The sequence below is a fragment of the Hamadaea tsunoensis DSM 44101 genome, from assembly GCF_000428945.1.
Lineage (GTDB): Bacteria > Actinomycetota > Actinomycetes > Mycobacteriales > Micromonosporaceae > Hamadaea > Hamadaea tsunoensis.
In genome coordinates, this window is record NZ_AUAX01000023.1 from 57672 (window position 1) to 114784 (window position 57113).

Consider the following 57113-nt stretch of genomic DNA (forward strand, 5'->3'; position numbering starts at 1 on the left):
GACAACGCGTGGCGCCGCTGCGGGCGTGGTCGAGCCAGCGGCACCGCGTCAGCAGCGGGGCGACAGTCGGGCTCATGCCGTCGAGTCTGCCCGCCGGCCTGCGCCGATGTCCAAGCAGAGATCGTGATGGCGACTCATCACGATCCGTGATGAGCATCGAGAACTCGTGAAACACCGTTCACAAATCGTAAAGAGTTGGCGCCTAACCTGGATCGCATGAGCCGTGAACTGGGGATCGCGCCGCTGCGGAGTCTCGTGGCGGTCGCGGACTGCGGCGGCTTCCAGCGCGCGGCCACGGCCCTGTACCTGAGCCAGGGCGCGGTCAGCCAGCACGTGCGGCGGCTGGAGACCGCCGTCGGGCGTACGCTGGTCGAACGGCAGGGCCGCGGATCGCGGTTCACCGCCGACGGGGAGCTGCTGCTCGGCCAGGCCCGGCGGATCCTCGCGGTGCACGACGAGACGCTGCGGGGCTTCGGCGTGGAGGCTGAGCGTACGCTCGTAATCGGGTCGACCGAGCACGCCGCCGCCCAGCTGCTGCCGGCGCTGTCGACCGCCCTCTCGACCACCGTCACCGGTTGCCGCGTGCGGTTCCGGCTCGATCGGGGCGCTCCGCTGCGTTCGGCGCTCGCCGACGGCCGCATCGACCTCGCCCTGCTGCTCGGTCCGGCCGACGGCGACGGGGCCCGCCCGGTCGGCGAACTCGACCTCACCTGGTACGCCGCCCCCGGCTGGAATCCGGGCACCCCCGTTTCCGTGGTGGCGTTCGACGCTCCCTGCGCGTTGCGTACGCGGGCCCTGGAAACCCTTGCCGCGCAAGGACTTCCGGCCGACGTGAGTTGCGAGGCGGCCCACCTGGCCGGCGTGCAGGCGGCTGTGCTGGCGGGGCTGGGCGTCGGCCTCATGGCGACGCTCGGGCAGTCCCCGCCCGGCCTGGTCCCCCGCGACGACCTGCCCGCCGCGCAGCCGATGACGTTGTCGATGTGGGCCCGCCGGGGCCTGCCCCACGATCTGGCCGACACTGCCGCGAACGCGCTGCGCCGGCTGCTACCGCAAGGAGTGTCATGACCGAGTTCCGGCGTACGCCGTCCGGCGTCGTCCTGCCCGCCGACATCGATCCGTTCCACCGGCGCCTGCACCGGGTGGGTCCGGACGACCTGATCGCCCAGACCACGCAGACGCCCGGCATGAAGCGGCTGGAGGCGGTCAGCGGCAAGACGGTCGGGGCCCGGAACCTGTGGATGGGCCAGACGCACGTGCCCGGCGGGACGGCGTCGGCCAACCACCACCACGGTTCCTCGGAGACCGCCATCTTCGTCGTCTCCGGTACGCCGACCTTCGTCTTCCTCGACGTCGAAGGGGACGAGCCCGTGGAGACCGTGGTGCGCACCCGGCCCGGCGACTACATCTTCGTCCCGCCGTACGTGCCGCACCGGGAGGAGAATCCCGATCCGGAGAACGAGGCGGTGGTCGTGATCTCGCGTACCACGCAGGAGGCGATCGTGGTGAACCTGTCCGCTCTGGACTGGGCCGAGGTGGCGCCCGCGGAGTGACCCGCGGGCGCCGGGGGGAGCCGGATCAGACGTTGCCGCAGAGCGTTCCGTTGAGGGTGAACGACGCGGGCTTGGCGGTGTTGCCGGTGTGGTTGGCGTTGAAGCCGATCGTGGTCGACTGGCCGGGCGCCAGGGTGCCGTTGTAACTCAGGTTCTTGGCCGTGACCTGCCCGCTGGCCGGCGCGTAGGTGGCGTTCCAGCCCGAGGTGATCGCCTGGCCGGACGGCAGCGTGAACACCAGCGACCAGCTGGTGATCGTCGAGCCGCTGGTGTTGGTGATGGTGAGGTTCGACGTCAGGCCGGTGTTCCAGGCGCTGATCGAGTCACCGACGGTGCATCCGCCGGCCGGCGGCGGGCTCTGGCTGGGCTGCGAACTCGGCGACACGCTGGGCGAGGCGCTGGGCGAGGCGCTCGGGCTCGCGGAGCGGCTCGGCGAGGCGCTGGCCGACGGGCTGGTGGTGACGCTCCCGTCGAGGCCGAAGAAGTGGATCGCCATCGCGGCCTGGCCGCTCAGCGGCAGGCTGTGCCCCACCCCGCTGATGCTGATCCCCTCGACGGGCGCCTGTGCGCTGTTGTTGCCGTAGCGCGTCCGCGTCCAGCCGCTCTGCGGGGTGTCCGTGGCGACCGGGGTCTGGCTGACGCCGAGCACGTTGGTCCACTGCTTGATCTCTTCACCGAAGTTCGGATACTGCAGTGTCGTGTCGGCGGTGCCGTGCCACAGCTGCATCCGGGGACGGGCCCCGGCATAGCCCGGGTACGCGCCGCGGACGAGGTCGCCCCACTGCTGCGGGGTCTTGGTGACCTGACCGTTGGCGCAGGCGCTGTTCCAGCTCGAACCGTCGGTCGTGGCGAAGCAGGCGAACGGTACGCCCATGAACGCCGCGCCCGCCTTGAAGACGTCGGGATAGTCGCCGAGCAGGACGTTGGTCATCATGCCGCCGGACGACGCCCCGGTGACGTAGACCCGGCTCGCGTCGGCACCGTTGTGCGACAGCACGTAGCGGACCATCGAGATGATGCCGACCGGGTCGCTGCCGCCGTCGTGCTTGAGAGCCTGCGGCGAGGAGACGTCGAAGCAGCTGCCGCTGCGGGTGGCGGACGGGTAGATGACGATGAAGCCGTAGCGGTCGGCGAGCGAGGCGAACTCGGTCCCCGAGTAGAACGCCGGGCCGGAGCCGGTGCAGTAGTGCACGGCCACCAGGATCGCCGGGTTGGCGGTGACCGTCGCCGGCACGTACTCGTACATGCGCAGGGCGCTGGGGTTGGTGCCGAAGTTGGTCACCTCGACCAGTGAGGCGGCTTGGGCGGGCGACGACAGGACCGTCATCCCGGCGCCGGCCGCCACGACAGATGCGGCCGCCACCAAGGCGGCCTTCCAACGGAGGTTCACTGTGGACACTCCTCGTGGGCGCGAGGGCGAATTGTTCCGGACTGACTTCCGGAACATTTCCGGAAGTCGATAGGCGACGTTAAGTTGCCCATCGGCGTCTGTCAACATGACGGCGGGCCGCCCGGCCGGCGTACGCGCCGAACGGAGCGCCCGCGCGCCGAGCGGCGTACGCGGCGCGCCCAGCGGTCCTCAGCGGATCAACAGCCTGCCCACAGTGGATCAGTGCAGCGCGGCGGCCGCGTCCTGGATGACCCGGACGAAGTCGTCACCGGTCATGGCGTCCGCCCAGAGCCGCTCCATGATCCGCAGGTACGCCGCGGACGTGGCGTCGTCGTAATAGGTCTCGCCGGCGAAAGTCTCGACGACCGTGACCCGGTCGTAGATCTGGAAGGCGTTCTGGGGAGTCGTCCGAAGCGCCCGGTCCAGCGGAAGGATGCCGATGCGCACATTGGGCAGTCCGGCCGCCTCGGTCAGGCCGCCGAGCTGGCCGCGCAGCACGTCCCCCGGGCAGGTACGCCACCGCAGCACCGGCTCGGCCAGCAGGAACTCGAACTGCTTCGCGGGATTGTAGAGATGGCGCTGGCGGGCCAGCCGGACCGTGACGGCCGCGTCCTCGTCGTGCACGTCGAGATCATGCAGTTCGGCCTGCTCGCGGAAGACCCGCCGCGCGTACTCCGCCGTCTGCAGCAGGCCGGGGATCCAGGCCGTCTCGAAATGGCGTACCACCTGGGCACCGGCCACGAGCTGGTTGTAGTCGGCCTGGATCGCGGTCTGTCCCCGCTGGAGCCGGCGGCGCCAGTCGCGGTGCACCGCCTGCACCTTGCGCAGCAGGACGGTCAGTTCGTCGAACTCGGACCGGCTGGCCGAGCAGGTGGTGGCCCAGGCGCGCAGGTCGGCCTTGGTCGGCGTCTGCCGCCCCCGCTCCAGCCGGCTCACCCGGGAGGAGTGCCAGCCCAGCCGGGACGCGAAGTCCTTGCCGGACATTCCGGTACGCCGCCGCAGCGTTCGTAACGCCTCGGCGAGCTGATCAGCTTGCGCTTGCCGTTCGGAAACCGAATTCATCGACTGCTCCGCTGGGAGTGGCACGGGCAAAATCGCTGCTAGCCGATTTTCCACCATGCCGCCACCCTGCGCTGGCCGGGCGTCCTCCGCTCGGGGCCGAGCGTTCGGGCGGCCCCGAGAAGGCGTTGTTGACCTGGGCATCCGCCAAACCGGCGCACCGTCCTGACTGGTGAGTCAGGCGGACCTGTGCGCCGGCTGGCCGAATCGTCAGATGACCATCGATGCGCCCTGTTAACAGGCGGTACATCGGATGGAAATGTCCTGACTGGTCGGTGGCGGGTCAGACGTGCTCGCGCAGCCGCTCCAGAACATCGGCCGGGACGAAGACCGCGTCCTCGCCCGCGGCGAGGTCTCGCAGGACCGCCCGCGTGGCCGCGTCGATCTTCACACCCTGGACGATGTAGCCGCCAGGCGCCCGGTAGAGCGCCGGACAGCCGCCCGCGCCGGACAGAATCGTCTTCCAGAGGAACTCGATGTCGGCATCCATGGTCTTATCCTCTCGTCGTCCGCACCGGTCGTGGCTCACCCTAGCGGGGAGAACATCATCTTTTTCGGCATATGTCGGAACATGTGACGACGGTGTGTCGCGTACGTGGAGTGGCGCTGATGGTACGCCTAGTTGCTTAGCGGGTACAGACTGTGACATAGGCCAAGTCATTTGAGCTATCCTCCCCTCACCTATCGAGATCAACGAATCAGAGGCGGATCGGTGCCCACCCCGGATCCGGAAATTGATGTTGCGATCCTGTTGCGGCAGCTCCTCCGCAGGGAAGCGCGCCGTCGCGACGGCCGGGTACGCACGCAGCGCGAGATCGCGGCCGCCACCGGCTGGTCGCACGGAATCGTGGCACAGTACTTCTCCGGCCGGACCCTGCCGCCGACCGACCGCTTCGACACCCTCGTACGCCTGCTCGGCGCGTCCGCGGCCGAACAGGGCGCCCTGGCCACCGCGCGGGACCGGGCCGAGGAACGCAAACGCCTGGCACGCAACGGATCACGGCCCGCACAGCTCCCCGCGCCGCCGGGACACTTCGTCGGCCGGGCGGCCGAGCACGCGCGGCTCGACGGGCCGGACGTGTACGCGGTGACGGTCGTGTGTGGGCCCGCCGGGATCGGCAAAACCGCCCTCGCCGTCCAATGGGGACATTCGGCTGCCCGCCGGTTCCCCGACGGGCAGCTGTTCCTCGACGTACGCGGCCACGATCCCGCCCAGGCCCTCGGCCCGGCCGCGATCCTGCGCGCGCTGCTGGCCGGGCTCGGCGTACCGGCGGCGGAGATCCCGAGCGGGCTCGCGGAACAGGTCGCCCGCTACCGGTCCGCGATCACGGGCCGCCGGGCGCTCGTCGTGCTGGACAACGCCGGCTCGGTCGAGCAGGTCGATTCTGTCGTGCCGCCCGGATCAGGCAGCCGCCTGCTGGTCACCAGCCGCCAGCGCCTCGCCGGGCTCGGCGTCGGCCACGCGGTGCGGCACGTCGAGCTCGATCCGCTGCCGCCGGCCGAGGCCGAGGCGCTGCTGACCGCGCTGGTCGGCGACCGCGCCATCACCGAGCCCGGCCACGCGCGCCGGCTCGCCGGCCTCTGCGCCGGCCTGCCCCTCGCGCTCCGGCTCGCCGGCGCCCGCCTCGCCGCCCGCCCGCACCAGCCGATCGCCGACGTCGCCGACGAGCTCGCCCGCGACCGGCTCGGCGTCACCGTTCCCGGCGTACCGCCGCTGCGGGCGGTCTTCGACGGCGCGTACCAGGCGCTGTCCCCCGCCGCCGCCGAGCTGTTCGCCCTGCTCGGGCAGCATCCCGGCCCCTCCCTGGCCCCGGCGCTCGCGGCCGCCCTCGGCCCCGGCCTCGACGAGCTCCTCGCCGCCCACCTGCTCACCGAGTCGGCGCCGGGCCGCTGCCACTTCCACGATCTTCTCCGGGAGTACGCGCGGGAGCGGCCCCTGCCGGCAGCCCCCGCCACGATCGCCGGGCGGATCGCCGGCTGGTACCTGGCCCTCGCCCAGGCTGCCGACGACGTCCTCGACCCCGGCCGCAGCACGGTACGCGTCGACGTCCCGGCGGCCGTGGCCGTGCCGTCCACACGCGACGGTGTGCTCGCCCTGCTGGACGCCGAGCGGCCGAACATCCTGCCGATCGCCGCGTACGCGGCCGGGCACGGGCTCGACACGGCGGTGTGGTCGCTGAGCTACCTGCTGACGAGCTACTTCACCGGCCGCGGGCTGTGGCCGGAGCAGACCGAGCTGTGCGTCCGCGGGCTCGAAGCCGCCCTGCGCCAGGGCGATCCGGCCGCCGAGGCGCTGATGCGCAGCGGGCTCGGGGTCGCCCGCAACGCCGCCGGCGAGCACGAGGCCGCCCTCGGGCACCTCGGCCGGGCGGTGGAACTGCTGCGGGCGGCCGGCGACGACCGGGCCGTCGGCAAGAACCTCAACAACATGGCCGTCGCGTACGCGAGCCTGCACCGGTACGCCGAGGCGGTCGACACGTTCGCGGCGGCGCTGCGGCTGCACACCGACGGCGGCAACCTCGCCGGGATGGCGTTGGCGCTCAACAACATCGGGCACACCCACACCCTCATGGGCCGGCCCGGCGAAGCGTTCGCGTACCTGCGGCGGGCGTCGGCCCTGGCCCGGTCGGCGGGGCACCCCGGTGTTCAGGCCCAGGTACGCCAGAGTGTCGGCGAGGCGTACCTGGCCCTCGGCGGGTACGCCACCGCCGCCCGGCATCTCGCCGCCGCCCTCCGCACGCGGCGGGACCTCGGTCAGCGGGGCGCCGAAGCGGAGACCCTCCTGCTGCTCGGGGACGCCCGGCGGGCCGCGGGCGACGAGCGGGCCGCCGGGCAGGCGTACACCGCCGCCGCCGAGGTGGCCCGCTCCATCGGCGATGTACGCCTGCGCGGCCGGGCCGTTACGGCCCTGCGATCGTGACCACGGCCTCCCCGTCCAGCACGACGTAGGGCGAGAGGGACTCGACGCGTACCGAGAACGACCGGGCACCACCGGAATGCGCCAGGAGGGTGACCGGCAGCTCGCCCCCGAGCGCACCGGCCGGCACGGTCACCAGCGCGTCGGTGACGGGAACGAAGTCGACCCCGCCCACCGCGGTCCCGTCCACGGTGCTGTAGCGCAGCACCACCGCCGACTGCGGCGGCACATTGAACCGGAACCGCGGATCCACATTGTCCTGTCCCAGTCCTCGCAACGCGTTGACCGGCGGCGAGGGTGCCGCCGACGGCCCGCCTGGCCCCCGATCGGCCACCACCAGCACATCCTGCGCGACGACGACCCGCGCCCCCGAGTCGTCGTCCAGGATCCGCCCCTCGCCCACGCCGTACGCGATCGCGACTCCGGGACCGTCCACGACGAGCTGCACCCGGAAGGTCTCCATCGCAGCCTCGCCGAGGCCGTCATCGACGACGCCGAAGGTGACCGACCGATCGCTCCAGTCCCCGGCGGTCCAGCTCAGCTCCCCGCCGGTACCGGTGAAGTCCCCCGGCCGCCGCGCCGACCCGTCCACGACGTCCACCCGGACATGCCCCGCCGCCGCGCACCCGCCCGAGGCCACGGCGAACACGATCGGGCCCCCGGACTCCGACACGGTCGCCTGCGGCTGCAGCGACAGCTGACGCGTACAGGTACCCGGCGCGGCCCCCGACACCACCGGCACGGCCACCACGACAAGGCCCGCGGCCACCATGAGGGCCGGAATCCAATGTCTCATCTGGACAGATTCTCACCTTCGACGGGGATCAGTCGGTACGCATGGCCCACCGCTGGGTGGCCCCGTTGTTGCACGTGTACTGGCTGGCCGTGCGGAAATCCTCCAGGCCGGAGTAGGCGATCTCCAGGCACTTCCCGGTCGCCTTGTTGGTGAAGGAGTAGGTGTTGGATCCCGTGACCGTCAGCCACCACTTCTGGATGTCCCCGTTGTAGCAGGTGTACTGCCCGGCGAAGGCGAAGTCCCCGGCCATCCAGAAACTGATCTCCAGACACTTCCCGCTGTTGACGTTGACCAGCTCGAATTCCCCGGTCGGGTACGCGAGCACGTTCCACCGCTGCGGCGCCCCGCCGTAGCACGTGTACTGGACGGCGTTGCGGTAGTCCTCGGTGCCCCAGAAGCCGATCTCCAGGCACCGGCCGCTGTTCGCGTTGACCAGGCGTACGTTGAAGATGCTGTTGTTGAGCAGTTGGGCCCGGGCTGTCGCCGGCGGGGCCGCCTGTGTCGCCGCCGGTACGCCGGCCACGGTCGCGGCGACCGCGAGCAGCCCGGCGCAGAGGGTTCGTCGGAGCCTCATCCCGCATCCTTTCTTGAGGCGGATGGATGAGACTCAGGATCGGTGGGGATGAGCGGTGCCGGCCGCGAAGGTGAGCGGCGTTGAGCACCGTTGAGCAGAACCGCGACGCCGCGGCGGTGCTCAGGCGACGATCGCCATGTCGTGGCTGGTGTTGTTGAGCCGCCGGCCGCCGTCCTCGGTCACCGTGACGATGTCCTCGATGCGTACGCCGAAGCGCCCCGGCAGGTAGACGCCCGGTTCGATGGAGAAGCACATCCCGGGGACCAGCGGCAGCCGCTCGCCTTCGATCATGTAGGGCGGCTCGTGCGTGGTGACCCCGATGCCGTGGCCGGTCCGGTGGATGAAGTACTCCCCGTAGCCGCCGTCGGTGATCACCTTCCGCGCGGCGCGGTCGATGTCCTGGCAGGTGACGCCCGGCCGGACCGCCTCGAACGCGGTCTGCTGGGCGGTGCGCACGAGGTCGTGGACGCGGCGTACCTCGTCGTCGACGTCCGGCCCCACGTGCACGGTACGCGTCGTGTCGGACCCGTAGCCGTCCCGCAGGCCGCCGAAGTCGAGCACGACGGTGTCCCCGGTGGCGATCGTGCGGTCGCCGGCTTCGTGGTGCGGGTTGGCGCCGTTGGGCCCCGAGCCGACGACGGTGAAGTCGACCTGTTCGTGGCCGTGCTCGCGCAGCAGCGCGGCCAGGTCCGCGGCGACCTCCGTCTCCTTGCGGCCGGCGAAGGCGACCCCGAGGATCTGCCCGTACGCCGCGTCGGCCCCGGCCCCGGCGGCGGCCAGCCGGTCGAGTTCGTGCGGATCCTTGACCGCGCGCAGCATCGGCAGCGCGTCGGTCAGCGGGGTCAGCCGCAGCCCCGACACCGTCCGCAGCAGCCCGAGCACGTGCAGCGCCCAGGCCGAGTCGGCGACGGCGTACGCGGTCTGCGGTCCGAGCAGCGGCCGGGTCACCGTGTAGGGGTCGATCCCGTCGGTCCACGGGACGAATTCCAGCACCGGTGCGCCCGTGGCGGCCTGGGCGTCGGGCTCTTCGAGCTTCGGCACCACCAGCCGCGGCGGCTCGCCCTCGCGCAGGATGAGCATCGTCATCCGCTCGGTCAGGGCGGTCGGCTGATAGCCGGTCAGCCACACCAGGTCGGGTCCGGGCGTGACGAGCACGCCGGCGTACCCGGCCTGGACGGCCTCGGCCGCCGCGCGGCGCATCCGCCCGGCGTAGTCCTCGGCGGTGAACTGAACGGCCATCAGCCGGCCCCCTTCTGTCCTCCATGATCCGCGAGCGCCGTCAGTTGGCGAGGATCGCGGCCTTCTGCTGCTCGAACTCCTCGTCGGTGAGGATGCCCTGCGAGCGCAGCTCACCCAGCGACTTCAGGTGGGCCACCTTGTCCTCCATGGACATACCGGCCGCGGGCGGCGCCGCCGCCGGCGGTGGCGGTGCGTACTGCTGTTGCTGCTGGTCGTACTGCTCCTGCTCCTGCTGTGCCCACCGGCCCGCCTGGCGCCGCGACACCCGGTTCGAGACCGCCGTCGCCGTGCCCGCGATGACCGCCGTGCGCGCCACTCCGCGCAGAAGTCCCATCGTGACCACCCTGCCTTTCAGCTCGCGTCGAGTGCGGCGAGGATCGCCTGCACTCCGATCCGGCCGCTCGCCACGACCTGGCCGCCCCCGCGGCGCCAGGCCAGAGCGAGCGGGGCCGCCCACAGGTTCTCGTACACCAGGATGCCGGCGGAGTTGCCCGGCTCGATCGCCGAAGCCGCCTCCTGGAGTTCCTCGTGGCCGAGCAGGCCGGACGAGGCGCCCTCGAAGACGCCGAACTCCTTGGCCCCCTCGACGTCCATGTCGGCGATCTTCACTGCGTTGATCGTGCCGTCGGCGTTCTTGGTGATGAACGCCAGGTCGAGAATCCGGATCGTGCCCTTGGCGACCAGATCGAGCAGCAGCGGTACGCCCTCGCCGGTCATCCTGCTGCCCGGGAACTCGACGATCAGGTAGTCGATGGGGCCCATCGTGTCCAGGTCGCCGAAGTCGGTCGCGGTCTTCATGTCGGTCATGTCGTCTACTCCCCCGTCACCCCGTCTTGCGGTCTGCGAATTTCCGTAGGAACAGCGCCTCCGTGAGTGCCATGCCGGCGATCTCGTCCGGATGGACGCTCTCGTTCGGGGCGTGCATCAACGTCAGCGGCTCCTCCACGCCCATGAGGATGATCTCCGCTTCCGGGTACTGCCCGGCGAAGACGTTGCACAGCGGGATCGAACCGCCCTGCCCGAGCATCGCCATCTCCGTCCCGTACGCCTCCTTCATCGCCTCGCCGAGAGCCGCGTACGCGGGACCCGACGTGTCGGCGCGGAAGGGCGATCCGGTGGCCTCGACCTCGACCGTCACGTGGACGCCCCACGGCGCCGCGTGCTTGAGGTGTTCGGTCAGGGCCGCCTGCGCCTGGCCCGGGTCGGTGCCCGGCGGGATGCGCAGGTTGAGCCGGGCGGCCGCGTGCGGTTGCAGGGCGGCCGCCGAGCCGACCACCGGCGGGCAGTCGATGCCGAGGATGCTCAGCGCCGGCCGGGCCCACACGAGGTCGGAGACGTGCCCGCCGCCGAGGAGCTCGACCCCGTCGAGCAGGCCGGCGTCCGCCCGGAACCGGTCCGGCGGGTACGCCTCCCCCGTCCACGTCTGCGTGTTGTCCAGCCCGGTCACGGTCGTCCCGCCGTTCTCGTCGCGCAGCGTGGCCAGCATGCGTACCAGGGCGGACAGGGCATCCGGGGCGGGGCCGCCGAACATGCCCGAGTGCACCTCGGTCTTCAGGCTCTCCACCTTGACGACGACGTTGACCATGCCGCGCAGGCTGACGGTGGCGGCCGGCGACCCCACCGCGGCGTTGCCCGTGTCGCAGACGAGGATCGCGTCGGCCTTCAGCAGTTCGGCGTTGGGCGCCACGAACTCCTCCAGGCCCCCCGTGCCCTGCTCCTCCGAGCCCTCGACGATCAGCTTCAGGTGCACGGGCACGTCGTCGCGCAGCGCCCGCAGCGCCGTCAGGTGCATGACGATGTTGCCCTTGCAGTCGGCCGATCCCCGGCCGTACCAGCGTCCGTCCACTTCGGTCAGTTCGAACGGCGGCGTACGCCACGCCTGATCGTCCAGCGGCGGCTGCACGTCGTAGTGCGCGTACAGCAGGACGGTGGGCGCGTCCGGGTTCGGGCACCGGCGGGTGCCGTAGACCGCCTTGCTGCCGTCGGCCGTCTCGACCAGCCGCGCGTCGGTGAAACCCAGTTCCGCGAACGCGTCCAGCGTCCACTGCGCGGCCCTGGCGCACTCCTCCGGCGGGAACTGCCGCGGGTCGGCGACCGACTTCATCGCCACCAGTTCGGCGAGATCGGTGCGGGCCTGCGGCATCAGGGCCGCGATGCGTTGCCTCAGCTCATCGGTCATCGGTTCACCACGTCGTCGAATTTGAGGTCGCCGGCGTACTTCTGGAAGTCGGCGACCTTCTCCGGGCAGTAGATCTGCATCACGAGGACCTGGCCCTTGACCGCCAGGCTGTCGGCGATGACCGGCCGGGCGCCGGGGCCGCCCGCCCCGTTCACCAGCATGGCGTTGAGCACCGCCCGGCGCAGGGAACTGTTGGGATCGGCACAGATCGATCCCCCGTCCTCGCCGAGCGTACGCGTGATCTGCTCCTTGGTCGGGGCCGGATAGCCGGCGGACTCGATCGCCGCGATCAGCTGATCGGCCTTGGTGTTGGCCTGCGCGCTGGCCTTCGCCGAGCGGAAGACCCCGAGCGCGACGGCGGCCAGGATGATGAAGATCGCGGCCAGGATCACCCAGGTGATCCAGTGCTTGGTCTTGGCCGACGGGTTGACGGTGGTCATGCCTCAGCCACCTCCTCGCTCGCCGTCGCCGTCTTCCACGACGGCTTGCGGAACCGGTAGAACAGGTACGGCACGAGCAGGCCGAGGCCGAGCGCGCCGCCCGCGACGACGGCGACGTACACGGCCGTGTTGCCGGACGCGAACTGCGACGGCGGGATGAACCCGACCAGCAGGGCGGCCAGCGACGCCACGAAGCCGACGCCGCACAGCGCGACGATCATCGGCGCCTTGTAGCCGCGTGGATGGTCCGGGAACTTGCGCCGCAGACCGACGGCCGCCACGAACATCAGCAGGTACACGATGAGGTACACCTGCGTCGTGATCACCGAGAAGATCCAGTACGCGCTGGACACGTCCGGGATGAACGCGTACAGCAGGGCGATGACGGTGGTGATGACGCCCTGGGTGACCAGGATGTTCTGCTGGATGCCGTGCTTGTTGAGCTTCTGCAGGAACGGGGGCAGGTAGCCCTCCTGCTTGGAGATCAGCAGCAGGCCGCGGCTGGGCCCGGCGAGCCAGGTCAGCATGCCGCCGAGCGAGGCGGCGACCAGCGCGATACCGATGAGCGGCGTGAGCCACTGGATGCTGAAGTGCGCGAACACGGCGTCGAAGGCCTGCATGACGCCGGCCGTCAGGGACAGCTGCTCGGCCGGCACGACCCAGCTGATCGCCAGCGCCGGCAGGATGAAGATGACCAGCACCAGGCCCATCGCGAAGAACATCGACTTCGGGAACTCCTTGGCCGGGTTCTTCAGCTTCGACACGTGCACCGCGTTCATCTCCATGCCGGAGTACGACAGGAAGTTGTTGACGATCAGCACCAGGCTGGCCAGACCGGTCCAGGCGGGCAGCAGGTGCGAGGCGGTCATCGGGGCGGCCGACGGGTTGCCCTGGCCCAGGAAGATCGCGCAGAGCAGGATCAGCAGCGCGCCCGGGATCAGCGTGCCGATGATGAGCCCGGCGCTGGCCAGGCCGGCGACGCCCTGCGTACCGCGGGACGAGATGAAGACGCCGGACCAGTAGCACACCATGATGACGACGGCCGTCCACAACCCGCTCGACGCCAGCGCCGGATTGAACACGTACGCCAGGGTGCTCGCGACGTAGCCGAGCAGGCTCGGGTAGTAGAAGATCGTCATGGCGAACTGGCACCACACCGCCAGGAAGCCGAGCGGCTTCGACAGGCCGAGCGCCACCCACCGGTACACCCCGCCGTTCCAGCCCGACGCCAGCTCCGCCGAGACCAGCGAGGTCGGCAGCAGGAAGATGATCGCCGGGACGACGTACAGGAACACGCAGGCCAAGCCGTACACGGCCATGGTGGGCGCGGCCCGCAGGCTCGCCACCGAACTGGTCGTCATCAGCGCCAGCGCGATCCACGTGATCGTGTTGGGCTTGGCCGGCGCGCGGACCGCGGACGCGGCCGAGGCTGCCGGCTTCTTCGCCGGCAGGTCCATTGCGCTCATGTGGTTCCCCTCTGCTCGGGACCGAACATGGAGCCGAATCGCCCCGATGTTCACCCTGCCGGGGATGCCGGTCGCTTTCCTCACCCAGCGCGGGTGATTAGCAGGTCTCCACCACCAAGATCTTTTCTCCGTCGGCTGCACCAGGGATCGAGTCCGACGGCCGCATGACCTCACCGATCGACGGAAAGCGGCATCCCGCGCCTCACTCGACAGCGCCGCGATTCGCGCCTGGCAAACTCGGTTGAGATGTAGTTTTCGAGCCTATCCCCTCGATCATTTACGGCTGGGATGTAGGTAGGGGCCGGCTTTCTCCATCAGCAGCGCTTTGAATCTTGGGCGAGGGCAGGATTTCTACATCTCGGCCGCTGTGGATCACGCCCAAGCTGCTCCACTGCCGCCCGTTGTCCGCGATGCGGGAAGGCTCTTCCGGCAGGTGAACCGCGGCCGCCCTTTTCTTGATCATTTACGGCTGAGGTGTCATTTCCGGCTCCCATTGCATGATCGTTTACGCGCCTGGTGCGGCTGGAGCCATATACGCACCCCGGAGCCGTAAATGATCATGCAGTAGGCGGCCGATTTCACACCTCACCCGTAAACGATCATCCCCCCGGCAGGCAGGCGCCCACTGAGCCGGCAATCCGGTTCGATGCGTGGGTTGCGCGCGCCGAGCGGATCGCGTCAAGATCCTTAAGAATCAAGATCTTCTTGTCCCGGGTTCGTCGATCTCACCTCCGCTCCTCCCGCGGGAGACCGTTCCGCCCCTGTCGCTGCGCTCCGGGGACTCCACTGCCAGGTGAGTGGAGCGAAGCATCCTTCACCGCGGTTCGGTCACCGTTCCAACCCCAACCCCGCCCGGCTTGTGCTTGTGTCGGACCGGCCTTTGTCGCGACTGTCCGACTTGCACCCGAGATGCTCGACGATCTTGCGCGAATGCCCCGAATTTCGTCCGGTGTATCCTAAATGCCCGAACATTCGCGCAAGATCGTCGACCGTCAGGGGTCGACCGTCAGGGGTCGACCGTCAGAGGCCGACCGTCAGGGGTCGACCGTCAGAGGAGGTGGAGTTCGCGGGCCTTCTCGACGGCGGCCCGGCGGTTGGTCACGCCGAGCTTGCGGTACACCGCCTTCAGGTGCGCCTTCACCGTGTTCACCGTGACGAACATGCTCTCGCCGATCTCGGTGTTGCCCCGCAGCGTCGGCAGGTGGCGCAGCACGATCAGCTCCCGCTCCGTCAGCGGCTCGACCAGCGCGACCGCCCGCGGGGTCGGCGTACCGCCGGTGGTGAGGAGGTCGTCGGCGAAGTCCCGGTGCGCGCCGCCGAGATCGCGGTGCAGGCGTACCAGGTCACGGCAGGCGGGCAGTTCCATGAACGGCAGCACCAGCCGCTCACCCGCCGCCGCCTGCAGCGCCTCGCCGATGGCCGTCAGCGCCGCGGTGTCGTGCCGCAGGCGGTGCTGCGCCACCGCGTCGACCACTCGCGCGCGTACCTCCGTGAGCAGTTCGGGCTCGGCCTCCAGGACCGCGCCCGCGATCTCCACCGCCCGCCCCGCGCGGCCCTCCCCCAGCTCCGCCCGCGCCGCCCGCACCTGCTCACCCGGGCTTTCCCCCACCACCGCCATCGGGTACGCGCCGCGGGCCAGACCGATGTCGGCCTCGATGCTCGTCACCCAGCTGCCGACGAGCGGGGCGGCGACCGATTCGCGGCCGGCCTTCTCGCGTACCTCGGCGAGCATGGCCTCGGCCCGAGCGGGTCCGCCGCGGCCGAGGTGGATGCGGGCTTCGAGGATGCGGGCGGCCAGTTCCACCAGCGGGTCGGCGCCGCGGTCGGCGTCGTGCGCCCAGTGGCGTACGTGCAGGGCCGCCGTGTCGAAGTCGGCCCGCAGCAGGCAGACGTGCGCGAGGGCGAGGTGGGCCGGCGCGCCGGCCGGGACCGGATGGCGCAGCGCGGCCGCGGCGTGCAGTTCGGCGGAGCGGCAGCGGCCCGCGGCGGCCGCCGCCCAGGCCAGGTACGCGTGCCCCAGCGCCTGCACCGCGACGAGGTCCCGGGCCAGCGCGGGCCGCATCGCCGAGCGCAGCGACGACTCGGCCTGCCACGGCCGCATCATCCACAGTAGACCGATGCCGCGGTGGCACTCGGCGACCGCCCGGTACGCGGCCACGACCGGGCCGATCACCGGACCGGCGGCGTCCAGCCGGCGCACGGCGTCCTCGGCGGTGGCGACCAGCTCGGCGGCGTCGCCCCGGCCGGCGGCGACGAGCACGTCGAGGACCCGCAGCACGGCCTCGACCGCGCCGCGCATCCCGCCGGACCCGGCCCTCGGCAGCTGCTCGCGGCAGCGGACGAGATCGCAGCGCAGCCCGTCGAGGTCGCCGCCGTGCAGGTGCTCGACCGCCGCCACAAGCGTGCCCGACAGCCCGTGCGGGTAGCCCGCGGAACCCTCCGGGTGCAGCGCCGCCACGAGATCGTCGGCGTCGGCCGAGAACAGCCGGGGCAGCGCCGTGAGCAGTACGCGTTCGATCCGGTCGGCGTCGCGGGACAGGATCGCGTGCCGGACCGCCTCGACCCAGCGGCCGCGTTCGGCGTACCAGCCGGCGGCGCGGCCGTGCTGGACCTGGCCGAGGATCGGCCGCTGGGCGACGAGGTCGTGGTAGAGCGCCTCGCGCAGCAGCGGGTGGTACCGGTACACCCGGTCCTGGCCGACCGGGCGGACAAGTAACTGGTGTGTCGCCGCGACGGTGTCGAGCAGCGCCGGGGCCGCGGGGTCGTCCAGCAGCGCCTCGGCGAACGGGCCGCCGACCTCGTCGACGACGCTCGTGCGGACCAGGAACTCGCGCAGGTTGGTCGGCAGCCCGTCGACGACCTCGCCCAGCACGTACGCGGCCGCGTCCCGGCGCTCACCGGCCAGGGCCGCGGTCGCGAGGCGTACGCCGGCCGCCCAGCCCCAGGTCCGGTCGGCGATGTCGGCGGCCTGTCCCGGGGCGAGCCGCAGACCTTGGCGCCCGGCCAGCTCGGCGATCTCGTCGGGGACGAAGGCCAGGTCGGCCGCGCGCACGTCGGCCAGGACGCCGCTCAGGCGCCACCGTTCCAGCCGCATCGCCGGGTCGGACCGGCTCAGCAGCAGCAGCCGCAGGTTCGGCGGCCGCCGGTCGATGAGGTAGCGCAGCTCGGCGAGGATGTCCGGATCGGTGATCTCGTGCAGGTCGTCGAGGACCAGCACGGTCGGCTCGGGCAGGACGGCGGCCAGCGGCAGCAGCTTCGAGAAGGCGGCCGCGCGGGGCGGCATCGCGACCCCCGCCCCGGGCCAGGCGGCGAGGACCGCGCTCCACAACACCCCGGTCTTGTTCGCGGTCGCGTCGGCGGTCAGCCAGAGCTTGGCCGACCGGCGCGTCGCGTACCACTGGCCGGCGGCGGTCGTCTTGCCGCTGCCCGCCTCGGCGCTCACCAGCGTCACCGGGGCCGCCGTGACCGCCTCGTCGAGCCGGCGGACGAGCCGCGGCCGCGCGATGATCACGTCCCCCGTCACGAATTCACCGTAATCACAACGGAACGGCACCGAACCGAATTCGGAGCTATCCGACTTCGTGCGGGTTTTGTCCGATTCTGCGCCAAGTGGCGCTCATGGCCGGTTCAGCCGGCGTTCAGCCTGCCTCCGACGTTCGGTGGATGTTTGTTCACCCCTTCCGCCAGAACAATCCGGGCATTTGCCACGATGCCTCGACCCCGGGTCGACCCGCCCTTGCCTCGCCCTTTACGGTTGGCCAGCCGCGCCGTGCGGGCGATGTCCTCAGAGGAGTACCTACATGTCGGTCCAGGCGACGCGGCGACACGCCGTCGACCGGTCCCCTGACCGCGACTCCGAGCGTGGCACGGGTCCGCAGCGCAAGAAGAAGAGCAAGAAGCGCGCCCACGCGCCGCTGTGGACAAAGCTGCTCACCGGCTTCGGCGTCATGCTCGTGGTGATGAGCTTCGGCGGCCTGGTCGCCGCCAAGTACTACCTCGGCAAGCTGACCAGCAACATCCAGACCACTTCGAGCGTGCTGTCGGACAACTCCGTCTCCGGTGCCGACAGCTCCGGCAAGCTGCCCAAGGGCGCGATGAACCTGCTCATGCTCGGCCTGGACACCCGCGCGGGCTGGGAGGCGGCCGGCAAGGACTCCCGCTCCGACACCATCATCATCCTGCACATCTCGGCCTCGCACGACCAGGCGTACATGATCTCGATTCCGCGGGACATGGTGGCGCACATCCCGGCCGACAGCTCCATGGGCTTCCCGGGCGACACCACCAAAATCAACGCCGCGTACGCGTACGGCTCCATGAACGGGCGGGGCTGGACCGGCGGCGCGAAGCTGGCCACGAAGGCGATCCACGAGCTGACCGGGATCAACTTCGACGGCGTGGTGGTCATCGACTTCGACGGCTTCAAGGGCATCCTGCAGGCGATGGGCGGCGTGTACATGTGCGTCGACAAGGACATGTGGTCCAACCACTACGTCATCGTCGACGGCAAGGTGCAGTACAAGGACGGCGACCCGCAGTCCCCGCCGAAGAACGCCGTCTGGTTCCGCAAGGGCTGCCGCAACATGGCCCCCTGGGAGGCGCTGGAGTTCTCCCGGCTGCGCCACTCCACCAACGGCGACTACGACCGCCAGCGCCACCAGCAGCAACTGCTCAAGGCGATGGCGAAGAAGGCCACCAGCGCCGGCATCCTCACCAACCCCGGCAAGCTGTCGGAGATCATCGCGGCGGCCGGGTCCTCGCTGAAGATGGACACGCACGGCGTACCGGTGAACGACTTCGTGTTCGGGTTGAAGAACCTGGCCGGCACCGACCTGATCGCGCTGAAGACCAACGGCGGCACGTTCGCCACGAACGCCGGCAACACCGGAGAGGCCGTCACGCAGGGCACCAAGGAGCTGTTCAAAGCGGCGGCGAACGACAACCTCGGCGAGTTCATCGCGGGCAACCCCGAGTTCCTCGTCGGCGACGGGACCTCGCCCGTCGGCTGACGCGGCCCGCGTCCGCATGCCGGGACGCCGGTTGTATCGAGCACGGCCACTGTCCATAGTGAACGACGACGCCGGGCATCGTTATCACACGAAGGAAGTGACCTCGTGAGACGATCCCGGCTGCTTGCCGTCCTCGTCCCCCTGCTCGCCGTCCTCGCCGGTGGCACCGTGGCCGTCCTGACCGCGCCGACGGCGTGGGCCGCGGCCGCCTTCACCTCGACCGCCGTCAACGGCAACGGCGGCAACTGCCTCGACCTGCCCAACGGGTCGACGGCCAACGGCACGCAGCTCATCCAGTGGGGCTGCAACGGCGGCACCAACCAGAGCTTCACCTTCACCCCGGTCGCCGGCACCACCGACCAGTACACGATCGGCACGGCCGCCGCCGGCAAGTGCGTGGACGTCTACGGAGCGTCCACAGCGGACAATGCCACGGTCATCCAGTGGGGCTGCAGCGGCGCGAACAACCAGAAGTTCCGGCTCGTCACGACCGGCGCCGACAAGACCTTCACCGTCCAGGCCCTGCACTCGGGCAAGTGCGTCGTGCCGGCCGGCGGCTCGGCCACCGCCAACACCGGCGTGGTCCAGCTGCCGTGCGGCACCGCGGCCTCGCGTACCTGGCGGCTCGCCGGGTTCCCGGGCACGTCGTCCCCGCCGCCCTCCGCGTCCCCGTCCGTCACCCCCACCGGCGGTACGCCGCCCGCCCGCACGGTACGCGTCTTCTGGCTGAAGCCGTCCGACGTCGCGTACGACCAGCGGTATCCCGACGGGATCGCGGCCGTGATGCGGGAAGCGCAGAACTACTACCGCCAGGAGCTCGGCAAGACGTTCACGCTGAACAGCGTGGTCGTCGAGGTGGTCAACGGCGACCACGTCCGCAGCTGGTACGAGAACACGCCGAACGGCGGCGACAAGTACTGGTGGTCGGTGACCAACATGCAGAACGAGCTGGCGCGCAAGTTCGCCCTGAACAACCCCGACAGCCGGTGGCTGTGCGTCGGTGAGATCAGCGCGGAGGGCGACGGCGCGGGCGGCGGCGGCAGTCCCGGCTGGGTGGTGCTGTCCGGCCACGACGCCGACGGCGCGGCCGGCGTGAGCGGCCAGTCGATGAACCGCTGGTACGGCGGCATGGTGCACGAGCTCGGCCATGCGTTCGGCCTGCCCGACGCGGCGTCGACCGACGGTACGCCGATGTCGGCCTCGTTCTACAGCTACCCGAACACGCACTTCAGCCAGGCGCAGAAGAACTCGATCCTGGCCGGCCCCTACGGCACCTTCCTCTCGTAACCCCCTTGCCTTTCGACGATCTTGCGCGAATGTCCGGGCTATTCGGGCACATGCCACGAAATTCGAGGCATTCGCGCAAGATCGTCGGGAAGGGGTGTGCCGGGGGCGGGGGTCAGCCGGCGGCTTTGCCGGTGGCCGTGATCGCGCCGACGATCCAGCCCGCGAACAGCCCGTAGGTCGACCCGGCCGCGGCCAGCTGGAAGGCCGTCAGCAGGGACGGTGAGGACAGGATGAACGCGGTGATGAACGCGGCCAGGGCGCTGCCGAAGATGACGGCCGCCCAGCCGAGCAGGAACGCCCCGCCGCCACCGGTGACGGACTTGGCCGCGAAGGCGACGATGAGCGCGACGAAGAGGATGAGCAGCAATGCCCGCAGGTCCGCCGCGAGCAGCCTGCGCATGGCCGAGTTGGTGTTGTCGTCCGGCCCGAAGGCCCAGTGCGGCCAGGTGAGTACGCGCAGGAACCAGCCCCACGCCGTGTCGGCACTGGTGTGCTTGTTGACCCACTCGGTGATCGGCTGGCTGCCGCCGATGAGCACAAGTGCAGCGATGCCGAGGGTGCCCGCCCCGGCGACGGTACGCGTGCGCGCCATGTGCACATGATAGGGATCGGGATCGTGTTTGGTCGATGCATACTTTCCCGGCGTCACCGATCAGAGTGTCACCTAGAACGTATACGCTGATCTTGTGGACGAACCCCTCACCTTCGCCGACATCGCCGCGTGGGAGTCGTGGCTCGATGAGCACCACGCCACGGCCGACGGCGCCTGGCTGCGCGTACGCAAGAAGAACGCGCGGGTGCCGGCGATCACGGCACCGGAGGCCGGCGACGCCGCGATGTGTTTCGGGTGGATCGACAGCCACCGCCGCGGCCTGGACGCCGACTACTTCCTCCAGCGCTATTCGCGGCGCAGTCCGAAGGGGACGTGGTCCCAGGTCAACGTGGCGCGGGCCGGGGAGCTGATCGCCGCCGGCCGGATGCGTCCCGCCGGGTACGCCGAGATCGAGGCGGCCCGGGCCGACGGGCGGTGGCAGGCCGCGTACGCCGCCCAGAGCACGGCCGAGGTGCCCGCCGACGTGACGGCCGCCCTCGCGACGGATCCCGAAGCCGCGGCGGCCTTCGCGAAGCTGGGCAAGACCGAGCGCTACCTTCTCGTCCTACCTGTCCTCAAGGCGGTGGCGCCGAAGACCCGGGCGGCGCGTGTGCGGAAGCTGCTCGACTCCCTGCGTACCGGGGGATAACCCTACGGTTCTCGGGGGGTTCGGCTCAGGGTCAAGTCGGGGGGCTTCCTGATGGCCCGCGGCCGGTCGCGGCAGAAGACTGAACCGCATGGCTGATGGCATCAGGTTCAGCGTCGTCATTCCGTGCTACAACGAGGCCGGCTACGTCGCCGACGCGATCCTCTCGTTGCACAAGCAGGACTTCGACGGCGCGTACGAGATCATCGTGGTCGACAACAACTGCACCGACGACACCGCCGGGATCGCCCGCGACCTGGGCGCCCGGGTCGTGGCCGAGACCGCGCCGGGCGTCTGCAACGCGCGCCAGGCCGGTACGCTCGCCGCCCGGGGCGAGATCGTGGTGTCCGCCGACGCCGACACGGTGTACGCGCGCGACTGGCTCAGCCGCATCGACGCCCGGTTCCGCGACGGCGGCCAGGACGACGACGAGATCGTGGCGGTCGTCGGCCCCTGTGTGTACGCGGACGGCCCCCGTTGGGGAACGGCGTACGGCAAGGCCCTGTTCGGGGCGGTCAACGGCGTCTACAAGCTCACCGGCCGGGCCGCGTACGCGTCCGCGACCAACATCGCCTTCCGCCGCGAGCACTGGGACGGCTACGACGTCACCCTGACCCAGGGCGGCGACGAGTTCGACCTGTTGCGCAAGCTGCGCAAGCGCGGGCGGATCGCGTACCTGCACGACAACCCGACCTTCACCTCCGGCCGCCGGTTCTCGAAGGGGCTGGCGTACAACATGTTCGTGACCCTGCCCGTGCACTACGTGCTCACCTACACCGTCAACCGGGTCGCCGGCCGCCGCGTCCTGGGCTCGGCCCCCGCCATCCGCGACAGCCACGGCTCCTTCACCGCCACCCTCGCCGGCCGGGGCGCCGAATGACCGCCGCCCTCGTGGCGCTCGCCGCGCTCGCCCTCCTCGGCGGCGCGGCGTACTTCCTGCTCATGTCGCCCTTCTCGCAGGTCTTCGGCGCATACCCGTACCGGGCGCGGACCCGTGACCGGGTCGTCGCGCTCACCTTCGACGACGGCCCCAACGAGCCGTACACCTCCGAGATCCTGGATTACCTGGAACAGCAACGGATCCGCGCCACGTTCTTCCAAGTAGGACGGTGCGTCGAGCGGCACCCCGACACCGCCCGCCGCATCGCCGCCGCCGGCCACACCGTCGGCAACCACTCGCTGACCCACCGGTTCGACACCTATCTCAAACCCCGCGCGTTCGAGGCCGAGGTCGCGGTCACCCAGGAGATCCTCACCCGCACCATCGGGCGTACGCCGGCCCTCGCCCGGTCGCCGTGGCTCTGGCGGCGGCCCGGCGTCCTGCGCATGTTCCGCCGCCACGACCTGAACCCGGTGGCCGGCGAGTTCTGCCACGCCCTCGAAGTCTTCCAGCCCTCGGGTACGCGGCTGGCCCGCCGCGCGGTCGCGAAGACTAAGCCGGGATCGATCCTCATCTTCCACGACGGCTTCGACGGCCACGGCGGCGACCGGTCCCAGACCGTACGCGCGGTCCGGCTGACCGTCGAGGCGCTGTCCGCCCAGGGCTACCGGTTCGTGACGGTGGACGAGCTGCTCGGCGTACCGGCGTGGCGCGAAGCCTGATCATTATCCTGATCAGGTGACCGCCTTTTCGAGCGCCGACGGGACCCGGCTCGCGTACCACCGCCACGGGGACACCCCGCCGCTGGTCCTGCTGCCCGGCGGCCCGATGGTCGGGTCGGCGTACCTCGCCGGGCTGGCCGAACGGCTGCCGTCGGTACGCCTCGACCTGCGCGGGACCGGCGCGTCCGAGGTGCCGGCCGACCCGACCTCCTACCGCTGCGACCGGCAGGTCGACGACGTCGAGGCCCTGCGGCAGGAGCTCGGTTTGGAGCGGCTCGACCTGCTCGGCCACTCCGCCGGGGGCACCCTCGCCCTCCTGTACGCCCTGCGCCACCCCGATCGCGTCGCCCGCCTGGTGCTCGCCGCGCCGAGCCCCCGACCGGTCGGCATCCTCGTCACCGACGACGACCGGCGCGAGGTGGCCCGGCAGCGCGAAGGCGAGCCCTGGTTCGCGGACGCGTACGCCGGCTTCGAAGGGATCTGGGCCGGCGAGCTGACCGACGAGAACTTCGACCGCATCCAGCCCTTCATGCACGGCCGCTGGGACTCCGCGGCGCGCGCGGCGGTCGAGTGGGAGGACGCGGCCCGCAACGACGAAGCGGCCGGGACCTACTACGCGCCAGGCTGCTTCGACCCGGCGGAGGTACGCGCGGCCCTGTGCGCGGTGACCGCGCCGGTCCTGCTGCTCAGCGGCGGCGTCGACCCGGCGCTGCCGCCACACCGCGCCGCCGAGTACGCGGCGCTGTTCCCGAACGCCCGCCACGAGATCCAGCCCGGTGCCGGGCACACGCCCTGGCGCGACGATCCGGAGTGGACACTGGCCGCCCTCACCGCCTTCCTCGCCTGACCGGCCCCGCCCCGCCCCAAGATCCCGCTTGGATCAGGGAAATCACCCGAATCTTGGGCCATGATGACGTGGCGATCCCTGATCGATCTTCGTGACACGACCGGAAACCGATCTCGATCATGCAGTCAAGATCCCGAAGACCACGAGCCTTGATCATGTCACTCGCATATGTCGAAATTCGGCCGCCGCAACATATATGAGTGACACGATCACGGCCAGGCGACCCACGTCGACATATACGCGCGACATGATCAAGGCCGGCACGGCGAACGGCCGACCTACCCAGGGAACTGCCAGGCGTACGCGGACCGCCCGGCCGACCCCCGCCCATAAGGTCACGCCGGGTCAGCGTCATCCATGCTGGACAGTGGGGGCAAGGCTCAGGCTGGGCCGGCGGCGTCAGATCCGACGCGATCGGTCGCTCCGCCCGGAGGCGCGTAGGGAATCGGTCCACGACAGCCGACGCTGCCCGTCGCGACCCGATCCGGGCGATCGCCGCAGGGGTCGCACCCACGCATACGGACGAAGAGCGCTCAAACGATCACCCCGACAGCCGTCCGCCTGGCCCACAAGTCGGACAGTCGCGACAACGGCCGGGTGGGGGTAGACGGTGAGCGGGCGACGGCGAAGGATGCCTCGCCCCACTCAGGCGGCAGTGGAGGCGCCCCGCGCCGGAACGGTCTCCCGCGTGAGGAGCGGAGGTGAGATCGACGAACCCGGCCAAAGCCATGGAACTTGAACTGGATCTTCACGAGCGAGCCTCAGGTCTGGTGTTCGAGGTCGCCGAAGCGGGCGAGCCCGAGCGCCCCGACCACCGCGAGCACGAAGCCCACGACGGCCACGACGCCGAACCCCGAGCGGGTCGTGTCGCCGAAGACCAGCACACCCACCGCCGCCGGGATCGCCGTCTCCACCACGACCACCGCGGCGGTCACCGCCGTCACCCCCGACTGCTGCAACCCCGCCGCGTAGCAGGCGAACCCCACGATCCCGGCGATCGCCGCGGCGTACGCGGCGGGGTTGGCCAGCAGCGCGGTCGCGTGCAGATCGGACAGGGCGCGGACCGCGAGCGGCATGACGGCGAAGCCGCAGCCCGCGGCCACACCGAGCAGCGGGCCGCGGAAGCGTTGCGGCGCACGGGTCGCGGCCAGACCGGCGATCGCCAGCGCCACCGCGATGCCGAGGAACCACCAGCGCAGCGCGAGACTCACCGACGCCGTCGATTCGGCCCCCGCGGACAGGCCCAGCACGGCGAGGCCGCCGCACACGGCCGCCACCGCGATCCACTGCCGCCGCTCCAGGCGTACGCCGAGAACGGGAACGGCGATCACGGCGGTGACCGCGAGGTTGGCCGCGAGCGCCGCCTGGACCAGATAGAGCGGGAGCGTACGCAGCGCGTAGAACTGGCAGGCGAAGCCGAGCAGGTCGAAGCCGATGCCGACGAGGAACGGGGTCTGCCGCAGGGCCCGCATGAGCAGCCGGGGGTCGACGTCGCCGCCGTGGCCGGTACGGCGGGCGGCGACGGCCTGCAGGACCGAGCCGACGCCGTAGCACACCGCCGCGGCCAGCGCTGCCAGCAGCGGGAATATCATGCGCGAAGAGTACCGAGGAGCCGGTCTCATCCGAACACGAACACGCTCACTCCGGCCTTCGAGGGCGACGGCACCGATCATCCTCCATCGTGCGGGGGCGCCGAACTAGCCTGTCATGCCGCCGATACCTGGATCAACCTCGCGCGTTGGACCCCAGTAATGATCAGCGGAGGTCCTGTCGTGCGTTTCGTCCACCGCGTCCTCGCGGCCGTCTGCCTGACGCTCGCCGCGTCGACCGCGACCTCCTCCCACGCGGCGGTGAACGGCTACCCGGTCATGGGCGTCGGGTCCGGGCGCTGCCTGGACGTCTACGGCGCGTCCCAGCGCCCCGGCGCGGGGATCATCATCTTCACCTGCCACGGCGGCGCCAACCAGGCGTGGACCTACACCGCCCGCGGCGAACTGCGCGTCTACAACGGCACCCGCTGCCTCGACGTCTACCGGCAGGGCCGTACGCGCGGCGCGGTCGTCGAGAGCTACGCCTGCAACGGCCAGGCCAACCAGCAGTGGCGCTTCACGGCCGCCGGCGAGATCGTCGGCGTGCAGTCCGGTCTCTGCCTGGACGTGACGGGCGCGCGGACCGCCGACCTGACCCGGGTCGAGCTGTGGACCTGCAACCATCAGACCAACCAGCGCTGGACCACCGCGGCGGCCGGCGGCGACAAGCAGCCGCCGAGCGTGCCCGGCAGTCCCCGGGTCGACGGGCTCGCCTGCGACTCCGTCACCTTCGCCTGGAACGCCTCGGCCGACGACGTGGGCGTCGCCGCGTACGACGTGTTCCACGACGGCCAGCTCATCCGCACCGTCCCGGGCGGCACGCTGTCCACCCGGCTCGACGTCGTCGCCGGCGCCACCTGGGGGCTTTACGTGGACGCCCGCGACGCCGCCGGCAACGTCTCCCAGTCCAGCACCACCGTGAGCATCACTCCCCCGCCCTGCGCCCCCGACACCCGGCCACCCACCGCGCCCACCGGGCTCACCGCGACCGCCGACGGCACCTCGGTCGCCCTCACCTGGAACGCCGCGAGCGACGACGTGGGCGTGCGCGCGTACGACATCCTCCGCGACGACGTCCGCGTCGGCACCAGCACCGGCACCGCGAGCGCGCCGCCGGCCACGTCCTTCTTGGACAGTGGTCTCGACCCGCACACCATCTACCGGTACGCGATCGTCGCGCGCGACGCCCAGGGCAACAGCTCCGATCCCAGCGCGCCGTGGACGACCACGACCGGCGACGCGTGCACCAACCCCGTCTGCGGCGTACGCGTCGTCGCGACCGACACCGACATCCCCTGGGGCCTGGTGGAACTGCCGGACGGCGACCTCCTCTACAGCCGCCGGGACGCCCACGACATCGTCCGGCTCGACCCGGTCACCGGCACGAAGACGAGCATCGGGACGGTGCCGAACGTGCGGGGCACCGACGGCGAGGGGGGCCTGCTCGGCCTCGCGGTCTCCCCGCGGTACGCGACCGACCACTGGCTCTACATCATGCACACGTCCCCGGCGGACAACAGGATCGTGCGGATGCGCCTCACGAACGGCGTACTCGACGTGGCCTCCGAGCAGGTCCTCGTGAGCGGGATGCTGCGCAACAAGTTCCACAACGGCGGCCGGCTGCGGTTCGGCCCCGACGGCGACCTGTACGCGACCATCGGCGACGCCCAGAACGGCGACAACGCCCAGAACCTGGGCAACCTCAACGGCAAGGTGCTGCGGATCGACCCGGACGGGAGCGTACCGGCCGGCAACCCGTTCGGCACCTACGTGTGGAGCTACGGCCACCGCAACCCGCAGGGCATCGCGTTCGACTCGACCGGGCGCCTCTGGGAGCAGGAGTTCGGCAACTCCGTCATGGACGAGACCAACCTGATCGTCCAGGGCGGGAACTACGGCTGGCCCGCCTGCGAAGGTACGCAGGGCGCGTGCGCCGGCTACCGGCCGCCGAAGCAGACCTACCCCGTCGCGCAGGGTTCCTGCTCGGGCATCGCCGTCGTGCGTGACGTCCTCTACATCGCCTGCGAGCGCGGCACCCGCCTGTACCGGGCCGTCATCTCCGGCGACGCGCTGACGGGAGTGCAGGCGTACTTCGTGGGAACCTACGGCCGGCTGCGTACCGTGGAACCGGCGGCGGACGGCGGGCTGTGGCTCACGACGACCAACCAGGGCGACAAGGACAGCGTGCCGGACAACAGCAACGAGAAGATCCTCCACGTGACCCTGGGCCCGTGAGGACGGTGGAGCAAACGTACAAGACGCGCCGCGGCCGCCCTGGAACGCTGGAGCCATGATGAACGACCCCGTGAACCTGCACGCCGCCCTCGCCTCGTTCGACCAGATCTACAGCCCCCGCATCGTCGCGCGGATGAACGACTACGACGTACGCGTCGCGCACACCCTGGGCGAGCACGTCTGGCACGTCCACGAGGACACCGACGAGTTCTTCCTCGTCCTCGACGGCGAGTTCGACATCGCGCTGAGGGAGAACGGCGCGGAACGCACCGTCGTGCTCCACGCCGGCGACGTCTTCGTGGTACCGAGGGGAACCGAACACAAGCCGTCGTCGCCCGGCGGCGCGATCCTGATGTTCGAGCCGACCGGCACGGCCACGACCGGTGACCGGTACGAGGGCGAGCTACCCGCCCACATCGACAGCACCACCGGCCACGACCTCACCCGCTGACCTCCTACCCGGCCGTCCGCTCCGCCCAGATCGTCGCCGGCCAGCCTTCGTGACCGCTCGGCTCACGGAAGATCTCCGCGAAGCCCTGAGCCGCGTAGAACCGGGCCGCCCGGGTGTTGCCGTCGAGGTATTCGAGGCGGACCGGGCGGCTCCCCGCGTACCCGATGAGGCTCGTGATGAGGGCGGAGCCGGTGCCTGTGCCCTGGGCCGCGGGCACGACGTAGAGCTTCCAGATGATCGCGACGTCGCCGCGCAGATCGATGTTGCCAGTCCCCACGATCTCGTCGCCGCTGCCCGCCACCAGCACGACGGTATTCGCCAGACTCCGCTCGACGGCCTCGGGAGACCACCAGGTGGCCAGCCCGTGGGCGATGTACTCAGAGCCTGCGAACCCGTACGTCTCCGGCCACGTACGCCGCCCTACCGAGATGATCGCCGGAACGTCGTCGGCCACCGCCACCCGAATCTTCACCACCTCGCCATCGTCGCAGCCCCGTACGACAGCCCTGAGCCAGTGAACACACCGACGCCACGCGATGATCTTCTGATGGAGTTCCGAGTGAGCGTGTCGGTCTCGTCCGACCAGCAATGGCGACGCGCGCAAGCTCATCAAGGACCTCTTCCACCCCGGCCCTCCCCCACCGACCCACCCCTGGTAATCCGGGCGAGGGGGGGTATCGCGGGCTGCGGGTCCATCGTGATCGGGGTGAAAGGGTGACTGGGCGACGGTGGAGGAGGCTTCGCCCCACTCACCTGGCAGTGGAGGCGCCCCGCGCCGGAACGGTCTCCCGCGCGAGGAGCGGAGGTGAGATCGACGGACCCGGGACAAAGGCCTTTAAAAAGATCTTTACCTAAGGGGTCATCGGGGCGAAGTGGTGCATGCCGTCCGGGCCTGGCTGGACCACTCCCCAGGTGCTCTCGGGCACCGCGTTCCAGGCCCCTTCCAGCTCACCGAACGGCTCCGACACGATCAGCCGCGACTCCGCCGAGACGCTGCGCAGGAACTCGCTCTCCGGGTGCAGCGCCCGCAGCGCGAGCACGTCCGTGCTGTAGAACAGCGACCGCGACTTCTTGATCGTCGAGTACCGGAACGCCCAGGTGCGTACGCCGTCGGTCGTCGCGACGGTCATCTGCAGCGGGTTCTCGATGTCGTGGGCGCGGCCGACCTGCTCGACGAAGCCGGCCATGCGCGCCACCGCGCCGGGGGGATCGTCACGCAGGCCGAACGTGAGGGCGAGGTAGAACATGACCTCGGAGTCCGTGGAGCCCTCGATGGAGTCGAAGAGGCCCGGGTCGACCGCGAACAGCAGCTCACGCTTGATCTTGCCGAATTCGGCGATCGAGCCGTTGTGCATCCAGAGCCAGCCCTCGTGCCGGAAGGGATGGCAGTTGCTCTCCTGCACCGGGCTGCCGGTCGAGGCGCGGATGTGCGCGAAGACGATCGGCGAGCTGATGTGCGACGACAGTTCGCGCAGGTTGCGGTTGCTCCAGGCCGGGCCGACGCTGTGGAAGATCCCGCAGCCGCCCTCGGCGTACCAGCCGACGCCGAAGCCGTCGCCGTTGGTGGTCTCGACGCCGAGCTTGCTGTGCAGGCTCTGGTCGATGAGGGAGTGCTGTGGCTTGTAGAGGAGCGCATCCAGCATGATCGGCGATCCCGAGTACGCCATCCAGCGGCACATCAGGCGCTCCTTCCACGGTCGGCTACCCGTCCACGGTGCCCGTACGCGTACCGGCGCGCCTCACCCGGGCCGGGTGAGACCCGTAGATTCGCGTAAAACACCGCACAAGGGTCGGATCGCGCCTAGATTGCGACCATGGCGGGCACCTCTGCGAGCCGCGCGGCCGATGCCGGCGCGGCCGACCCCGATGCGGCGCGGCGCAAGCGCAACGCGACCGGAACGCTCATCGCGACGTGCGTCTCGGCGCTGGTCGTCAACGCGAACACGTCGGCGGTGTCGATCCTGCTGCCCGCCATCTCCAAGGACACCGGCATGGCCGTAACCACGCTGCAGTGGGCGGTCACCGGTTATTCGCTGGTCGGCGCGGCAACGATCGTGACCTCCGGCGCGCTCGGCGACGTGTTCGGCCGCCGCAAGATCTTCCTCGGCGGCCTGCTGCTGTTCGTGGCGTCGTGCGTCCTCATCGCATTGTCGCCCGGCGGCGGGGGCGTGATCGCCGGACGGTGCATCCAGGGCGCGGCGGGCTCGACGATTCTGGCCTGCGGCATGAGCCTCATCTCGGCCGCCAACACCGGCAAGGAACAGTTGCGCGCGGTCACCCTGTGGGGAGCCGCGTCTGCGATCGGCGCCGCGGCCGGACCGCTGGTGGGCGGCGTACTCGCGGACACGACCGGCTGGCAGGGGCTGTTCTGGATCGACGCCATCATCGCGGCGGCGTGCGTCCCGCTGACGCTCACCCGGATCGCCGAGTCGAGCGACCCGAACCGCCCGCGCTCGATCGACTACGCCGGAACGGTGCTCATCGCCGTGATCCTCGCGCCCATCATCTTCGGCCTCACCAAGGGACCGGACTGGGGCTGGCTGTCGGCCAGGACGATCGGCTGCTTCGTCCTCTCGATCGCCGCCGCCGTCGCCTTCGTGGTGGTCGAGAAGCGGCTCGCCGCTCCGCTGCTCGACCTGAACCTGCTCCGCAACAAGATACTGGTGGGCGCGACGATCTCGATCCTGCTCGGCTCGGGCACGCTCAACGCGATCATGTACATCGTCAGCCTGTACTTCCAGGACTCGGCGGGCCTGGGGATGAGCGCGCTCGACGCCGGCCTCGCCACGCTGCCGGTCGCCGCCGCGGCGGTCGTGCTCGCCCCGCTCATCACGCCGGTCGTCTCCAAGATCGGCGCCCGGCGCACCATCGTCACCGGCTTCCTGATCATGACAGTGGCGTTCGGCGTCCTCGCCTTCGTCACCTCCTCCTGGGCGTACGCGGCGTTCGTGCTGCCGCTGGTCGCCCTGGCGGCCGGGATGAGCCTGCAGAACGGGCCGGCCTCGTCGATCTCGACGGCCAGCGTGGAGCCGAACGAGGTCGGGGCCGCGTCCGGCATCTCCAACATGGCCCGGTACGTGGGTGCCGCCGTCATGACCGCGATCGTCGCCTCGATCTACGCGACGGTGACCGCGAACCGGGTGGCCGCCGGCGACGACCAGAGCGCGGCGCTGGCCGCGGGCGTCTCGCGTACGGCGATCGCGATGGGGATCTGGTGCGTGCTCGGTGTCGCCATGGCCGCTCTCATCGGCCGCTTCCGCCCGCTCAAGCCCACTCTGCTCGACCGGGCCGCCGCGGCCGCCAGCACCTCGCACACGCTGCCGGTGACCAATCCGCAGCCGGTGGGCAAATAGCCGATTCACCGGCGAGACCCGCCATAGTGGATCTACCGTCAGGACATGACGAGCCCAGCCGCGCAGCCGCGTACCTCGATGATGGACACCTGGCGCAGCACGGGCGTCACCGGCGGCATCACCTCGATCATCCTCGGCCTCGTGCTGCTGGTGTGGCCCGGCCAGACGCTGCTGGTGTTCGCCTCGCTGCTGGCCATCGGCCTCATCCTGCTCGGCCTGGTACGCCTCGTCGGCGCGTTCACCAGCAAGGGCGTCACCGGCAAGGCCCGCGCGTGGCGGGGCCTCACCGGTGCCGTCTACCTGATCGCGGGCATCCTGGTGCTGTTCAACCTCGGCAAGTCGGTCAAGTTCCTGGTGATCCTCGTCGGCATCCTCTGGGTGATCAGCGGCCTGAGCGAGATGATCTCCGGCTTCGGCCGCCCGGCCGGCGACAAGGCGCCCACGATCTTCATCGGCCTGCTCAACCTGGTGTTCGGTGTGATCATCCTGGTCTGGCCCGGTCCGACGCTGGTGTTCGCGATCTGGATGGCGGCCCTCTGGCTGATCATGGTCGGCCTGCTGCAGCTCTGGTTCGCGTGGCGGCTCAGCAAGCTCTGAGCCAGGGCCTGTCCTAGGCGTTCGGACCGAGGAGCAGCTTCGCCGCCACGGTCGCACCATCGGTCGTCATCCGTCCTGCCACCGCTCCCGCCCGCTCCCGGACCGCCGGGGCGAGCACCGAGTCGAGGGCGGCCGAGAAGGACTCGACGGTCGGCGCGGGCCCGGCGTGCGCCACGCCGATCCCCAGTTCGGCCACCCGCGCCGCCCAGATCGGCTGGTCCGCGTACTGCGGGATCACCAGCTGCGGTACGCCGGCCAGCCCGGCCGTGGTCGTCGTACCGGCCCCGCCGTGGTGCGCGACGGCGGCGACCCGGCGGAACAGCAGCTGCTGGTTGACCTCTCCGACGACGAAGCAGTCGTCCCCGTCGTCGATCTTCGCCAGCTCCGCCCAGCCGCGGGCGAGGACGAGCCGGCGGCCGTGGGCCCGCACGGATTCCACGACGACCCGGGCGACGTCCGGCGCGGCGTGCATGCCGATGCTGCCGAAGCCGACGTAGACCGGTTGCGGCCCGGCATCGAGGAACGCGGTCAGCCCGTCCGGCAGCGGCCGCTCGTCCGGCAGGATCCAGGCGCCCGTCTGCACGACCTCCACCCGGGTCGTGTCCGCCCACGAGCACAGGACCGGGTCGGCCGCGAGCAACGGCCGGTCGCCGAACACGTAGTCGCGTACGTTCGCCACCGGCGGCAGGCCGATCGCGGCGCGGTGCTCGTTGAGGGGCCGGCCGTAGAGCTCGTACACCCGGTCGGCGTCCTCCTGCCACAGCACGTCGAGGTCGGTCTCGTCGGGTGAGGACTGCTTGCCGGGCCGACCGCCGGGCTTGAAGACCTTCGACGGCAGCCCGTACACCTGGAAGGCCGCCAGCTCGTAACGGATGCCGAGCTTGTCGGCGACGTCGCGTACGCCGGCGGGCATCAGACCGGTGGCCAGGATGACGTCGCAGCCCTCGGCCGCGCCCGGCAGCGTCTCGAAGCGGGCGGCGACCAGCGCGGCCGCCAGCTGGAAGGCGTCCTGGGCGCTCGGCGGCCGGTCCGCGGCCACGATCGAGTGCACGGTCGGCCCGAACGGGATCAGCGTCGCCCCGACCCGGTCCGCCAGGTCCACGAAATCCTCGTCCGGCGGGACGGCGAGGCGTACCTCGGCGCCCAGTTCGGTGAGCCGCAGCGCCAGTGCGGCCAGCGGTTCGACGTCCCCCCGTGATCCCCACGATGTCATCAGCACGCGCATGTCGCGAATCCCCCAATTCGGTCCGTACTTGGCCTCGGCCGACCATTCTGGGGCATGACCCGGGTCTTGCCGCAAGACCGGGGGTCCGGTATACGTTAAGAGTGGCAGGGGGTTCCCTGCTTTTTTCATGCCAGGCCGCTGATCACAGTCGCCATATGGGTGCGCGGACGCCCGGGACGCGACTCGAGTCCACACCCCCACCGCAGTCGATCACGCCCCAGTCGCTCCGCTGTCGCCGGTGTTCCGTCCCAGTCCCAAGATCCCGTTTGGATCAGGGAAATCACCCGAATCTTGGGCTCTCCGGTTGCCTGTGTGGGTGATCCGTCGGGGCCGACAACTTCGTCCCCACCCGCGACACGATCACCTTGATCAAGTACCGCTATAACGGCATCGCGACGCCGATTTCCTTGATCAAATACCGTCATTACGGCGGGCGGGCCCTCCTTTGCCGAATAGACGGTACTTGATCAAGGCCATCTGCCGCGTCCCGCCGTAATAGCGGTAAATGATCACTCGGGACAGTGATCGCCCCATCAGACGTGCAGGCATGATCGAGCAGACGTGAAGGCATGATCAAGTTCCCAAATCCTGCAGAAAACAGGCCGAATCCGCAGCTCCAGGGAACTTGATCACGCCGCAGAGATCCACTACTACAGCATCCGGGTACTGGATCGAGGCCCAGCGACGCCCCGACCCATGAGAGAGCCACACCCCGGACGCGTCGGACAGCCTCCATACCGGACAGCCGCGACAAAGCCCAGGCCTGGTCCAGGCCACCTGCGAGGATCCGACGCGATGGATCACTCCCCCCGCATCAGGACCCGGTGCGAAAACCTGATCCAAACGGGATCTTGGCAGCGAGCGTCCCGGAGCAGATCGACGGATCCCGAGCGCCAACTGCCGGTCGCTCTCAAGATTTGGATGTGGTCAGGAGCCGAAGTGCGCCGCGTCGAGTGCGCTCTGCAGCGACTCGCGGTATCCGTCGGACGTGACCGTCGCCCCGCTGACCCCGTCGATGTTCGCGCTCTGCGCCGACAGCACCTGTTCGCGCAGTTGCGGCAGGGCGTACGCGTTGATCTCCTCGTCGCGCCGGTTGGACGTGGGCTGCTGCAGCACGGTGATCTCGGTGATCTTGCCGCCGGCGATGGCCACCTGGACCTGCACCGGGCCCCAGCGGGTGTCGACGGCCGAGCCGTTGACGGTGACGTTCGTGGCCGCCGCCTTCGACGGCTGCGCGGCCGATCCCGAAGAGGAAGACGAGGATGAAGAGGAAGACGAGGACGAGGGCGCGGGAGTGGTGACGATCCCGGCCGGGGCGGCCGCGGGGGCGAGCACCGCCGTCGCCGGCGTCGCCGGTCCCGAGGTGCTGGTGCGGTAGCTGAACAGCAGTACCAGCACGGCCACCGTGGACACGATCCAGAGCGTGATCCGTCGCATCAGTTCCTCATCACCAGGCGAATTCTTCGGACTTGATCTGCTCGGCCGGTACGCCCGCCGACCGCAGCGCGTGCCGGGCGTACGACATCCACTCCGGTGGCCCGCACAGGTACGCGTCGCTGGCCGTCACGTCGGGTACCAGCCGGCGCAGCGCCCGTGCGTCGCCTTCGTTCGCGAATTTTCCCGGCAGGAACGACGCCCGGCGGCCCCGTGAGCCGGTCAGGTAGAGCAGCCGCAGCCGGCCGCTCTCGGCGTACGCCTCCAGTTCCGTGCGGAAGACCGCCGTGTCGCGGTCGCCGACGCGGTAGAGGACCGTGACCGGGCGGCGCGCCGCGACGAGGTCGTCGATCAGCGCGCGCAGCGCCGTGATGCCGACTCCGGCCGCGAGCAGCACCGCCGGGCGGCGGCTGGCCGGGTCCGCGGTCAGCGCGCCGTACGGGCCCTCGATCATGATCCGGGTCCCCGGCCGGATCGCCGCCGCCTTCGCGCTGTCGTCGCCGAGGTCCTTCACCGTGATCCGCAACCGGTCCGCGCGCGGCGCGGCCGACAGCGAGTAGGGGTGCCCGCGCGACCATCCCGGCCCGTCCAGGAAGCGCCACAGGAAGAACTGCCCCGCCTGTACGCGCAGCGCCGTCAACCGGTTCCCGCGGATGTGCAGCGAGACCACGCCAGGCGCCTCGTGCACCACCCGGTCGACGACCAGCCGGTGGCGCAGCGTACGCCACGCGGGCAGCCCGATCCGGAAGACGAGGACGGCGGCGAGGGTCGCGCAGTAGAACGTGATCCAGAAGTAGCGGGCCGGCGCGGAGTCGACGAAATGCGTACCCGTCCAGATCTGGTGCGGCAGCGCGAGCCCGACGCCCAGGTACGCGTACAGGTGCAGAAGGTGCCAGGACTCGTAGCGCAGCCGGCGGCGGGCCGCGCGGATGGACGTGACGACCACCATGATGATCATGGCGAGGGCGGCGACGGCGAGCAGCATGCCGGGGTAGGTCGTGACGAGGTTCCAGGTCTCGGCGACCAGCCCGAGCGGCGAGGTGGCCCAGTAGCCGAAGGTGATGAAGACGATGTGCGCGATGAGCAGCCAGAAGGACCAGAAGCCGGCGAGCCGGTGCCGGCGGGCGAGGGTGTCCTGGCCGTAGGAGCGTTCGAGCCACGGGATGCGGGCCATCATCAGGACCTGCAGCAGCATGAGGTCGGCCGACAGCAGACCGGCGAGGCGGCCGGCGGAGGTGAGACCGTTGTCCTGGCCGCCGAGGTCCTGCAGGCCGCCGCCGGCCACCCACAGCGCGGTGACGGCGACGAGGCTGCCGACGCCGAAGGTCCCGGCGACATCCGCCCACCAGCGGCGCGGCGCCCGGATCATGATCGGCTGCGTGCTCATGCCCACCAGCGTGCTGTGGTCATCTCAGAGTCTTCTGAGAGCGCGATGGGATGATGATGTGATGGTTCCCGCGCCGCTGCTGCTCGTCGAGGACGACATCCAGCTCGCGGAGATGCTCGGCGAGCTGCTGACCGACGCCGGGTACGCGGTCGACACCGCCCGGGACGGCCAGCGCGGCCTGCATCTCGCCCTGACCAGGACATATACCGTGATGGTGGTGGATCGGGGACTGCCCGCGATCGAGGGCGCGGACCTCGTGCGGCGGCTGCGCGACCGGGGTGTCGCGACGCCGATCCTGCTCCTGACCGCCCTCGGTACGCTGGCCGACCGGGTCGAGGGCCTCGACGCCGGCGCGGAGGACTACCTGGTCAAGCCGTTCGAGGTCGACGAGTTGCTGGCCCGCCTGCGCGCCCTGGTACGCCGGCACGCCTCGGCCGCCGGCACGGTCGGCCTCGGCGACCGCGTCCTCGACCTGCATTCCCGCCGGGTGCTCGGCGGCGGCGCGGACCCGGTCGAGCTGTCCGGGCGCGAATGCGAGCTGCTGCGGGTGCTCGCGGCGCAGCCACGGCGCACGTTCAGCCGCGACGACCTGCTCGCCCGGATCTTCCCCGACGCGGACGGGACCGGCGTCGTCGACACCTACGTCTACTACCTGCGCCGCAAGCTCGGGACCGGGGTCGTGCAGACCGTGCACGGGGTCGGCTACCGGATGGGCCGCGCATGACCGGCCGCTCCGCCGACGCCCGCCTGGTACGCCGGGCCGCCTGGGTGGTCGCGGCGCAGACCGCCGCCGCGGTCGCGCTCGTGGTCGCGGGGATCATCCTGGTCGTTCTCGTCTTCACCGTGCGGGAGCAGCGTACGGACGCTGAACGGATCGTGCACGACGCGGCGACGGCCGCCCGCGACGTCACCCCGGAACAGCCGCAGATCGTGCTGCTGGAGAGCACCGGGCCGGGCACCACCGTGGAGTCTTCGACGAACGCGCCGGATGTGTTGCGGCGATTGGACATCCGGTCGCTGCCCCCGGGCCGGAGCACGGTCCGGGCTCCCCGGACCGGACACGGCGACGACAACACCGAGTACCTGCTGTACGCCGCCGACCGGGGCGACGTCCGGATGGTGGCCGCGCTGGACACGCGGTTTCGCGCGTACGAGACGCGGCGGCTGGGGACCTCGCTGCTGATCGCCGGGATCGCCGGAATCCTCGCGGCGGCGGCCATCGGCTGGTTCGTCGGCCGCCGGGCCGTCCGCCCGCTCGCCGGTGCCCTGGCGATGCAGCGCCGGTTCGTCGCCGACGCGAGCCACGAACTGCGTACGCCGCTGACGATCCTGCACACCCGCGCGCAGCTCATCGCCCGGCGGCCGCATTCGGGGCTGGACGAGCGTACGCGCCGCGACATCGAGGGGCTGCGCCACGACACCCAGGCGCTGACCGAGATCGTCAACGACCTGCTGCTCGCGGCCGAACTCGAACACCGCCCCGAACTCAGCGAGCCGGTCGACCTCGGCGAGCTGGCCCGGCAGGTGGCAGTCGGCTTCAACATCCTGGCCCAGCAGAACTCCGTACGCCTGACCGCCGAAACCCCGGCCGCACCGGTCGTCATCGCCGGTGTCGCCGTGGCGCTGCGCCGGGCGGTCAACGCGCTCGTGGACAACGCGCTGGCGCACACCGGCCCCGGCGACGAGATCGTCATCGCGGCCGGGCTCGACGCGGGGGCGGCGACGCTGTCGGTCACCGACACCGGCGAAGGGCTCGACCCTGCCGAGGCGGACACGCTGACCGAACGCTTCGCCCGGGGCGGCACGGACACCGGGCGCGGACGGCGGTTCGGGCTCGGGCTCGCGCTCGTCCGCGAGGTGGTCGAGGCGCACGGCGGCGGTCTCACGCTGACCGGCCGCCCCGGCGAAGGAGCCCGCGCCGTCCTCACCTTCCCCACCCGCTGAGGTCCCCGGACCCGGTGGGGCCCGCGGAGCGGGGAACCTGCATCGATGGTCGCTCGTGTCTGATGGTGTCAGTGCGACACGGGAGGAACGGGTTGGATGCCGACGACTTCGACGAGTTCTACCTGCCAGGCGAACATGCTGGAGGTGAGCCCGTTCACAACGCAGCGCCCGACCGGCCTTCACTCATGAGATTCCGATAATATGATTCTCGTATCATCCGAGATACGAGGAGTCAGTCATGATCACGATCATCGGGGCGACCGGCACCATCGGTCGCCTCACCCTCTCCGCACTGCTCGACCAGGGCGTACGCGTCGCCGCCGTCACCCGCGATCCGCACAGCGAACTGCCCGCCGGGGCGTACCGGATCGTGGGTGACCCGGGGCGGCCGGAGACCCTGGCCGGGGCGATCGACGGCACGCAGGCGCTGCTCATCAGCCCCCGGGCCGTCGGACCCGCCCTCGCCGATCTGCTCGAACTCGCCCGGCGCGGCGGAACCCGGCAGGCCGTCCTGCTGTCGGCGGCGACCGTCGCGTACCCGGCGGGGCTGGCGAAGTTCCGGGCGGGCTTCGAGGCGGCCGAGCTGGCCACCGCCGAATCCGGTCTGGAGTGGACGTTCCTGCGCTCCACCGACTACGCGGCCAACGCACTCGCGTGGGCCGGCCAGGTCCGCGCCGGCGACGTCGTCCGGGGCGCGTACGCGGCCGCGCGGACGTCCACCGTGCACGAGCGGGACGTCGCGGCGGTCGCCGCCCGGGCGCTGACCGAGCCCGGGCACGCCGGGAAGTCCTACATCCTCACCGGCCCGGAGTCGCTCTCCCAGGCCGACAAGGTACGCCTCCTCGGCGCCGCGACCGGCCGGCCGCTGACGTTCCAGGAGCTGCCGCCCGACGACGTACGCGCCGGCATGCTGGCCGCGGGCCTGCCCGAGGAGGTGCCCGACCGGCTGCTCGGCTCCCTGGCCGACTACGCCCGCGAACCGGGGCCGACCTCGGACGACGTCGAGAAGGTGCTCGGCCGCCCGGCCCTGACCTTCGCCGACTGGGCCGCCGAACACGCGGCCGCGTTCACCGGCGGGGCGGCCTTCGCGAGCGGCGCCGCCTTCACGAGCGGGGGCGCGCGATGAGGCTGACCGTCATCGCGGCCACCGGCGGCATCGGCCGGCACCTGCTCGACCAGGCGGTGGCCGCCGGGCACGACGTCACCGCCGTGGTGCGTACGCCCGCCAACATCCCCCCGCAACCCCGCCCGGTACGCGTCGTCGCGGCCGACCTGAACGCCCCGGACCCGGCCGCGCTGGAGTCCGCGGTCGCCGGGGCGGATGCGGTGCTGTCCGGGCTCGGGCCGAGGAATCCGCGTACGGAGGCGGGCATCGCGTCGAAGGGGACCCGGGCGATCGTCGCCGCGATGGCGGCCACCGGCGCCCGCCGGCTCATCGTCGTCAGCGCCGCCCCGATCGGGACGGTCCCGTCGCCGGGCAACCCGCACCCGCCGAAGCACGACCCGGGCGACGGCTTCTTCATGCGCAACCTCGGGGCGAGGTTCGCCGGGGCGATGTTCCGGGCGCACTACGCCGACCTGGCGATCATGGAAGATCTGGTCCGGGACAGCGGACTGGAGTGGACGATCTCCCGGCCGCCCCAGCTGACCGACAAGCCGGGCACCGGCCGGTACCGGGAGGCGTACGGGCGCAACATCAAGGGCGGCTGGTCGGTGCCGCGCGCGGACGTCGCCCACCACATGCTCGCGATGCTGAACCGCCCCGAGACGATCGGCCGCATCGTCGGCATAGCCACCTGACCGCCGGCTCCCGACCGCCGGCTCCCCGCCGCCCCGTCGCCCGCCTCAAGATCCCGTTTGGATCACGGTTATCACCCGAATCATGGCCCATGATTCGGGTGATTTCCCTGATCCAAACGGGATCAAGGCCCGGATCACGAGCCGCGTCACGGACCGGGAAAGGGCGGTCAAGGGGTAGGCGCCTTGGGGAGGTGGCGCGGGGTCCAGCCGCGGCTGACCGCGCCGACGAGCTGCGGCGGCGTCGACTTGCGCGCCATCGCCTTGAAGAACAGGTAGCTCGCGACCAGGAGAATCCAGCGCCCCAGCTGGAGCAGCAGGGCGCCCGCCCCCTCGTCGCAGCTGAACGTCGCCGAGGTGTCGTTCGCCGAGTGGACCACCATCACGAGCACGATGCCGCCGACCGCGGCGGGCGTACCCCGGCGGCCGTAGAGATGCCACATCCGCCAGGCGAGCGCCGTCGCCGCCGCCGTCCACAGCCAGTGCAGCGGCGACACCGAGAACATCCGGAACACCTGCGCCTGCAGTACGCCGAGAGTCGTCGGGACCGCCGTCTGCGTCCCGCAGAAGTTCGGGCCGGTGGCGTGCGCGGTGGCGTACGCGTACTGGGTCGTCTCGGTGATCGCGAAGGCGAACCCGGCGGCCAGGCCGAGCGCCAGGCCGGCCCGGGGATCGCGGTAGCGGCCGAACGCGTACAGGCAGAGGGGGACGAGCAGTTTCGTACCCTCCTCGACGAGGCCGACGGTGATCGTGGCGGTGCGGGCGCCGGCGCCGTTCAGGATCGCGCTGTTGACGTTGGCGGCGATCACCAGGACGGCGCCGGCGACCGCGACCATGACGGCGATCAGCTCGGGCAGGCCGATGACGTCGTCCAGCGCCAGCTGCCGGACCATGAAGCGATAGAAGGCCCAGCTCAGCGCGGTCATCGCGAGAAAGCTGACGAGGGCGGCGAGGGCCACCTCCCCGTTCGCCCGGTACGCCGCCCCGCCGGCCGCGATGACCACCAGTGCCGCGACGACGAACCAGATCCAGCGGCCCCAGAACCGGCCGTGGAAGAACCGGCCCCGGTCGGAGCGCTCGTCGCTGGCCCGCACGCGGCCGGTCCAGGCGCGACCGTCCCAGAAGCGGGATTGCGAGACGGTGGTCGACGGATCGGGGAACCAGTCCGCCTCCGGCCGGCCGAGTCGCGCGCGGGCCAGGCGCAGCGCGGCGGCGAACCCAGCCGCCAGCAGGAGCACGCCCAGCACGCTGAGGAACATGTCCCCCACCTTGGCACAAACTCGATCACACCGGGGCAGAAAAGGCGTTAGAGGAACAGCTCCCGCAGGTAGCCCCAGACCCGGGCGGCGATCTCGGCGATCCGCGCGTACACGTCGGGCAGGGTGCGGGTGAGCCATTCGACGAACGCGGGGAAGGTCGCGAGGATCAGCCGCCGGTGCAGATCGTCGAGCCCGTCGAGGGCGTCGATGATCCGCCTGCGGTCGGCCTCGTCGAGCGTCATGCGCGTTTCTTCCGGTCACGGGTGGTCGGCCGCGGACGGTCCGTGCGGACGGTGGCCGTTCGCACGGTCAGGATGCCGTTCGGCGCCCGGCCCGGGCACGGGTTGCCCGTTGCCAAAAGCCCGCCGGTACGCGTACGGCGATGGACGTCGCTCCATTTCGGCCGATCGGCCGGTCGACCGGGGTTGCCGGACGTTCGTACCGTCGTCGGCATGGAGGGGGCCGAGTTCGGGAGGGAACTGCGGCGGCTGCGCGGCGCGGCGGGGCTGTCACTGGGTGCGCTGGCGCGCGCGACGCACTTCGACAAGGGCTACCTGAGCCGCGTCGAGACCGGGGAGCGTACGCCGAGCCCGCAGCTGTCCCGCCTGTGCGACCAGGTGCTGGGCACGGGCGGATACCTGACGCGGCTGCTGCTGTCGGGGGCGGCGCCCCGGATACCGGCGGTGCGGGAGCAGCCGGCCGAGGATCCGCCCGCCGCGGCCGGGCGCGCGCCGACCGACCCGCTGCTGCGCGCGCCGTTCGCCGCGATGCTGACCGAACTGCGCAAGCTGGGCCAGTCGAGTCCGAGCGGGACGGTCCTGGAACTCGTCCGCGCGCAGCTGACCGGCCTGCGCAGCCTGGCCGCCACCCCCGACCCCGAACTGCTGCGCCTCATGGCCCGGTACGCGGAGTACGCCGGCTGGCTGACCCAGGAGGCCGGCGACGCCGAGGCCGCCCAGTACTGGACCACGTACGCCTGGCGCTACGCGACCCGCGCGGGCGACGCCGAGCTGGCCGCGTACACGAAGGTCCGGCAGGCCGAGCTGGCGATGGAGCGCGGCGATCCGGTGTCCACTCTCGACTACGCCACCGAGGTCCAGGCCGACCCGGCCGCCTCCGCCCGGACCCGTGCCCTCGCCGCGCACCGGGAGGCGCAGGCCCATGCCCTGCTGTTCGACGCCCGCCGCGTCGCGTACGCGCTGCACCGCGCCCGCCGGTGGGGCTTCGCCCACGCCGAGGAGCACGGCGTCCTCGGCTCCTCCACCATCGTCGACATGGCCGCGATGGCCGACGGCTGGTGCGCCTTCGAACTGGGCGATCACGACACGGCGATCGAACGCCTGGAACACGGTCTCGCCCAGATCCCCGAGTCGTCGCGCCGCATCCGGGCGATCTTCGGCAGCCGGCTGGCCCTCGCGTACCTGGCGGCCGACCAGGTGGACAACGCCTGCACCGCGGGGCACCGCGCGTGGGAACTCGCCCAGCTGACCGACTCGGCCACCGCCGGCGCCCAGCTGAAAATGCTCGCCCGCAACCTACAGCGGCGGCGCTCGAACAGCGCCGCGATGGAGCTGTTCAACCGGCTGACCACGGCCGGTCCGCTGCCGAGCGGTGCCGCCGCCTGATGGCCGTCCTCGCCTTCTGCGGCCCCGCCTCCGCCGGCGGCCAGGAGCTGCTCGACTCGTGGATCGTCCCGCTGTGCGCCCGCTACGGCCTCGACCTGGCCGTCGCGCCGCCGAACGCCGACCGCCTGTGGGGCGTCCAGCACCGCCGGGACGCCGTCGTCGTCTGGGACCTGTCCGACGAGGGCGCCGAGAACGTCTACCGCACGCTGACGATGCACGCCAAGACCGAGCCCAACCATGTCCTGCTCAGCCGCACGCCGCTGCCGCGCAACGTCCTCGGCTTCGCCCAGTGCGCGCCCGTGCACGGCCACACCGCCGGCAACGACCTCCTCGGCGGCTGGCTCGACCGGCTGCTGCACAGCCGCAGCACCGGCGGCCCCGTCCCGCCGCGCCCGGCGCCCGAGATCGCCGCCCACTACTGGCACGCACCCCAGCTCGACGACCTCTTCCTCAGCTTCCGCGGCTCCCACCAGGGCGAGGTCGAGGCCTGGCGGACCGCTTTCATGCGTACCACCGGGCGGTCGGTGCGCATGGTCCCGCCCAACGAGTACGCGTACCGGACCGAGATCGTCACCCAGCAGCAGCTCTGGGAGGGCGCGGCCCGCCTCAAGTACGAGATCGAGGCGATCGGACGGGCCGTGGTCTACCCGACCGACGACTACTTCGCCTCCTTCTGGACCGCCACCGAGCTGCTGATCCTGCTGTTCCTGCACGGGCGGGACCCGCGTACGGGGGCGCGGTTCATGCGCGAGGCGTTCTTCGCCCGGCCGCCGTCCGTCTCCGAGCTCGAATCCTTCCGCGACGGGCTGCTGCGGCTGGGCGTACCGATGATGGGACCGGGCGACATGGACCGGTTCGTGTATCTGACCAACAACGCCTCGCCGGTGACGACCGCGCCGGAGACCCGCGTACCCGCCCGGGGCCTCGGCAAGCTCATCGCGCTCGCCGTCCGCAACCGGTACGGCTACTACCAGCCCGAGTTCCAGACCGACGAGTTCTGGCAGCTGGTACGCGTACCGTGCCCCCGCTGCGCGCCGCAGCGGGACTGGTCGCAGGCCGACTGGCGGGAGCACATGCGGCTGCCCGCCGACCGCGACCGTACCGACTACTTCGGCTACTTCCCGGCCGACCCCGCCGACCTTGCCCGGGGCTCGCTCACCTGCCCGAACTGCGGCAACCGGCTGCACGTCGCCAACCACCGGGGTACGCGCTCGGTCTGGCAGCCGGTCCAGAGCACGGAGGCGGACCAGGACCGGCCGGTGCTGTGGCGGCTGCCCGTTTGGGAGGTCCTCCGGTAGGGCACTGCGTCCGGACATCGGCGGTTCGGCTGGCCGCGCCCACCGGGCGGTGATCGAAATGTGTCGGCGTGGCAGCGCCGAACTTCCCGGGCATGCGGCACAATCGTCCAGATCGGAGATGCCGAATCGGATTCGCGAGGAGGAAACGCCGTGCGCGTGAGGGGTTATCCCGCCGGAGTGCCGTGCTGGACTCAGTTGACCACTCCGGACGCCGCCGCTTCGGCCGTGTTCTACGCCGATCTCCTCGGCTGGAAACGCGACGACGCCGACGTCTTCCGGCACGACGACCGCGCGGCGGCCGGCTTGCAGCCGGTGCCCGGCGGCCCGGCCGCCTGGCTGAGCTACATCGCCGCCGACGACATCGACGCGGCCGTGTCCGCGGCCGCCGCGGCCGGCGGGACGCAGCTCTCCCCCATCGTCGAAGATCCGCACGGCGGCCGGGCGGCGGTCCTGCGCGACCCCGCGGGCGCGGTGTTCGGCATCTGGCAGCGCACGACCCTCGCCGGTGCGCAGGTGGCCGGCGAGCCGGGCTCGGTCTGCTGGACCGACCTCGCCACCGGCGACCGGGCCGGCGCGGAGGCGTTCTACGGCAACGTCTTCGAGTGGGCGTCCCGGCTGACCGACTACAGCCCCGGCGACAACTACTACGAGTTCAGCACCCACGCCCGCGCGGTCGCGGGGATGCGCGTCCTGACTCCCGAGATCGCGTCCCGGGTGCCGACCCACTGGCTCATCACTTTCGAGGTCCAGGACGTCCCCGCCCACGCGGAACGGGCAGTCGCCCGCGGTGCCAACGTCCTCGTGGGACCGGTCGACGCGGGCGTCGGCGTCTACTCCCAGATCATCGACCCGCAGGGCGCCGCGTTCGGCCTCATCGAACTCGCCGAGTCCTTCAAGGTCGGCTGAGAAAGCCGCCGCCGCGAAGATCACCGCTGCGGAGATCCCGTTTGGATCAGGGAAATCACCCGAATCTTGGGTCAAGATTACGTGCGCATCCCTGATCCAAACGGGATCTTTCTCAGCTGTGCGACACGGTCAGGGCGTAGAACTTCACCTTGGCGCCGTTGGTCGTGCTGTCCGATGAGGACTGGTTGTACGAGCCGGCCTTGAAGTACTCGTGGTACGCGTTGAACGACGACGGGATCGCGTACGTCGTGGTGCTGCCGTTGACGGTCAGGCGGATCGTGTTGCCCGACACGTTGATGACGTAGCTCCACTTGGTGCCCAGCGGCACGTTGCCGACCGGGTGCAGGGTCTGCCCGCCGTCCGGCGAGTTCTCGGTGCCGAGCGTGATGCTGCCGTCCGGCTTGTAGTAGAGCTCCAGCAGCGGCTTGGTCGACGAGCCGCCCGAGCCGAGGTGCACCTGGCCGACGCAGACGTTCTTGGTCACGTTCGGGATGCGCAGCGTCGCGCTCAGCGTGTGGTTGCCCGACAGCGCCCAGTCGGCCGCGCTGCCGTCCCGGTTCATCTCGCGCAGCTCGGAGCGCGCGTAGTTGGAGTTGGGCGTGGTGACGCCCTTCTCCGGCGCCCAGAACGTCATCGAGCCGTCCGTCTTGTCGGTGAAGAAGTACGCCGAGTTCGTGTAGCCGTTCGCCCCGGCGAGCTGGCTCGGCGGGATGGTGGTCGGCGCGCCCGGCGAACCGACCGGCAGTTGGAGCGACCAGATGCCGAGGTCGAAGTTGCCGCCGGGGGCCACGTTCGGGTCGAGCCCGGTGCCGCCCCCGCCGCCGCCCGTCGGCAGGGTCCACTGCTGGTTCGTGCCGCCCGTGCAGGTCCAGATCTGCAGCTGCGTACCGTTGGCGGTGTTGTGGTCGGTGACGTCGAGGCACTTGCCGGAGCCGGCGTTGACCAGCGCGCCGCCGCTGTAGGTCCACTGCTGCGCGGCGGAGCCGTTGCAGTCGTAGAGCTGGATCTTGGCGCCGTTGGCCGTCGAGGCGCCGGTGACGTCCATGCACTTGCCGAGCGACCGCAGCGTGTTGTCGGCGTTGCCGGTCGTCCACGACTGCGCGGTCGTGCCGTTGCAGTCGTAGACCTGGATGTGCGTGCCGTTCGCCGTGGAAGCGGCGGCCACGTCGACGCATTTGCCGGCCGGGCCGACGATCGGACCGGTCGCGGCGGCCAGCGCGGGCGCGCCGGTGAACAGGCCGAGGGCGGCGGCGACCCCGGCGGTGGTGAGGGTGACGAGCAGACGACGGATCATCGGGATGCTCCATCCGGGAGGGTGATCAGGACCGCACTGCCGGCGGCCAGGTCGAGCGTGAGTACACCGCCGCGGACGCGTACGCGGTCGGCGGGGCCGGGCACGAGCCGCCCGGCGGGATCCACGGTGGAACCCTGAACGGCGGTCGCCTCGTCGCCGAGGGCCGCCCCGGTCAGGTGCAGTACGCCACCGTCACGGTCGCGCCCGCCGACGTTCAGCGAGACCGCCACCGGGGCGGTGCCGACCTCGTCCTTCTGCACGAGGGCGATCCGCAGCCGCCCGTCGTCGCCCCGGACGGCGTACGCGGTGACGTTGCGGGCGGAGTCGACCGTCACCGGCAGGAACCGGCCGGCCCCCATCCGGCGGGCGAGCCAGATCCCGTAGTAGACCGGCATCGCCTTGTACTGTCCCGCCAGCTCGTACGCCTTGTTCGCGGCGCAGAACGGGGTGTACCGCTGGAACTTGCCGTTCCAGATCGGGTCGTTGCAGACGCCGAGGCCGCCGTGGATGTTCACCCCGGCCACGCCGGCCTGGGCGAGGGAGAGGCTGTAGTCGAGCACCCACAGCGCCGAGGCGTACCTGTTGCTGACCCCGTCGACTCCCCCGCTGTACGCCGAGTTCGCCTCGTCCACCCGCAACGGGATGCCGGCGGCGTTCGCGGCGGCCAGGTTCTTCGCCACGGCGTTGAGCTGGCTCGTCACCTGCGCGGGCGAGAGCAGGCCGGCGATGGTGGCGTCGCCGCCGGCCGCGTACTGGTGGACGGTCAGCATCGCCAGCCGGTCCGGCTCGTCCGAGGGCAGCCGGGCCGCCCAGTCCGACGAGGTCCCAGCGGTGTCCGGCCCGGCGATCCGCCCGTGCCCGACGGCGTCGGCGCAGGCCCGCCAGTCCGCGAGGTAGTCCGCGTAGGCGTACCCGGCCGGGCGCATCGCCTTGCCGACCCACTGATCCGGCTCGTTGCCGCACTCGACGGCGACCAGCCGCCGCCCCAGCACCCGGGCCAGTACGCGGGCCTCGTCCGCGCCGAGCGCCGGATCCCAGCGGCCGACGTTGATCCCGACCTCGGCCGTCCAGCCGGTCGCGTCGAGCAGGCCGCGCAGCCGCTCGACGTCGGCCGGGGTCACGATGTCCTGCACCCAGTCCGGCTTCACGGCGGGCGGCGACTGCCCGGCCGGCACCCACAGCGTGTCCCGGTCGAGCGTGTTCCCGCCGATGCGCACATTGCCCGGCCCCAGCGTACGCAGCAGCGCCGTCACGTTGCCGCGCCCGGGATCGAGATTGCCGATGCCGAGCTCCCGCATCTCGAACGAGAGCCCGAGGAAGTCCGCCGGCAGCCGGCCGGCGGGATGGGCGGTGTCGACGACGACCGCGGCACTGTCATCCACATCGGACACACTGGGCGGGCCACCCGGTGGTGCCGACGGTGCCGGGGCGGCCGGCACGAGGACGAACAGCGCCACGGCGAGCGCCGCCGCTGTCTTGGTGTACACGTTGGACTCCTTCCCCGTCCGCGCCGGCCATGGCGCGGACCTGGGCGTCCACGTATGTGGACGTCTGACTTGTTTGTGTCACGTGGACACGGACAAGCTAGCCGTCGCAGTGATGCCCGTCAACCTCTTCTGTAAAGAAACCGTCCAGCCCAACAGGGTCAGGCATGTGACGCACGCCACACGCGTTCCGAGCCGCGTTCGAACACCGTCCTCGATAGAGTCTGAACCTTGCTCGATTAGAACATGCGTTCCATCAAGGCTCTTCCCCTCCAGAAGCCCAAGGACGGATGCGAGACATGTGTGGAATCACGGGCCTGGTCACCTTCGACCGCCCGACGAACGCCCAACCCCCCGATCGCGCCGAGCGCATCGTCCGGGCGATGACCGAGACCCTGCGGCACCGCGGTCCGGACGCCGACGGGATCTGGTGCGGTCCATATGCGACGCTGGGCCACACCCGGTTGGAGATCCTCGACGTCGCCGGGGGCGCGCAGCCGATGCTGGCCCGGCGTACCGGGGGCGGGCTGGTGGTGCTGACCTTCAGCGGCGAGGTCTACAACCACGACGATCTGCGGGCCAGCCTGGCGGCCGCCGGGCAGTCGTTCGAGACGCGCAGCGACACCGAGGTCGTGCTGCGGGCGTACTTGGAGTGGGGTGAGGACTTCGTCCACCGCCTGCGCGGCATGTACGCCTTCGCCCTCTGGGACGCCGACGCCGAACGGCTGCTGCTCGTGCGGGACCGGTTCGGCATCAAGCCGCTCTACTTCGCCCGCGCCGGCGACGACCTGGTGTTCGGCTCCGAGATCAAGGCTCTGCTGGCCCATCCGGGGCTGCCCGCCCGGCTGACCGCCGACGGCCTGGGCGAGCTGCTGGCCCTGCCGCCGATGACGTCACCGGGGCACGGCGTACTGGACGGGGTCGAGGAGGTGCCGCCGGCGACCGTGATCCGGTTCGGGCGTACGGGCCTGGCCCGCCGTCGCTATTGGACGCTGGAGAGCCGCGAGCACCACGACGATCCGGCGGCGACCGCGCGGCGCGTGCGGGCGCTGCTCGAACGCGCGGTCCGCGAGCAGGTCGTCGCGGACGTGCCGGTCGGCGCGCTCAACTCGGGCGGCCTCGACTCGTCGGCCGCCGCCGCGCTCGCCGCGGCCGAGCTGGGCGGGGAGCTCGCCACCTTCGACGTGCTGCACGCGGGCGGCGCCGCCAGCACGGCCAGCTCCTTCCACCGGTCCGACGACCATCCGTGGGCGCTGCTGGTCGCCGAGCACGTCAAGAGCCGCCACCGCACCATCGAAGTGTCCACACAGGACCTGGTCGCCGCGCAGGCCGCGACGCGTACGGCCATGGACCTGCCGTCGCTCACGCCGATCAACGCCTCGCTCTACCAGCTGTTCCACCGCATCGCCCCGCACCGCCGGGTCGTGCTGTCCGGCGAGGGCTCCGACGAGATCTTCGCCGGCTACCGCTGGCACGACCTCGCCAGCGGCCTCGCGCCTGCCGGCCGCTTCCCCTGGGCCACGACCTACCGCCCGCTCACCGGCCTGCTCACCGACGAGACCGTCCACCACGTGCACCCTCAGGTGTACGCGCACCAGCGCTACCTGGCCGCCCTGTCCGACCTGCCGCTACTGGCCGGCGAGGCGGGACCGGCCCGCCGGCTGCGCGAGGTGAAGTGGCTGACGATGGCGTTCTACCTGCCGTTCCTGTTGCGGCGGACCGACCGGCTGTCGATGGCGAGCAGCGTGGAGGTCCGGGTCCCGTTCCTCGACCACGATCTCGTGCAGTACGCCTGGAACATCCCCGGCGACCGGTTGCGCCGCCGGGCCCGGGAGAAGGGGCCGCTGCGGGAGGCCGTCGAGGACCTGCTCCCGGCGTCGGTCGCGTGGCGGCCGAAGAGCGGCTACCCGGCCAGCCTGACGGCGGGCTACCAGGCGGCGGTCTGGCAGCAGGCCCGGGACCTGCTCGGCGACACCCGGTCCCCCGTGCTGCGGCTCGTCTCGGCGCCGAAGCTGAGCGCGATGCTCGACGCGTACGAGGGCGACCTCACGGAGTGGACGCCGTTGCAGCATGTCGCCTACGTGCTGGAGGTGGACGCCTGGCTGCGCGAGCACCGCGTCGCGCTCACCTGACCCGGGCTCAGGCGGGCGTCACGAGCCCCGTCTCGTACGCGAAGATCACCGCCTGCACCCGGTCGCGCAGCCCGAGCTTGGCCAGGATGCGGGCGACATGGGTCTTCACGGTCGCCTCGCCGAGGTGCAGCTCCGCCGCCAGTTCCGCATTGGACAGTCCTCGGGCGAGCAGCACCAGCACCTCCCGTTCCCGGGCCGTCAGCGCGGCCAGATCCGCCTCGCGTACGCGCGACGGCCCGGCGAACCGGTCGATCAGGCGGCGGGTGATCCCCGGCGCGAGCAGGGCGTCCCCGTCGCGGACCAGCCGGACGGCGTGCACGAGGTGGCCCGGGGTGACGTCCTTGAGCAGGAAGCCGCCGGCCCCGGCGCGCAGGGCGGCGTACACGTATTCGTCGAGGTCGAACGTGGTCAGGATGATCACGCGCGTCGGCTGCCCGGCCGTGGTGGTCGGCTCGGTGGCCAGCAGCCGCCGGGTCGCCTCCAGCCCGTCCATGCCGGGCATCCGGATGTCCATCAGCACCACGTCGGGGCGCAGCCGCCGGGTGGCCGCGAGCGCCCCCTCGCCGTCGGCCGCCTCGCCGACCACCTCCATGCCGGCCGCAGTGAGGATCATCGTGAAGCCGCTGCGTACGAGCGCCTGGTCGTCGGCGACCACGACCCGGATCGCGGTCCGGGTCTCGCTTTCGGTTTCGGTTTCGGGGGTCATGACTGGGCCGGAATCCTTGCCGTGAGCCGGAATCCGCCGCCGGGCGCGGGTCGCGCCGACAGCTTGCCGTCGTGCAGGCGCAGGCGCTCGCGCAGCCCGATCAGACCGCGGCCGGCGCCCTGGCCGGCGGGCGCGCCGCCGCCCGCCTCGTTGGTCACTTCGACCACGAGATCATCCCCCTCTCGGCGGATCGCCACCGCCGTCGGCGCGCCGGGCGCGTACCGCAGGGCGTTGGTCAGGCCCTCCTGCACGATCCGGTACGCCGTCAGGTCCACTCCCGCCGGCACCTCCGACCCGTCCCGGACGACGGTGACGGGCTGGCCGGCGGCGCGTACCGAGCCGAGCAGGTCGTCGAGGTCGGCCAGGCCCGGCTGCGGCCGCAGCCGCTCGTCCGCCGGGGCGAGGACGCCGAGCAGGTGGCGCAGTTCCGCCATCGCCGCCCGGCCGCTCGTCTCGATCGCCGACAGCGCCTCCCGGGCGAGGTCGGGCCGCTCGCCGATCACCTGGCCGGCCCCGCCCGCCTGGATGACCATGACGCTCACGTGGTGGCTGACCACGTCGTGCAGCTCGCGGGCGATGCGGGCGCGTTCCTCGGCGATCGCCGCCCGCGCCGACTCCTCCTGCTCGGCCTCCAGCGCGTCGGCCCGGCGGGCGGCGGTCAGGGCGCGCTCCCGGGCGCTGCGCAGCGCGGCCGCGCCGAGGCCGGCCGGCAGGAACACGACGAACGGGCTGAGCCAGCCGGGCATCTCCGGGATCGCCCCGTTGAACAGGGCGGCGGTGATCGCGGCCGCCGTGATCAGCAGCACCGACGCCGACGGCACCGACCGCCCGTACGCGACTGCCGAGTACGCGCAGATCAGGATCGCGACGAAGCCGGGCCACTGCATGCCGTTCTGGATCAGGAAGATGCCGCCGATCGCGACCACGAACGCCGAGAACGGCAGTCGCCGCCGGAACGCCAGGGCCAGGCTCGGTAGGACGTTGACGATCATGGCCTGGCTGTCGGCGCCCTCCTCGCCGCGATCCACGCTGGGCACGGGCGGGACCTCGGGCGGCAGCGGGAAGACCGGGCGGGGCAGGATCGTGTCGCTGCCGTCCTGCATGTGGATCGCCCAGAGGACCGCGGCCACCACGAAGATTCCCGCGAGCACGAGGTCGGCCGGGGGCAGCCCGGCGCGGTCGATCAGTTGGCGGAGGCGGTTGCGCACGAGACCCATTGTGCCCAGGCCGGCGGCGTCCGGCGTCCGCCGCGATGACTACCCCCGTCATCACACCGGCGTACGCGAGGAGGTCAGGTTCGCTCCCGCGCCGGACGCGGTGCACCCCGGCGGATTCCTACGGTCGTGTCCGACACCGAACGAAGGGATCCACCATGACCGAGATCATCCGGCTGGCCGGCGTACGCAAGGCGTACGAGTCGGCCGGGCCGCCCGCCCTGGACGACGTCGACCTGACGGTCCGGGCCGGTGAGGCGGTCGCCGTGATGGGCCCGTCCGGCTCCGGCAAGTCCACCCTGCTCAACGTCATCGCCGGGCTCGACCGCCCGACCGCGGGCGAGATCGAGGTGGCCGGCGTACGCGTCGACAAGCTCTCCGAGACCGGCCTGGCCAAGTTCCGCCGGGCGCACATCGGGATCATCTTCCAGTTCTTCCACCTCCTGGACGAGATGACCGTACGCGACAACATCCTGCTCCCCGGCCGGCTGGCGGGCGTACGCACGGCCGCCGCGAACAAGCGTGCCGACGAACTGCTCGACCGGCTCGGCATCCGGGGCAAGGCCGACGCGTACCCGGCCCGGTTGTCGGGCGGGCAGCGGCAGCGGGTCGCCATCGCCCGGGCGCTGATGAACTCCCCCGAACTCCTGCTGGCCGACGAGCCGACCGGGGCCGTCGACCAGGCCGCCGCGCAGGGCGTACGCGATCTGCTGGCCGAGCTGAACGACGGCGGCCTGACGCTGCTGCTGGTGACCCACGACCCGGCGCTGGCCGCGGACGCCGGCCACCGGTTGATCACCATGCGGGACGGCCGCGCGACCGAGGCGGTGAACGCGTGACGGCGGTGCTGACGGCGGCCCGCAAGGCGGTCGCGCGGCGGCGGGTGCAGACGGTGATCGTGAGCCTCGTCGTGCTGCTCTCCTCGATCACCGGGGTGCTCGCGATCGGCCTGCTGGTCGCCTCGCACGGCCCCTTCGACCAGGCGTTCCGGGCGGCGAACGGGGCGCACCTCACCGCGACGGTCAGCGCCGACGTGGCCGCCGACCGGCTGGCCCAGACCGGGAAGGCCACCGGCGTCACCGCGTACGCGGGGCCGTTCGACGAGGTGACCCTGCCGATCAAGGCCGAGCGGAGCCCTCTGCTCGGCGACGCCGTGATCGTCGGACGGTCCGAGCAAAACGGCCCCGTCGACCGGCTGGCCCTCGACGACGGCAGCTGGCTGACCGGCCCGGGCCAGATCGTCCTGTCCCGCCAGTACGCAGGCCCCATGGTCTCCCCCGGCGAGACCGTGACCGTGGGCGGCGTGAGCCTGAAAGTGACGGGCATCGCCTCCTCGGTGACCTCGACCGCCAACGCCTGGGTCTGGCCGAGCCAGTCCGACGTCCTCGGCAAGGACGGCCACGTCCGGCAGATGTCGTACCGCCTCGCCGGCGGCGCCCAGCCGCTGGCCGGGCTCCCGGCCGACACCGTTCTGTCCACAACGGACTGGCTCGTCGTACGCCACGCGGTCAACCGGTCGATCTCGGCGTTCGTGCCGTTCATCGTCGCGTTCGCGGTGCTCGGCCTGATCCTGGCTGTCCTGATCACTACCAACGTCGTCAACGGCGCGGTCGTCTCAGGGTTCCGCACGATCGGCATCCTCAAGACGCTCGGCTTCACACCGCGGCAGGTGGTCGCCGTCTACGTCCTGCAGGTCACCGGTCCGTCGCTGATCGCCACCGTGATCGGGGCGGGAATCGGCGTCGTGGCCGCCGTGCCGCTGCTCAGCGACACGAACCGCGCGTACGACCTGCCGCAACGCAACCTCGCGATCCCACTGTGGGTGGTCGCCGTCGTCGCGGTGGCGGTCCCGGTGCTCGTCGCACTGTCCGCCGTCGGGCCCGCCACGCGTGCCGGCCGGCTCGCCGCCAACCAGGCCATCAGTGTCGGGCGGGCGCCCCGGAGCGGGCGGGGCTTCCGGCTGCGCCGCGCGCTCACGGCGAGCCCGCTGCCGCGCCCGATCGCGCTCGGCCTCGGCCTGCCGCTGGCCCGCCCGTCCCGCGCCGTCGGCACGGTCGTCGCGCTGCTGCTCGGCTCGGTCACCCTGGTCTTCTCCATCGGCCTCGGCACATCGCTCAACCGGCTGGACACGGCGTTCAACCGTACGGACGCCATGCAGATCAACGTCGACATCATGGTGGCGAACGGGCGCATCGAGGTGAACCGCCCGGCGCCCGGTCACGAGAACGAGCCGCCGCCGGCACCGAAGATCCCCGACCAGGCCGCCGTTCTGGCCAAGGTCAAGGCCATGACCGGCACGGCCCACGCGGTGCTCGTGCGCGAGCAGAGCCTGCGGGTCGCCGGCGACACCAGGGAGGTCAACATCCGGGGGTACGCGGAGAGCGTCGCCCAATCCGGCTTCGCCCTGCTGTCCGGCCGGCTGAACGCGACCCCGGGGGAGGTCATGGCCTCGACGTACATGCTGCGCCAGACCGGGCATCACGTGGGCGACAAGCTGACCCTGTCGACGGGGGCGGTGGTCACGATCGTCGGCGAGTTCCTGGACGGCAGCAACATCTTCAACATCGTCGGTGACATGTCCCTGGTCACCGAGCCCGACCGGGCCGGCATCGAGATCGGCCTGGCCCCCGGCACCGACGCTGCCCGGTACGCCGAGGACCTGCAGAAGCAGTACGACGCGGGCGACGGGGTCTTCGTCGACAACCTGCTGGCGAACTCCGGCTCGGAGACGCTGCTCGTCCTCACCGGGCTGATCACGCTGCTGACCCTGCTGCTGTCCGGGGTGGCCGCGGCCGGCGTCCTCAACACCGTCGTGCTCACCACGCGGGAGCGCATCCAGGAGATCGGCGTCCTGAAGTCGCTCGGGATGACGCCCCGGCAGACCCGGATGATGATCATCAGCTCGATGATCGGCCTGGGCCTGCTGGCCGGCGTGGTGGCGGTGCCGCTGGGGGTAGCGTTGCAGCACCGGGTTCTGCCGATCATGGGCAACGCGGCCGGCATCGCCATCCCGTCGGAGATCGTCGACGTCTACGGGCTGCCGCAACTCGTCCTGCTGGGCCTGGCCGGGGTGGTGCTCGCCGTCCTCGGTGCCCTGCTCCCGGCCGGCTGGGCCGCCCGGACCCGGGTCGCCACCGCGCTACGGGCGGAGTGAAACCGGCTGAAGATGTGCCGACGGCCGGTCCGCGATGATCACCCCCATGTCATCGCGGCCGGCCGACCGGCTTCTGGGGACGAAACGCCGTACCCCCGTCCGGCGTGGGACCCGTCCCCTGTGTGCGTGTCCTCGGCGCTCGCGGGTCCGGAAACCCCCATTACCGGGCCTGGGCGCTGATCAACACCTGGGGTGTTGATACGAGCTTCACGCTTGTGCCACCACCATAACCAGAGGTCAGGCCGCTTTGCAACACTTTCCGAAAGCGAACTGCTACACAGCGTGACAGAAACACATTTCAGTTTCTTGGGAGCGCTTCCAACACCTCCGCTACTTCAGCCAGGCCCACTTCTGGACGATCGGCAGGCTGCGCCACCAGGGCGCGAGGCCGTACCGCAGGCCCTCGCCGCTGAACGCCACCGCGAGGATCACGACCGCGTAGATGAGGTGTTCGTCCAGGAACGGATTGGAGGCGATCGGCAGTGACGCCATCCACATGAAGATCAGCAGCAGCGGCCCGGTGACGGCCGCCACCCACATGCCGATGCCCAGGATCAGCGCGAGGCCCAGCCCGGCGAGACCGAGCATGAACAGCCAGTCGGCCCAGGCCTTGCCGGCCATCCCGTTGAAGAACCCCGCGAACGGCCCCTCGACGCCCGACAGGTACCCCGTCGTCGGGGAGCCGCCGTTGATCCAGGCCTTCGCGGACGGGGTCGCCTTGCCCAGCCCGAACAGCTTGTCGAGGAATGCCCACAGGAAGATGAATCCGATGGCCGCCCGCGCGAGACCGAAGAGCATCTCGCCGACGGCGTGTTCGCGTACCGTGCTGTATTCGGCCGCCGCATGCCGCGCCGTCCGCGTGGAGAGTCCGGCTCCTGCCCTGATGGAGGTCATCAAAGGTCTCCTTCCCTCGATAATGTCGAGGGTAGGTGTGATGACCTGCGCAGATAGGCGAATCCGGATCTCAGGGCGGCGCTCAGCCGGTGAAGTCGCCGCTGTGCGCGGAGTTCGAGGGCCAGAGATATCTGCCGTTGTCGGCCGTCGTGAAGTGTTTGTTCCCGTCGCCGGCGCGTACCTGGAGGCGGTTGTTCCGCCAGGTCGAACCACGCGACTTCCCGCCCCACATCCCGCCGTAGTTGAATCCGTACAACTGGCTCAACTCGGCCGAGAACACGTTGCCGGTGACGGTGATGTTCGTGGCGTTGTCGCGTACGCCGATGCTGAGTGCGTACCCCCAGCCGGACACGTAGTTGTTCGTGAACGAGACGTGGTCGTAGACGCCGTCGCCCTGCAACGCCAGCCCGTTCGTGTTGCCGAGGGAGGCGATCGTGTTGTGGTCGATGATCATCGGACCGCCGTTCCCCTCGCTCTGCGGGCCGATGCCGTCGTGGTGGTACACGTCGTGCGAGGTGTCCGCCAGATCGTGGATGTAGTTGTTCGTCCAGCGCGACGGCCGGCCGGCGAACCCGGTCACCATCTCCAGCCCGGCGTCGCCCCAGATGTCGTTGTGGTCCATCGTGGACACTGCCTCCTTCATCGTGGTGATCAGCTGCCACGACTTGTCGAACGGCGTACCGGGCGGGTTGTGCGCCGACGACACCTTCCCGTCGTTGCCGGGCGGCCGCGCGTACGCGCTGGGCTTGAAGGTCGTGTAGCGGAAGGCGATCGCCCGGTCGGCGTAGATCTGCACGAGGTTGTCGTTCGGGTCGGCCCCCTCGAACAGGCAGCCCACGAACGTCAGATTGTCGCCGTAGATCTCGACCTTCAACGCCAGGAAGTGCTTGAAGTAGATGACGCTGTTGTCGGGATAGCTGAGCCGCAACGGTTTCGTCGCGCTCATCCCCGACGCGTAGTCCGTCAACCTCCCCGGGTACGCGGCATGCCCGAAACCGCCCGCGTTCGCCGGCGTGTGCGCGTACCCCGTGTTGGAGAAGTCGGGCCAGTAGCCGGAACCGTCGTTCGGACGCGACGCGAGCGCGGAGCCGTTCGGGCGCGCGGAGGCCTTCGGCGAAGCGGAGGCGGACGCGGACGCGGACACCGATGTCGACGCGGAGGCCGAGCCCGGCGGCGTGCCGGCGACCGACCCGCCGGGGGTGGCCGCGACGGTGTCGATCCGCAGCGTCGGATCGCCCGCGGATCGGGTCAGGTACGCCACCGTCGCCCCGGCCGCGACGGCCAGGCCGACCGCGATCGCGAGCCAGCGCAGCCGCATAGCCCCACCTCGTCTACGTTGGACAGATCAGCAGACGGTACGCTTGCGGCACGATAACCGCCACACCGCACACGACGTCCGGTTCACGACGCCGATGGCTTTTCGTACGATTCAGCCCGGCTGACCGGCGGACCCGCAGGGGATCAAGCGGTGCCCGGTTCCTGCGTGGCAGGCTGGGGATTTGTACAGTACGGCTATGGCGGGCCCGCAGGACGACCCGATCG

The 57113-nt window shown here is 71.1% G+C and carries 51 protein-coding genes (1 of these 51 only partly in view); 24 read left to right on the forward strand and 27 right to left on the reverse strand.

The window, feature by feature from the left end; translation table 11 throughout:
- Positions 1-216 precede the first annotated feature (216 nt).
- Positions 217-1065, forward strand: a complete 849-nt coding sequence (locus G401_RS0128805; protein WP_027345201.1) for a LysR substrate-binding domain-containing protein — start codon at positions 217-219, stop codon at positions 1063-1065.
- Positions 1062-1550, forward strand: coding sequence for a cupin domain-containing protein (locus tag G401_RS0128810; RefSeq protein WP_027345202.1), 489 nt, complete (start codon positions 1062-1064; stop codon positions 1548-1550). Before G401_RS0128805 ends, G401_RS0128810 begins: the two co-directional genes overlap by 4 nt.
- Before the next feature lie 25 nt (positions 1551-1575).
- Here G401_RS0128810 and G401_RS0128815 read toward each other — a convergent pair whose 3' ends face one another.
- The 3 genes from G401_RS0128815 to G401_RS49175 all read right to left on the reverse strand — a co-directional run bounded on the left by G401_RS0128815 (position 1576) and on the right by G401_RS49175 (position 4489).
- Positions 1576-2940, reverse strand: coding sequence for an extracellular catalytic domain type 1 short-chain-length polyhydroxyalkanoate depolymerase (locus tag G401_RS0128815; protein ID WP_245601876.1), 1365 nt, complete (start codon positions 2938-2940; stop codon positions 1576-1578).
- Positions 2941-3159: 219 nt separating this feature from the next.
- The gene (locus G401_RS0128820; protein WP_027345204.1) at positions 3160-4002 is read right to left on the reverse strand and encodes a helix-turn-helix domain-containing protein; all 843 of its coding nucleotides are present in this window, start codon (positions 4000-4002) and stop codon (positions 3160-3162) included.
- 280 nt (positions 4003-4282) lie between these two features.
- Positions 4283-4489, reverse strand: a complete 207-nt coding sequence (locus tag G401_RS49175) for a hypothetical protein (RefSeq protein ID WP_051367294.1) — start codon at positions 4487-4489, stop codon at positions 4283-4285.
- Positions 4490-4750: 261 nt separating this feature from the next.
- On the opposite strand from G401_RS49175, the gene G401_RS49180 reads away from it, so the two are divergent.
- Complete coding sequence (locus G401_RS49180) at positions 4751-6919, forward strand: ATP-binding protein (RefSeq protein WP_051367295.1); 2169 nt, start codon at positions 4751-4753, stop codon at positions 6917-6919.
- Here G401_RS49180 and G401_RS0128835 read toward each other — a convergent pair.
- The 9 genes from G401_RS0128835 to G401_RS0128875 form a co-directional block, all read right to left on the reverse strand.
- Positions 6900-7712 (reverse strand): Calx-beta domain-containing protein, encoded by an 813-nt coding sequence (locus G401_RS0128835; RefSeq protein ID WP_084557708.1) that lies wholly within the window; start codon positions 7710-7712, stop codon positions 6900-6902. The genes G401_RS49180 and G401_RS0128835 overlap by 20 nt on opposite strands.
- Positions 7713-7740: 28 nt before the next feature.
- The gene (locus G401_RS0128840) at positions 7741-8286 is read right to left on the reverse strand and encodes an RICIN domain-containing protein (RefSeq protein WP_027345206.1); all 546 of its coding nucleotides are present in this window, start codon (positions 8284-8286) and stop codon (positions 7741-7743) included.
- Between the two features lie 120 nt (positions 8287-8406).
- On the reverse strand, positions 8407-9525 hold the full coding sequence (locus G401_RS0128845) for an aminopeptidase P family protein (protein WP_027345207.1): 1119 nt from the start codon (positions 9523-9525) through the stop codon (positions 8407-8409).
- Between the two features lie 40 nt (positions 9526-9565).
- Positions 9566-9859, reverse strand: coding sequence for an SHOCT domain-containing protein (locus G401_RS0128850; protein WP_034593500.1), 294 nt, complete (start codon positions 9857-9859; stop codon positions 9566-9568).
- 17 nt (positions 9860-9876) lie between these two features.
- A complete protein-coding gene (locus G401_RS0128855) occupies positions 9877-10332 on the reverse strand; it encodes a DUF6325 family protein (protein ID WP_245601877.1) in 456 nt (151 codons plus the stop codon).
- 16 nt (positions 10333-10348) lie between these two features.
- Positions 10349-11704 (reverse strand): dipeptidase, encoded by a 1356-nt coding sequence (locus tag G401_RS0128860; RefSeq protein ID WP_027345210.1) that lies wholly within the window; start codon positions 11702-11704, stop codon positions 10349-10351.
- Positions 11701-12144, reverse strand: coding sequence for a hypothetical protein (locus G401_RS0128865; RefSeq protein ID WP_027345211.1), 444 nt, complete (start codon positions 12142-12144; stop codon positions 11701-11703). The genes G401_RS0128860 and G401_RS0128865 overlap by 4 nt, the downstream gene beginning before the upstream one ends.
- Positions 12141-13610: an APC family permease gene (locus tag G401_RS0128870; RefSeq protein WP_084557709.1), complete on the reverse strand. Its 1470-nt coding sequence runs from the start codon at positions 13608-13610 to the stop codon at positions 12141-12143. Before G401_RS0128870 ends, G401_RS0128865 begins: the two co-directional genes overlap by 4 nt.
- Before the next feature lie 1048 nt (positions 13611-14658).
- Entirely contained in the window at positions 14659-17133 is a 2475-nt protein-coding gene (locus G401_RS0128875) for a helix-turn-helix transcriptional regulator (protein WP_027345213.1), read from the reverse strand.
- A 277-nt stretch (positions 17134-17410) separates the two neighbouring features.
- Here G401_RS0128875 and G401_RS0128880 point away from each other — a divergent pair, with 277 nt between their 5' ends.
- Both G401_RS0128880 and G401_RS0128885 read left to right on the forward strand, forming a co-directional pair.
- Entirely contained in the window at positions 17411-18619 is a 1209-nt protein-coding gene (locus G401_RS0128880) for an LCP family protein (protein WP_027345214.1), read from the forward strand.
- Positions 18620-18724: 105 nt separating this feature from the next.
- Positions 18725-19906 (forward strand): RICIN domain-containing protein, encoded by a 1182-nt coding sequence (locus G401_RS0128885; protein WP_027345215.1) that lies wholly within the window; start codon positions 18725-18727, stop codon positions 19904-19906.
- A 112-nt stretch (positions 19907-20018) separates the two neighbouring features.
- Here G401_RS0128885 and G401_RS0128890 read toward each other — a convergent pair whose 3' ends face one another.
- The gene (locus G401_RS0128890) at positions 20019-20498 is read right to left on the reverse strand and encodes a hypothetical protein (protein WP_027345216.1); all 480 of its coding nucleotides are present in this window, start codon (positions 20496-20498) and stop codon (positions 20019-20021) included.
- A 94-nt stretch (positions 20499-20592) separates the two neighbouring features.
- On the opposite strand from G401_RS0128890, the gene G401_RS0128895 reads away from it, so the two are divergent.
- The 4 genes from G401_RS0128895 to G401_RS0128910 all read left to right on the forward strand — a co-directional run bounded on the left by G401_RS0128895 (position 20593) and on the right by G401_RS0128910 (position 23593).
- Complete coding sequence (locus G401_RS0128895; RefSeq protein ID WP_027345217.1) at positions 20593-21147, forward strand: YdeI/OmpD-associated family protein; 555 nt, start codon at positions 20593-20595, stop codon at positions 21145-21147.
- Positions 21148-21235: 88 nt separating this feature from the next.
- On the forward strand, positions 21236-22024 hold the full coding sequence (locus tag G401_RS49185) for a glycosyltransferase (RefSeq protein ID WP_051367296.1): 789 nt from the start codon (positions 21236-21238) through the stop codon (positions 22022-22024).
- Positions 22021-22746 (forward strand): polysaccharide deacetylase family protein, encoded by a 726-nt coding sequence (locus tag G401_RS0128905; protein ID WP_245601878.1) that lies wholly within the window; start codon positions 22021-22023, stop codon positions 22744-22746. Before G401_RS49185 ends, G401_RS0128905 begins: the two co-directional genes overlap by 4 nt.
- Positions 22747-22762: 16 nt before the next feature.
- Positions 22763-23593 (forward strand): alpha/beta fold hydrolase, encoded by an 831-nt coding sequence (locus G401_RS0128910; protein WP_027345219.1) that lies wholly within the window; start codon positions 22763-22765, stop codon positions 23591-23593.
- A gap of 761 nt (positions 23594-24354) precedes the next feature.
- Here the strand turns inward: G401_RS0128910 and G401_RS0128915 are convergent.
- Positions 24355-25185, reverse strand: a complete 831-nt coding sequence (locus G401_RS0128915) for an EamA family transporter (protein WP_027345220.1) — start codon at positions 25183-25185, stop codon at positions 24355-24357.
- A 180-nt stretch (positions 25186-25365) separates the two neighbouring features.
- Here G401_RS0128915 and G401_RS0128920 point away from each other — a divergent pair, with 180 nt between their 5' ends.
- Positions 25366-27417 (forward strand): PQQ-dependent sugar dehydrogenase, encoded by a 2052-nt coding sequence (locus G401_RS0128920; protein WP_027345221.1) that lies wholly within the window; start codon positions 25366-25368, stop codon positions 27415-27417.
- Between the two features lie 55 nt (positions 27418-27472).
- Positions 27473-27868 (forward strand): cupin domain-containing protein, encoded by a 396-nt coding sequence (locus G401_RS0128925; RefSeq protein WP_027345222.1) that lies wholly within the window; start codon positions 27473-27475, stop codon positions 27866-27868.
- 4 nt (positions 27869-27872) lie between these two features.
- Here G401_RS0128925 and G401_RS49190 read toward each other — a convergent pair whose 3' ends face one another.
- Positions 27873-28343: a GNAT family N-acetyltransferase gene (locus G401_RS49190; protein WP_051367298.1), complete on the reverse strand. Its 471-nt coding sequence runs from the start codon at positions 28341-28343 to the stop codon at positions 27873-27875.
- 376 nt (positions 28344-28719) lie between these two features.
- Positions 28720-29547, reverse strand: a complete 828-nt coding sequence (locus tag G401_RS0128935) for a class II glutamine amidotransferase (RefSeq protein WP_027345223.1) — start codon at positions 29545-29547, stop codon at positions 28720-28722.
- A gap of 135 nt (positions 29548-29682) precedes the next feature.
- On the opposite strand from G401_RS0128935, the gene G401_RS0128940 reads away from it, so the two are divergent.
- Complete coding sequence (locus G401_RS0128940; RefSeq protein WP_084557713.1) at positions 29683-31221, forward strand: MFS transporter; 1539 nt, start codon at positions 29683-29685, stop codon at positions 31219-31221.
- Positions 31222-31266: 45 nt separating this feature from the next.
- A complete protein-coding gene (locus G401_RS0128945) occupies positions 31267-31818 on the forward strand; it encodes an HdeD family acid-resistance protein (RefSeq protein WP_027345225.1) in 552 nt (183 codons plus the stop codon).
- Between the two features lie 13 nt (positions 31819-31831).
- Here the strand turns inward: G401_RS0128945 and G401_RS0128950 are convergent, their stop codons facing one another.
- The 3 genes from G401_RS0128950 to G401_RS0128960 all read right to left on the reverse strand — a co-directional run bounded on the left by G401_RS0128950 (position 31832) and on the right by G401_RS0128960 (position 35864).
- Positions 31832-33043, reverse strand: coding sequence for a glycosyltransferase (locus tag G401_RS0128950; RefSeq protein WP_027345226.1), 1212 nt, complete (start codon positions 33041-33043; stop codon positions 31832-31834).
- A gap of 927 nt (positions 33044-33970) precedes the next feature.
- Positions 33971-34480 carry an FMN-binding protein gene (locus G401_RS0128955; protein WP_027345227.1) on the reverse strand — a complete coding sequence of 170 codons (510 nt, stop codon included), beginning with the start codon at positions 34478-34480 and terminating at the stop codon, positions 33971-33973.
- Positions 34481-34490: 10 nt separating this feature from the next.
- A complete protein-coding gene (locus G401_RS0128960; protein WP_027345228.1) occupies positions 34491-35864 on the reverse strand; it encodes a ferredoxin reductase family protein in 1374 nt (457 codons plus the stop codon).
- Positions 35865-35925: 61 nt separating this feature from the next.
- Between G401_RS0128960 and G401_RS0128965 the strand changes: the two genes are divergently transcribed.
- The 4 genes from G401_RS0128965 to G401_RS0128980 all read left to right on the forward strand — a co-directional run bounded on the left by G401_RS0128965 (position 35926) and on the right by G401_RS0128980 (position 39608).
- A complete protein-coding gene (locus G401_RS0128965; protein WP_027345229.1) occupies positions 35926-36588 on the forward strand; it encodes a response regulator transcription factor in 663 nt (220 codons plus the stop codon).
- Positions 36585-37808, forward strand: coding sequence for a sensor histidine kinase (locus G401_RS0128970; RefSeq protein ID WP_034593462.1), 1224 nt, complete (start codon positions 36585-36587; stop codon positions 37806-37808). The genes G401_RS0128965 and G401_RS0128970 overlap by 4 nt, the downstream gene beginning before the upstream one ends.
- A 238-nt stretch (positions 37809-38046) precedes the next feature.
- Positions 38047-38934 carry an NAD(P)H-binding protein gene (locus tag G401_RS49195; protein WP_051367299.1) on the forward strand — a complete coding sequence of 296 codons (888 nt, stop codon included), beginning with the start codon at positions 38047-38049 and terminating at the stop codon, positions 38932-38934.
- Positions 38931-39608, forward strand: coding sequence for an NAD(P)-dependent oxidoreductase (locus G401_RS0128980; RefSeq protein ID WP_027345231.1), 678 nt, complete (start codon positions 38931-38933; stop codon positions 39606-39608). Before G401_RS49195 ends, G401_RS0128980 begins: the two co-directional genes overlap by 4 nt.
- Positions 39609-39775: 167 nt before the next feature.
- Here the strand turns inward: G401_RS0128980 and G401_RS0128985 are convergent, their stop codons facing one another.
- Both G401_RS0128985 and G401_RS0128990 read right to left on the reverse strand, forming a co-directional pair.
- Positions 39776-40864, reverse strand: coding sequence for a DUF2510 domain-containing protein (locus G401_RS0128985; protein WP_034593463.1), 1089 nt, complete (start codon positions 40862-40864; stop codon positions 39776-39778).
- 47 nt (positions 40865-40911) lie between these two features.
- A complete protein-coding gene (locus G401_RS0128990) occupies positions 40912-41106 on the reverse strand; it encodes a hypothetical protein (protein WP_027345233.1) in 195 nt (64 codons plus the stop codon).
- A 210-nt stretch (positions 41107-41316) separates the two neighbouring features.
- Here G401_RS0128990 and G401_RS49200 point away from each other — a divergent pair, with 210 nt between their 5' ends.
- From G401_RS49200 to G401_RS0129005, 3 genes are all read left to right on the forward strand, one after another.
- The gene (locus G401_RS49200) at positions 41317-42489 is read left to right on the forward strand and encodes a helix-turn-helix domain-containing protein (protein WP_169734268.1); all 1173 of its coding nucleotides are present in this window, start codon (positions 41317-41319) and stop codon (positions 42487-42489) included.
- Positions 42489-43787 (forward strand): hypothetical protein, encoded by a 1299-nt coding sequence (locus G401_RS0129000; protein WP_027345234.1) that lies wholly within the window; start codon positions 42489-42491, stop codon positions 43785-43787. The genes G401_RS49200 and G401_RS0129000 overlap by 1 nt, the downstream gene beginning before the upstream one ends.
- A gap of 195 nt (positions 43788-43982) precedes the next feature.
- Positions 43983-44693, forward strand: coding sequence for a VOC family protein (locus G401_RS0129005; RefSeq protein WP_169734269.1), 711 nt, complete (start codon positions 43983-43985; stop codon positions 44691-44693).
- 112 nt (positions 44694-44805) lie between these two features.
- On the opposite strand, the gene G401_RS57950 is transcribed toward G401_RS0129005, so the two are convergent.
- Complete coding sequence (locus tag G401_RS57950; protein WP_084557719.1) at positions 44806-45987, reverse strand: polysaccharide lyase family 7 protein; 1182 nt, start codon at positions 45985-45987, stop codon at positions 44806-44808.
- Entirely contained in the window at positions 45984-47474 is a 1491-nt protein-coding gene (locus tag G401_RS0129015) for a glycosyl hydrolase family 79 C-terminal domain-containing protein (protein WP_027345236.1), read from the reverse strand. Before G401_RS0129015 ends, G401_RS57950 begins: the two co-directional genes overlap by 4 nt.
- 296 nt (positions 47475-47770) lie before the next feature.
- Between G401_RS0129015 and asnB the strand changes: the two genes are divergently transcribed.
- A complete protein-coding gene (gene asnB / locus G401_RS0129020) occupies positions 47771-49603 on the forward strand; it encodes an asparagine synthase (glutamine-hydrolyzing) (RefSeq protein ID WP_027345237.1) in 1833 nt (610 codons plus the stop codon).
- Positions 49604-49610: 7 nt separating this feature from the next.
- Here asnB and G401_RS0129025 read toward each other — a convergent pair whose 3' ends face one another.
- Together G401_RS0129025 and G401_RS49210 are read right to left on the reverse strand one after the other, a co-directional pair.
- On the reverse strand, positions 49611-50309 hold the full coding sequence (locus G401_RS0129025) for a response regulator (RefSeq protein ID WP_051367301.1): 699 nt from the start codon (positions 50307-50309) through the stop codon (positions 49611-49613).
- On the reverse strand, positions 50306-51517 hold the full coding sequence (locus G401_RS49210) for a sensor histidine kinase (protein ID WP_157546510.1): 1212 nt from the start codon (positions 51515-51517) through the stop codon (positions 50306-50308). Before G401_RS49210 ends, G401_RS0129025 begins: the two co-directional genes overlap by 4 nt.
- Positions 51518-51681: 164 nt before the next feature.
- Between G401_RS49210 and G401_RS0129035 the strand changes: the two genes are divergently transcribed.
- Entirely contained in the window at positions 51682-52362 is a 681-nt protein-coding gene (locus tag G401_RS0129035; protein WP_027345239.1) for an ABC transporter ATP-binding protein, read from the forward strand.
- A complete protein-coding gene (locus G401_RS0129040) occupies positions 52359-54677 on the forward strand; it encodes an ABC transporter permease (protein ID WP_027345240.1) in 2319 nt (772 codons plus the stop codon). Before G401_RS0129035 ends, G401_RS0129040 begins: the two co-directional genes overlap by 4 nt.
- Positions 54678-55007: 330 nt before the next feature.
- Here the strand turns inward: G401_RS0129040 and G401_RS0129045 are convergent, their stop codons facing one another.
- Complete coding sequence (locus G401_RS0129045) at positions 55008-55571, reverse strand: hypothetical protein (protein WP_027345241.1); 564 nt, start codon at positions 55569-55571, stop codon at positions 55008-55010.
- An 82-nt stretch (positions 55572-55653) separates the two neighbouring features.
- Positions 55654-56889, reverse strand: coding sequence for a hypothetical protein (locus G401_RS0129050; RefSeq protein ID WP_027345242.1), 1236 nt, complete (start codon positions 56887-56889; stop codon positions 55654-55656).
- A 196-nt stretch (positions 56890-57085) separates the two neighbouring features.
- Between G401_RS0129050 and G401_RS0129055 the strand changes: the two genes are divergently transcribed.
- Positions 57086-57113 carry the beginning of a GGDEF domain-containing protein gene (locus tag G401_RS0129055; protein WP_051367303.1) on the forward strand. The gene runs 1475 nt beyond the window's last position, so the window shows 28 of its 1503 coding nt (coding positions 1-28); it begins with the start codon at positions 57086-57088; its stop codon lies beyond the right edge, outside the window.

Excerpts from the sequence above, each read along its gene's own strand:
- G401_RS0128805 (WP_027345201.1), top strand. The coding sequence starts at position 217 with ATGAGCCGTGAACTGGGGATCGCGCCGCTGCGGAGTCTCGTGGCGGTC.
- G401_RS0128810 (WP_027345202.1), top strand. The coding sequence starts at position 1,062 with ATGACCGAGTTCCGGCGTACGCCGTCCGGCGTCGTCCTGCCCGCCGAC.
- G401_RS0128820 (WP_027345204.1), bottom strand. The coding sequence starts at position 4,002 with ATGAATTCGGTTTCCGAACGGCAAGCGCAAGCTGATCAGCTCGCCGAG.
- G401_RS49175 (WP_051367294.1), bottom strand. The coding sequence starts at position 4,489 with ATGGATGCCGACATCGAGTTCCTCTGGAAGACGATTCTGTCCGGCGCG.
- G401_RS0128835 (WP_084557708.1), bottom strand. The coding sequence starts at position 7,712 with ATGAGACATTGGATTCCGGCCCTCATGGTGGCCGCGGGCCTTGTCGTG.
- G401_RS0128840 (WP_027345206.1), bottom strand. The coding sequence starts at position 8,286 with ATGAGGCTCCGACGAACCCTCTGCGCCGGGCTGCTCGCGGTCGCCGCG.
- G401_RS0128845 (WP_027345207.1), bottom strand. The coding sequence starts at position 9,525 with ATGGCCGTTCAGTTCACCGCCGAGGACTACGCCGGGCGGATGCGCCGC.
- G401_RS0128850 (WP_034593500.1), bottom strand. The coding sequence starts at position 9,859 with ATGGGACTTCTGCGCGGAGTGGCGCGCACGGCGGTCATCGCGGGCACG.
- G401_RS0128855 (WP_245601877.1), bottom strand. The coding sequence starts at position 10,332 with ATGACCGACATGAAGACCGCGACCGACTTCGGCGACCTGGACACGATG.
- G401_RS0128860 (WP_027345210.1), bottom strand. The coding sequence starts at position 11,704 with ATGACCGATGAGCTGAGGCAACGCATCGCGGCCCTGATGCCGCAGGCC.
- G401_RS0128865 (WP_027345211.1), bottom strand. The coding sequence starts at position 12,144 with ATGACCACCGTCAACCCGTCGGCCAAGACCAAGCACTGGATCACCTGG.
- G401_RS0128870 (WP_084557709.1), bottom strand. The coding sequence starts at position 13,610 with ATGAGCGCAATGGACCTGCCGGCGAAGAAGCCGGCAGCCTCGGCCGCG.
- G401_RS0128880 (WP_027345214.1), top strand. The coding sequence starts at position 17,411 with ATGTCGGTCCAGGCGACGCGGCGACACGCCGTCGACCGGTCCCCTGAC.
- G401_RS0128890 (WP_027345216.1), bottom strand. The coding sequence starts at position 20,498 with ATGGCGCGCACGCGTACCGTCGCCGGGGCGGGCACCCTCGGCATCGCT.
- G401_RS49185 (WP_051367296.1), top strand. The coding sequence starts at position 21,236 with ATGGCTGATGGCATCAGGTTCAGCGTCGTCATTCCGTGCTACAACGAG.
- G401_RS0128905 (WP_245601878.1), top strand. The coding sequence starts at position 22,021 with ATGACCGCCGCCCTCGTGGCGCTCGCCGCGCTCGCCCTCCTCGGCGGC.
- G401_RS0128915 (WP_027345220.1), bottom strand. The coding sequence starts at position 25,185 with ATGATATTCCCGCTGCTGGCAGCGCTGGCCGCGGCGGTGTGCTACGGC.
- G401_RS0128925 (WP_027345222.1), top strand. The coding sequence starts at position 27,473 with ATGATGAACGACCCCGTGAACCTGCACGCCGCCCTCGCCTCGTTCGAC.
- G401_RS0128935 (WP_027345223.1), bottom strand. The coding sequence starts at position 29,547 with ATGTGCCGCTGGATGGCGTACTCGGGATCGCCGATCATGCTGGATGCG.
- G401_RS0128940 (WP_084557713.1), top strand. The coding sequence starts at position 29,683 with ATGGCGGGCACCTCTGCGAGCCGCGCGGCCGATGCCGGCGCGGCCGAC.
- G401_RS0128945 (WP_027345225.1), top strand. The coding sequence starts at position 31,267 with ATGACGAGCCCAGCCGCGCAGCCGCGTACCTCGATGATGGACACCTGG.
- G401_RS0128950 (WP_027345226.1), bottom strand. The coding sequence starts at position 33,043 with ATGCGCGTGCTGATGACATCGTGGGGATCACGGGGGGACGTCGAACCG.
- G401_RS0128955 (WP_027345227.1), bottom strand. The coding sequence starts at position 34,480 with ATGCGACGGATCACGCTCTGGATCGTGTCCACGGTGGCCGTGCTGGTA.
- G401_RS0128960 (WP_027345228.1), bottom strand. The coding sequence starts at position 35,864 with ATGAGCACGCAGCCGATCATGATCCGGGCGCCGCGCCGCTGGTGGGCG.
- G401_RS0128965 (WP_027345229.1), top strand. The coding sequence starts at position 35,926 with ATGGTTCCCGCGCCGCTGCTGCTCGTCGAGGACGACATCCAGCTCGCG.
- G401_RS0128970 (WP_034593462.1), top strand. The coding sequence starts at position 36,585 with ATGACCGGCCGCTCCGCCGACGCCCGCCTGGTACGCCGGGCCGCCTGG.
- G401_RS49195 (WP_051367299.1), top strand. The coding sequence starts at position 38,047 with ATGATCACGATCATCGGGGCGACCGGCACCATCGGTCGCCTCACCCTC.
- G401_RS0128980 (WP_027345231.1), top strand. The coding sequence starts at position 38,931 with ATGAGGCTGACCGTCATCGCGGCCACCGGCGGCATCGGCCGGCACCTG.
- G401_RS0128985 (WP_034593463.1), bottom strand. The coding sequence starts at position 40,864 with ATGTTCCTCAGCGTGCTGGGCGTGCTCCTGCTGGCGGCTGGGTTCGCC.
- G401_RS0128990 (WP_027345233.1), bottom strand. The coding sequence starts at position 41,106 with ATGACGCTCGACGAGGCCGACCGCAGGCGGATCATCGACGCCCTCGAC.
- G401_RS49200 (WP_169734268.1), top strand. The coding sequence starts at position 41,317 with ATGGAGGGGGCCGAGTTCGGGAGGGAACTGCGGCGGCTGCGCGGCGCG.
- G401_RS0129000 (WP_027345234.1), top strand. The coding sequence starts at position 42,489 with ATGGCCGTCCTCGCCTTCTGCGGCCCCGCCTCCGCCGGCGGCCAGGAG.
- G401_RS57950 (WP_084557719.1), bottom strand. The coding sequence starts at position 45,987 with ATGATCCGTCGTCTGCTCGTCACCCTCACCACCGCCGGGGTCGCCGCC.
- asnB (WP_027345237.1), top strand. The coding sequence starts at position 47,771 with ATGTGTGGAATCACGGGCCTGGTCACCTTCGACCGCCCGACGAACGCC.
- G401_RS0129025 (WP_051367301.1), bottom strand. The coding sequence starts at position 50,309 with ATGACCCCCGAAACCGAAACCGAAAGCGAGACCCGGACCGCGATCCGG.
- G401_RS0129035 (WP_027345239.1), top strand. The coding sequence starts at position 51,682 with ATGACCGAGATCATCCGGCTGGCCGGCGTACGCAAGGCGTACGAGTCG.
- G401_RS0129045 (WP_027345241.1), bottom strand. The coding sequence starts at position 55,571 with ATGACCTCCATCAGGGCAGGAGCCGGACTCTCCACGCGGACGGCGCGG.
- G401_RS0129050 (WP_027345242.1), bottom strand. The coding sequence starts at position 56,889 with ATGCGGCTGCGCTGGCTCGCGATCGCGGTCGGCCTGGCCGTCGCGGCC.